Origin of the sequence: Pseudomonas sp. OST1909 (assembly GCF_015277575.1) — a bacterium.
Classification (GTDB): Bacteria; Pseudomonadota; Gammaproteobacteria; order Pseudomonadales; family Pseudomonadaceae; genus Aquipseudomonas; species Aquipseudomonas synxantha_A.
Map to the genome: position 1 here is coordinate 5,926,773 of NZ_CP063780.1, position 57,671 is coordinate 5,984,443.

Sequence of the window (57,671 nt, forward strand, 5' to 3'; positions counted from 1 at the left end):
GACGGGGCTTGAGATTGAACGGCGGTTGCTCAACGGCTCCCTCGACATTGGCATCAGCTACCTGCCGCCACGTCAGCCGGGCCTGCACGGTGTGCTGCTGTATGAAGATGAGTTGAAGGTGGTGATTCCCGACGACCATCCGCTGCGCGAATTCAAGAAAGTCTCGCTCAAACAAGCTGCCGAGTTACCGATGCTGCTGTTGGGGGAGGAGTTTCAAGTCAGGCAGATCTGGCAGGGCCAGTTGGCCAACCTGGGGCGGCGCCCGCAGGTGCAAGCGGAGCTCAACACCATGGTGGGAATACTCGACAGCCTGCCCCACACCAAGCTGGCGACGGTGCTACCGGGGCGCTCCCAGGACGAACACAACAGCCAGGCGCTTTTGTGGAAACCCTTGAGCGAACCGAGGGTGCCATTGAAGGTGGGGCTGGTCTGCCGCGATGTGCAACGCCAACAGGCCACCGTCGCATTGCTGCGCACCCTGCTGGAAGACGTGATGAATGCCCCGCAGGCAAGCGCCTGACTTTTTCGCGGGCAAAAGAAAACCCCGCCGAAGCGGGGCTTTGCAGACTGTTTCCCTGACATCCATTTCACTCCGCCGTCCTGGCAGAATCCTACGTGTCCGTGTTGTTGCTTTGCGCTTCCTGCGCGACGTCCATGTGAAGTAGATTATCCGTGGATCCAATTTGGCGATAGAGGACGATTAGCAGCACGTCATGTAAGAGATTGCTTACACGCCCTACAGGCCCTTAAAACAGTGCTTCATCCATCAGGAACAGCGATTCGCTACCGGCTTTTACCGACGCGCTCAACGAATGGATACGCGGCAGCAGACGGGCAAAGTAGAAACGTGCAGTCCCCAATTTGCTGGCGTAGAAAGCCTCCTCGGCCTCTTTGCCCAACGCGGCCTTGGCCATGCGCGCCCACATATAGGCGTAGGCCATGTAGCCGAATGCATGCAAGTACTCCACCGACGCTGCGCCGATTTCATTCGCGTTGCTCTTGGCGCGGTCCAGTACCCAGGCCGTCAATTCATCCAGGTTATCCACCGCTGCGCTGAGTGGCGTGGTGAACTCGGCCAGCTCGGCCCCCGATTCAGCGATGAACTGGCGGATCTCATCGGCGAACAGCGTGTAGAACGCACCGCCGCTGCCGACGATCTTGCGTCCCATCAAATCCAGCGCCTGAATGCCGTTGGTGCCTTCGTAGATCTGGGTGATGCGCACGTCACGCACCAGCTGCTCCTGGCCCCATTCGCGAATGTAGCCATGGCCACCAAACACTTGCTGGCCGAGCACAGTGGTTTCCAGGCCCAGGTCGGTGAGGAACGCCTTGGCCACGGGTGTCAACAACGCCACCAGGTTATCGGCGCGCTCGCGCGCCTGCGCATCGTCGCTGAACTTGGCGATGTCCAACTGCGTCGCCACGTAGGTGGAGAACGCACGACCGCCTTCGTTGGCCGCCTTCATGGTCAGCAGCATACGGCGTACGTCCGGATGCACGATGATCGGGTCTGCCACTTTATCCTTGGCCTGTGCACCCAGCGGGGAGCGGCTTTGCAGGCGGTCGCGGGCGTATTCAATCGCGTTCTGATAGGAGCGCTCGCCGGACGCCAGGCCCTGGATGCCCACCCCCAGACGCTCGTAGTTCATCATGGTGAACATCGCCGCCAAGCCACGGTTAGGCTCACCGACCAGATAACCCACGGCTTCGTCGAAGTTCATCACGCAGGTCGCGGACGCCTGGATCCCCATCTTGTGTTCAATCGAACCGCAGGTCACCGGGTTGCGCGCGCCAAGGCTGCCGTCGGCGTTCACCATGAACTTGGGCACCAGAAACAGCGAGATGCCCTTGGGCCCCGCCGGAGCATCCGGCAGTTTGGCCAGCACCAGATGGATGATGTTCTCGGTCAGGTCGTGCTCGCCACCGGTGATGAAGATCTTGGTGCCGCTGACCGTGTAGGAACCGTCCGCCTGAGGCTCGGCCTTGGTGCGAATCATGCCCAGGTCGGTGCCGGCATGGGCTTCGGTCAAGCACATGGAACCGGCCCACTCACCGGAATACATCTTCGGCAAGTACGCGGCCTTGAGCTCTTCGCTGGCGTGGGTGTTGATCGAGACACAGGCGCCGGAGGTCAACATCGGGTACAGGCCGAATGCCAGGCTCGACGAGTTGATCATTTCTTCAACCTGCGCCGACACCGCCTTGGGCATACCCATGCCGCCATAGGTCGGATCGCCGCCCACACCCACCCAGCCGCCTTCGGCGTAGGTCGCATAAGCCTGGGGGAAACCGTCCGGGGTACGCACCGCGCCGTCGGTCCAATGGCAGCCTTGCTCATCGCCGCCGCGGCTCAAGGGCGCGATGGATTTGGCGGTAACCTTGCCGGCCTCTTCGAGGATCGCCTCAACGGTTTCGGCATCAACGGTGTCTGCCAATGCCGGCAGTTGGGCCCAAGTCTTGGCGACTTCAAAAACTTCGTTGAGGACGAAGCGCATATCACGCAACGGCGCTTTGTAATCAGCCATGGCAAACCTCGTGGGAACATGAAAAGTGATTCGATAGGATCGGTTTTACAGACCACGAGTGTACCCGAACAACTTTTCAGACACATAGGGTCTGCTTGTGACTATCTGGTATTTTTAAGTCACAGTAAATACAGCGCGCTGACTCAACCCACAGCGCTTTGCGTGCGCACCGCACCACGGCGGTTTTGCCCTGCCGCAATCACGCAGTTACGCCCGGCGCCCTTGGCGGCGTACAGCGCCTGGTCGGCGGACTTGAGCACCTCTTCAGGGTTACGCTGCTCGGCCTGACGCTCGGCCACGCCGATGCTGACCGTCACCGACACGCTGGAGGCACCGCTGCCCGCACGCCGTTGACGGCCTTGATGGTCGTCATAAGGACGATCCGGGTTGCGCAACTTGATGGCGTAGCCGGCAATGATCTCGCGAATCTCCTCCAGGTGCGGCATGCATTCATCCAAGGTCTTGCCGGCAAACACCACGGCAAATTCTTCACCGCCATACCGGTAGGCGCGCCCGCCGCCGTTGACCTTGGACAGCTTGCTCGCCACCAGGCGCAGCACCTGGTCGCCCACGTCGTGGCCATGGGTGTCGTTGAAACGTTTGAAGTGATCAACGTCACTCATCGCCAGCACATAGTTGCGCCCCAGCCGTTGCATGCGTTCGTTGAGGGCGCGTCGTCCCGGCAAGCCGGTCAGTTCGTCGCGGAACGCCATTTGATAGGCTTCGTGGGCCACACCGGCAGCAATCATTAACATCACTTGGCTGCACATGATGTTGAGGGTGAACGGCAGGATGAAGGTTTGCGGCAACATCCAGAACAGGCCCAAAAACCCCACCAATTGGGCAGCGTGCAGCGGGCGCGGCTGATACCAATACTGGGCGGCCAGGGTAAGGAAGCCGATCAGGAACATGGGATAGGACAGCTGGATCAGGCTCATCCACGCGCCATGCAGCATCGGCCAGCGAATCTCCGCCAACCAGCCCAGCAAAGCCTGGGGGAAACTTTGCTCCAGGGCCAGCGCCACACTGCCCACCGCCAGCAACACCGCGCAGCGGGCGACGAAATCACGGAACAGATGGGTTTTTTCCTGCCACAGCGCGTAGATGCTGAACAGCAGCGGCAACAGCAGGCAACACAGGTGGAACACCACCGCGGCGTCGTCACGCACGCGACCATTGTCGCGGTAGAAATCGGTCTGGGTATCCAGCAGGAAATAGGCGACGTACACCGTGATCATCAGGAACAGTTCACGCTGGCGCCGATAGACCGCGCAGTAGGCGCCGCCGAGCAGCAGGACCAGGGTCGGCAACACGTTGAAGAGCGAGGTGAAGAAGACGTTGAGGTCCTTGACGTACGCAGCCGAAAGCCCGGCCAGCAACAGCAGCAGCGAAGGTAGGAAATGACTGAAACGTACAGCAGACACGCGTGACAAGGGTAAAACTCCGACCCGCAAAAATAGTGGCACTGTGCCTTTATGCAGCCAGTTAAGCACAACCGGGCTGACACGTATCACATTGCCACTACTGTAACGGCAGCGGGTTGTAATCCCTGAGTGCATTACTGCGGTTTTTTATGCCCACACTCTGTAGAAGGGCAAAAAAAACCGCCGCGTCCCGAGGGAGGCGGCGGTTTCAGAAAGAACCGGTAAGGCTTAGTAAGCCAGGCCGAAGTCTTCTTCTTTCATGTCCATCAGGTTGTTGGCGCCCGACAGCATGGTTGCCACGTGGGTACGGGTACGCGGCAGGATGCGCTGGAAGTAGAAGCGCGCGGTCTGCAACTTGGCGGTGTAGAACGCCTCTTCGCTGGTGCCGGCAGCCAGTTTCTCGGCGGCCAGGCGCGCCATGTCGGCCCAGAAGTACGCCAGGCACGCGTAGCCGGAGTACATCAGGTAATCCACCGAAGCGGCACCGACTTCTTCGCGGTCTTTCATCGCGGCCATGCCGACCTTCATGGTCAACTCGCCCCACTCCTTGTTCAGTGCCGCCAGCGGTGCCACGAACTCTTTAACCGCTTCGTTACCTTCGTTGGCCTGGCAGAACTTGTGCACAATCTTGGTAAAGCCCTTGAGCGCTTCGCCTTGGGTCATCAGCACTTTGCGGCCGAGCAAGTCCAGGGCCTGGATGCCAGTGGTGCCTTCGTACAGCATCGAAATACGGCTGTCGCGCACGTTCTGTTCCATGCCCCACTCGGCGATGAAGCCGTGGCCACCGTAGATCTGCACGCCGTGGTTGGCCGATTCAAAACCGACTTCGGTCATGAACGCCTTGGCGATCGGGGTCATGAATGCCAGCAGGCCATCGGCCTGTTTCTTGGCTTCGTCGTCGGTGCCGTACTTGACGATGTCCACTTGCTTGGCGGTGAAGTACACCATCGCGCGGTTACCTTCGGCGAAGGCTTTCATGGTCAGCAGCATGCGGCGTACGTCTGGGTGCACGATGATCGGGTCAGCGGCTTTTTCCGGTGCTTTAGGGCCGGTCAGGGAGCGCATTTGCAGGCGATCACGCGCATATTTCAGGCCGCCCTGGAAGCCGATTTCGGCGTGGGCCAAGCCTTGCAGGGCGGTGCCCAGGCGAGCGGTGTTCATAAAGGTGAACATGCAGTTCAGGCCTTTGTTCGCCGGGCCGATCAGGAAACCGGTGGCTGCGTCGAAGTTCATCACGCAGGTGGCGTTGCCGTGGATGCCCATCTTGTGTTCCAGGGAACCACAGGTGACCGCGTTGCGCTCGCCCACCGAACCATCGGCGTTGGGCAGGAACTTGGGCACGATAAACAGCGAGATGCCTTTGGTGCCGGCCGGTGCGTCGGGCAGGCGGGCCAGTACGATGTGGACGATGTTGTCGGCCATGTCGTGTTCACCGGCCGAGATGAAGATCTTGGTGCCGGAGACTTTGTAGGAGCCGTCAGCCTGAGGCTCGGCCTTGGTGCGCAGCATGCCCAGGTCGGTACCGCAGTGTGGCTCGGTCAGGCACATGGTGCCGGTCCATTCGCCCGACACCAGTTTGGTCAGGTAAGCGTCTTGCTGCTCGGGGGTGCCGTGCTCGGAAATGGTGTTCATCGCGCCATGGGACAGGCCAGGGTACATGCCCCACGACCAGTTGGCTTCGCCGACCATTTCGCTCACAGCCAGGCCCAGGGACTCCGGCAGGCCTTGGCCACCGTGCTCCACGTCATGGGCCAGGCTCGGCCAGCCGCCTTCGACGAACTGTTTGTAGGCTTCTTTGAAACCGGTAGGGGTCTTAACGCCTGACTCACTCCAGGTACACCCTTCGATGTCGCCCACGCGGTTCAGCGGTGCCAGCACTTGCTCACAGAACTTGGCGCCTTCTTCGAGGATGGCGTCGACCATGTCCGGGGTAGCGTCCTGGCAAGCCGGCAGGCTCTGATAGTGCGCTTCATAACCGAGCAGTTCGTCACGAACGAAGCGAATATCACGCAAGGGGGCCTTGTAGTCAGGCATAGCGATAAACCTCTGCTGATGTATCTGGGATGAACAACCGCGTGGATTTGTTATGGCGGTCAAACAGGTGTTTGAAACATACGTTTACGACCCAGGGTTGTCAAGCGTCGGCCAGATGCCGTTTGTCTTGACGCAGGTCATCGCCAGGCACGGCAAGGCCTGCGGCGGGATGCCACACAGAATTTTCAGGAAAGATGAAGTTTTATGTAGGAGCGAGCTTGCTCGCGAAGGACATCAGCACACCGCGCCAGTTCAGGCGGCACGCGTTATCGTTGGCGTTTTTCGCGAGCAAGCTCGCTCCTACAGGGTGGGACGGGATCAGGCGTAGGTATCGATCAACGTACCGAGCATTTCATCCGAAGCCTTGGCGACTTTTGCCCCCAGCTCGACTTGAAACTTGCCCTGGGCCATTTCCACCATATTGCTCGCCGAGCTTGATGCTTGGGCGCGGTCATTGGCTTGCAGACGATCGCTTTGCGCGGCCGATGGCTGGGCTGTTGCGGCGCTGGCAATCTTGCCGGCCGCCTGGTCGACACGGCTCTGCCCGGTCTGAATACTGCTCAGGCCCGAATAAAACGCGCTGCTTCCAGAGATTTCCATGGCTTAAGCCTGCCTTGAGAGAATCGTGAAGGTGGATTGAAGCAGACATCCCGGCAAAAGGCCCGTCAAAAACACTAATGGCATAATGCCTTGCGATAGCCAAAATCAGTCAAGCAGGTCCAACTCCAGGTACTCCGCCACGGCGGCGGCACCTGCATCCTTGAGCTTCGGCACGCGCCCCAGGCAGGGCGCCGGCAAGCGCTCGGCCAGGGTGGCGAGGTTTTCTTCCAGACGGGAGGTCTTGGGATCGATGATATTCGCCACCCAACCGGCCAGCGGCAAGCCGTCCCGTGCGATCGCTTCGGCGGTCAACAACGCGTGGCTGATGCAGCCCAGGCGCACACCCACCACCAGGATCACCGGCAGTTTGAGCGCGATGGCCAGGTCAGACAGGTTGGCCTGATCGGCCAAGGGCACGCGCCAGCCGCCCGCCCCTTCGATCAAGGTAAAGTCGGCTCCACGGGCCAGAATCTGTTGCATCGGCTTGAGCAACGATTGCACCGTCAACCCCACGCCCGCCTCGCGCGCAGCCAGATGCGGCGCGATAGCCGGCTCGAATGCCACCGGGTTGACCTCGGCATAACTGAGCGGCAATGAGCACTCGGCCAGCAACGCCAGGGCATCGGCATTGCGCAAACCCTGGGCAGTCAACCGGCACCCCGACGCCACCGGCTTCCCGGCGGCCGTGCTTTTGCCCGCGAGCCTGGCAGCATGCAACAGGCCGGCCGCGATAGTGGTCTTGCCCACATCGGTGTCGGTGCCGGTGATGAAGTAAGCGACGCTCATAGCGGTTTCTCCAGTACGGCGTACACCACCTGATACGTGGCGGGCAGGCCCTGAGCCTGACGGAACTGCTCGTATGCGTCTACCAGTGCAACAATCCGCGCGCGCCCCGTCAAGCCGCCGGGGCGGCCGGGGTTGAGGTTATGGGCGCCCAACGCTTTGAGCTCGTGGGTCAGGCTGCGCACATCCGGGTAATGCAGCACATGGGGCTGTCGCGCAAGGCTCACCACCCGCAAGCCGCTGGCCGCACATAACTGCTGATAAGCCTCGAAGGTGCGAAAGCGATTGACGTGCACCAGGCCGTCTACCGCTCGCCAGCTTTCGCGCAGTTCATCCAGGGTACCCACGCACAGGCTTGCGAACGCCAACACACCGCCAGGTTGCAATACGCGCTGAGCTTCGCTGAGCACTGCATCGAAGTTGGCACACCATTGCACAGCGAGGCTGGAGAAGAGCAGCTCGAAGCTGTCAGCCTTCAGCGGCAAGCGTTCAGCATCGCCAGCCATGAAATGCGCGGCGCCGCCCAACGGACGCGCGTGGTTGAGCATGCCTTCGGCGATATCCAGCGCCACGCCCTCGCTCCCGGGCAAACGCTCACCCAGCACTCGACTGAAATACCCTGTGCCGCAACCCATATCCAGCCAGCGGTGTGGCGAAAGCTCGCTGGGCAAACGGCGGAGCAATTCATGCCCGACCGCGCGCTGCAACTCGGCCACGCTGTCGTAGCTGGCCGCTGCACGGGAGAACGAGGCAGCAACCTGGCGCTTGTCCGGCAAGGCACCCGGCAGACAAGGGTGGGATAAGTCAGTCATCAACACACTCATGCAAAAAAGCCTGGATGGCCCCCGCTACACCGTGGGGGTCTTCCAGAAGAAACGCGTGACCGGCCTGCTCAATCAGGCCGACTTCTACATCCGGGAGCAACGCCAGCAGGTCACTGGCGGCTTCGGCAGGCACCAGCCCATCCAGGCCGGCAAACAGATGCAACTGCGGCCCGCGAAATGCCTGCAAGGCCGCCCGGGTATCCAGTTGGGCCAGCAGCTCCAGGCCGGGCATCAATACGCTGGGGGCGGTATGCGGCGCACCGCTGACCAGCAAACGCGAGAGCCCGCGAGGCTCCTGCGCGCCCTTGGCACACAACAGGCCGAAGCGCTTGAGGGTGACCTGAGAGTCGGCGTGGCAGCCCGCCAGAAACGCATCGAAGGTCTCGGCGGGCATCCCGTGGGGCCAACCATCATGGGCGACGAAACACGGGTTGCTCGCCAGGGTCAGCAAACCGCAGCAACGCTCACCACGGCGCGCCGCCAACTCTGAAGCGAGCATCCCACCCAGCGACCAGCCCCCGAGCCAGACATCGTCCGGCAGCGTCGCATCGAGCTCGTCAAGCCACTCATCCAGATCGCTGGAGTCCAGCGCCGGCAAGGGTTCGATCTGTACCCGCAGGTGCTCGTTGAGGCCCTGCAGTGCCGCGGCCAACGGTTCCAGCGGCGACACACCGAGCCCCCAACCGGGCAGCAGTATCAGGCGATCACGCATGGTCGGGCTCCGCTGCGTTCAACAACCGGAAACATTGCTCTAATCCGTTTAACAATAGCTGCACCTGCGCTTCGCTGTGCGCGGCCGTCAATGTCACGCGCAACCTTGCACTGCCGGCCGGAACAGTCGGAGGGCGGATTGCAGTCACCATCAGCCCACGCTCGCGCAGCATCTGTGACAGCTGCAACGCCCGGGCGCTGTCGCCGATCAGGATCGGCTGGATCGGCGTAAAGCTGTCCATCAATGCCAGGCCCAACTGCTCGGCACCGCGACGGAACTGGCGGATCAACCCATTGAGGTGCTCACGCCGCCAGTGTTCGCTGCGCAGCAACTCCAGGCTTTTGAGGGTGGCGCAGGCCAGTGCCGGTGGCTGGCTGGTGGTGTAGATATACGGCCGGGCAAACTGGATCAGGCTTTCGATCAAGTCTTCACTGCCTGCCACAAATGCCCCGGCGGTGCCGAAGGCTTTGCCCAAGGTGCCAACCAGCACCGGTACATCGTCCTGGCTCAAGCCAAAATGTTCGACGATGCCGCCGCCATGGGCGCCCAGCGGGCCAAAACCATGGGCATCATCCACCATCAGCCAGGCACCTTTGGCCCTGGCTTCCCGGGCCAGCGCTGGCAGGTCGGCCAGGTCGCCGTCCATGCTGAACACACCATCGGTGACCACCAGCGTACTGCCGGTGGCCTTTTCCAGGCGCTTGGCCAGGCTGTCCGCGTCGTTATGCAGGTAGCGGTTGAATCGCGCCCCGGACAATAAGCCGGCATCCAGCAACGAAGCATGGTTGAGGCGATCTTCCAGCACCGTATCGCCCTGCCCCACCAGCGCCGTGACCGCGCCCAGGTTGGCCATATAGCCGGTGGTAAACAGCAACGCACGCGGGCGCCCGGTCAAGTCAGCCAGGGCTTCTTCCAACTCATGGTGCGGCGTGACGTGGCCCACCACCAAATGCGAAGCGCCGCCACCCACGCCCCAGCGGGCCGCACCGGCGCGCCAGGCTTCGATCACCTGCGGGTGATTGGCCAGGCCCAGGTAATCGTTATTGCAGAACGCCAGCAATGGCTGGCCATCCACCACCACTTCAGGGCCTTGGGGGCTCTGAAGCAACGGGCGTTGACGGTAAAGATGTTCGGCACGGCGGGCCGCGAGGCGCGCGGCGAGATCAAAAGACATGCTGGCCTCGATCAAACAGCGGCGTTATAGAACTGCTCGCTGCTCTTTTGCTCCACCAGCGCCTGCTCGATCGCCGCCTGATGCACTTCATCGGCGTGCTCTTCACGAGCTTCGGGCAGGATGCCCAGGCGTGCGAACAGCTGCATGTCCTTGTCAGCCTGAGGGTTGGCGGTGGTCAGCAATTTATCGCCGTAGAAGATCGAGTTGGCGCCGGCAAAAAACGCCAGGGCCTGCATCTGCTCGTTCATGGCTTCGCGGCCAGCGGACAGGCGCACGTGGGATTGCGGCATCAGGATGCGCGCCACCGCCAGCATACGGATGAAGTCGAAGGGGTCGATGTCCTCGGCGTTCTCCAACGGCGTACCAGCCACCTTCACGAGCATGTTGATCGGCACCGACTCCGGATGCTCTGGCAGGTTGGCCAGTTGGATCAGCAGGTTGGCACGGTCGTCGAGGGACTCGCCCATGCCGAGGATGCCGCCCGAGCAGATCTTCATCCCCGAATCACGCACGTAGGCCAGGGTTTGCAAGCGCTCGCTGTAGGTACGGGTGGTGATGATCGAGCCGTAGAACTCTGGCGATGTGTCGAGGTTATGGTTGTAGTAATCCAGGCCGGCCTGGGCCAGCGCTTCGGTCTGGTCCTGATCGAGACGGCCCAGGGTCATGCAGGTTTCCAGGCCCATGGCCTTTACGCCTTTGACCATCTCCAGCACGTAGGGCATGTCTTTGGCCGACGGGTGTTTCCACGCCGCGCCCATGCAAAAGCGCGTCGAGCCGATGGCCTTGGCGCGGGCGGCCTCTTCGAGGACCTTCTGCACCTCCATCAGCTTCTCTTTTTCCAGGCCGGTGTTGTAGTGGCCCGACTGCGGACAATATTTGCAATCTTCCGGGCAGGCGCCGGTCTTGATCGACAGCAGGGTCGATACCTGCACGCGGTTGGCGTCGAAATGCGCGCGGTGCACGGTCTGCGCCTGGAACAACAGGTCATTGAACGGCTGCACGAACAGGGCTTTGACTTCGGCCAAAGACCAGTCGTGACGCAGGGTGGCAGAGGTGCTGGCGCTCATGGGCGATTCCTTGATTATGCTTTGGCTAACGCTGCGGGAAGGGCAATACCCACAGGCACGACACGGATGCTCGGCATATTTAAGGAAGATTCATGCACTGTCAACCTGAGTACAAACACGAAGTTTACATCTGGTTAAAAAACAAACAAACCTGTCTGATCTGTGACGAATTCACAGACTCCGCCGATAACGTATGCAATATCTGCGAAACAGAACTGCCATGGCTGCTTGAGCACTGTGAGCAGTGCGCCTTGCCTTTGCCGATGGACGGGTTGATCTGCGGCCAGTGCCAAAAACACCCTCCGGCCTTTAACCAGGTGATCGCACCCTGGACCTACAGTTTCCCCATCGACACCCTGGTCAGCCGCTTCAAGCATCAGGCGCGCTGGCCGCTGGGCCACATGCTGGCGCGCCTGCTGGGGCAGCACCTGCAACACCGCTTCGATAACGCCGAACTCAACCGCCCCGACTATCTACTGCCGGTCCCCATGGCCCGCAAACGCCTGCGCCAACGCGGCTTTAACCAGGCGCAGATGGTGGCTCGCTGGCTCAGTAGCGCGCTCGACATTCCCCTCAATGAGCACGCGCTGCTGCGCCCGCTTGAAACCGTGGCGCAGCAAGACCTCGACGCCAAGACGCGTAAGCGTAACCTGCTCAACGCCTTTGCCCTGGCGCCCGGCGCTCAAGTCGCAGGGCAACACCTGGCGCTGGTGGACGATGTACTCACCACCGGCGCTACCGCCCACAGCCTGGCGCGGTTATTGATGGGCGCCGGCGCACGCCAGGTCGATGTCTATTGCCTGGCCCGCACCCCCAAGCCCGGCCCCTGACTTGACTCCCCTGCTTCAGAGCGGCAACGTCGGCTTATCTCATCCAAGCGTATGCCCATGTCTCTGCCCAGCCCACTCAGCCAGCACATCATCCGTCGCCCCCAACGCATTGCCTTGCTGGGGCATATCGCCGAGCAGGGCTCCATCACCCGCGCCGCCAAAAGTGCGGGGTTGAGTTACAAGGCCGCCTGGGACGCCATCGATGAACTGAACAACCTGGCGCAAAAACCGCTGGTGGAACGCAGCGTCGGGGGCAAAGGCGGTGGCGGCGCCAAGCTGACGCAAGAAGGTGAACGAGTGCTGCGCCTTTATCAGCGCCTGCAAGTGCTGCAGGCCGAGCTGCTCGGTTCGGACGAAGCGGCCAGTGACTTCAACCTGCTCGGCCGCTTGATGCTGCGCACCAGTGCGCGCAACCAATTGCACGGCCAGGTCATCGCCATCGACAGCCAGGGCCGCAACGACAGGATTCGCCTGCAACTGGCCGGCGACCTGTACCTCGACGCCCAGATTACCCACGACAGCACCCAACGACTGGAGCTGCAGGCCGGCGTGGAAGTGGTCGCCCTGATCAAAGCGGGATGGCTGGAATTGCGGGCGATCGGGCACCCAGAAACACCTGGACACAATTGCATGAGCGGTGTGATCGAGACGATTCTAGATGCTCAGGACGGCCCCAGCGAGGTGCGTATCGCCTTGCCCAACGGCCAGGTGTTATGCGCGCTGGCACCGCCCGCTGCACTCCTGGTACTCAACGCTGCCGAGGGCCAGCCGATCCAGGTGCAATTCGCACCCAGCAATGTGCTGCTCGGGACCCCGGTATAACGTCTTCAGGCTGCAACAATTTGGTCACAGTCGCTCCTTAAGGTATCTGCAAAAATCGCGGGAGCCTGAGATGAGCCTATTAGAAGAAAACCAAGCCACTGACCTTGAACAAATGGTCGGCCTGACCCGCCGTCGCTTTATCGGCGCGGGCGCCCTGTGCGGCGCCGCGATGTTCCTCGGCGGTAACCTGCTGAGCCGCAGCGCCCTGGCGGTGAATGCTGCCTCCGCCAGCCCGCTGCTGGGTTTTACCAGCATCGCCGCCGCCACCAGCGACACCATCACCCTGCCCCCTGGCTACAGCGCTTCTGTGCTGATCAGTTGGGGCCAGCCGCTGCACAAGAACGCCCCGGCTTTCGACCCGTCGGGCAATGGCACAGCCAAGGCCCAGGAACAGCAATTTGGCGACAACAACGACGGCATGAGCCTGTTTCCGTTCCCGGGCGACGACAACCGTGCCTTGATGGCGATCAACAACGAATACACCAACTACCGCTACCTCTACGCCCACGGCGGCGCGCCGCAATCGGCCGAGGAGGTACGCAAGGCCCTGGCCAGCGAGGGCGTTTCGGTGATCGAAGTACGGCGCAAGGGCGACACCTGGCAGTTCGTCCAGGACTCACGCTACAACCGGCGCATCCATGGCAATTCACCGATCCGCGTGAGCGGCCCCGCTGCCGGCCATGACTGGTTGAAAACCGCTGCCGACAAAACCGGCAAGAAAGTCCTTGGTACTTTTCAGAACTGCGCCAACGGCAAGACACCGTGGGGCACCTACCTGACCTGCGAAGAGAACTTCACCGACTGCTTCGGCAGCAGCAACCCGCAGCAAGCGTTCGACGCCGGGCAGAAACGCTACGGCGTAGTGGCCGCCAGCAAAGACATCAACTGGCACCCGCACGACCCACGCTTCGACATGGCCAAGAACCCCAACGAACTCAACCGCCATGGCTGGGTGGTGGAAATCGACCCGTTCGATCCGCAATCCACTCCGGTCAAGCGCACGGCCCTGGGCCGCTTCAAACATGAAAACGCGGCGCTGGCCGAAACGCGCGACGGCCGCGCTGTGGTGTACATGGGCGACGACGAACGCGGCGAGTTCATCTACAAGTTCGTCAGCCGCGATCAGATCAACCACAGCAATCCGAAAGCCAACAAAGACCTGCTCGACCACGGCACCTTGTACGTGGCCATCTTCGATGCGGGCGACGGTAACGCCGACCATCCCAAGGGCAAGGGCCAATGGGTTGAACTCAGCCATGGCAAAAACGGCATCGACGCCGGCAGCGGTTTCGCCAACCAGGCCGAGGTGCTGATCCATGCGCGCCTGGCCGCCAGCGTAGTGAAGGCCACGCGCATGGACCGCCCGGAATGGATCGTCGTCAGCCCCACCGACGGCCAGGTCTATTGCACCCTGACCAACAACGCCAAGCGCGGCGAAGACGGCCAGCCGGTGGGCGGCCCCAACCCGCGAGAGAAAAACGTCTACGGCCAGATCCTGCGCTGGAAAGCCGACGCCGATAACCACGGCGCCACAGACTTTACCTGGGACCTGTTCGTAGTGGCCGGTAACCCGGGTGTGCACGGTGGTACACCGAAGGGCGGCTCGTCCAATATCAACCCACAGAACATGTTCAACAGCCCCGATGGCCTGGGCTTCGACAAGGCCGGGCGCCTGTGGATCCTCACCGACGGCGACTACAGCAACGCGGGCGACTTTGCCGGCATGGGCAACAACCAGATGCTGTGTGCCGACCCGAGCACCGGGGAAATCCGCCGTTTCATGGTCGGGCCGGTGGCGTGTGAGGTCACCGGGATCAGTTTTGCGCCGGATCAGAAGACGCTGTTCGTGGGCATTCAGCATCCAGGCGAAACCGGGGGGTCAACCTGGCCTGAGCATCTGCCCAATGGCAAGCCACGTTCGTCGGTGATGGCGATTCGGCGGGATGATGGTGGGATTGTCGGCGCCTGACAGGGCCTCATCGGGGGCAAGCCCCCTCCCACACTTGAATGTATTCGCAAATCAAAATTGTGGGAGGGGGCTTGCTCCCGATAGCAGTTGCACAGCCACCACCTATCCCTGCCCCGGTGCGTTACCATACCCGGCCGGACGCGGCGCCCTGCTGCGCGCAGGAGTTCGCATGGCCCACCCGTTTGAAACACTCACCCCTGATCTGGTCCTGGACGCCGTCGAAAGCATCGGCTTTCTCAGCGATGCGCGCGTGTTGGCGCTCAACAGCTACGAAAACCGCGTGTACCAGGTGGGTATCGAAGACGCCGAACCGCTGATCGCCAAGTTCTACCGGCCCCAACGCTGGACCAACGAGGCGATCCTCGAAGAGCACCGCTTTACCTTCGAACTGGCCGAGTGCGAAGTACCCGTGGTGGCCCCGCTGATTCACAACGGCGAGAGCCTGTTCGAACACGCAGGTTTCCGCTTCACCCTGTTTCCCCGCCGTGGCGGCCGCGCGCCGGAGCCAGGCAACCTCGACCAGCTTTATCGCCTTGGGCAGTTGCTCGGCCGTTTGCACGCCGTGGGGTCCACCCGCCCGTTCGAACATCGCGAAGCCCTGGGCGTGAAGAACTTCGGTCACGACTCCCTCACCACCTTGCTCGAAGGCAACTTCATTCCCAAAAGCCTGTTGCCGGCCTATGAATCCGTGGCCCGCGACCTGCTCAAGCGTGTGGAAGAGGTTTATAAAGCCACGCCGCACAAGAACATCCGCATGCACGGTGATTGCCACCCCGGCAACATGATGTGCCGCGACGAGATGTTCCATATCGTCGACCTCGACGACTGCCGCATGGGCCCGGCGGTGCAAGACCTGTGGATGATGCTCGCTGGCGACCGCCAGGAATGCCTGGGCCAGCTGTCGGAACTGATGGACGGCTACCAGGAGTTCCACGACTTCGACCCTCGCGAACTGGCCCTGATCGAACCGTTGCGCGCCTTGCGCCTGATGCACTACAGCGCCTGGCTGGCACGGCGCTGGGACGATCCGGCGTTTCCCCACAGCTTCCCCTGGTTTGGCACCGAGCGGTATTGGGGCGACCAGGTGCTGGCGTTGCGTGAGCAACTGTCGGCGCTCAATGAAGAACCGCTAAAACTCTTCTGACTGCTTTGCTTTATGTGGGAGCAAGCCCCCCTCCCACATAAAAATCCCCATTGCCAAGCAAGTCCCCATTATCTGACAAATATCCTTACAATCGCGCTTTGTTAGCTGCCTAAGCAAGGATTCTGCAATGCAAGCCGCCAACCCTCGCAAGGGGTACATCCTGGGCCTGAGCGCCTACGTCATCTGGGGTCTGTTCCCGCTCTATTTCAAAGCCATCGCCAGCGTGCCCGCCGCCGAGATCATCGTGCACCGCGTGCTGTGGTCAGCGCTGTTCGGCGGCTTGCTGTTGATGGTGTGGAAGCACCCTGGCTGGTTTCGCGAACTGCGTGACAACCCCAAGCGCCTGGCGATCCTGGCACTCAGCGGTTCGCTGATCGCGGCCAACTGGCTGACCTATGTGTGGTCGGTGAACAGTGGGCGCATGCTTGAAGCCAGCCTGGGTTACTACATCAACCCGCTGGTGAATGTGCTGTTGGGTATGTTGATCCTCGGTGAACGCCTGCGCCGCCTGCAATGGGTGGCGGTGGGGTTGGCAGCGGTCGGTGTGGCGCAACAAGTGTGGCAGGTGGGTAGCTTGCCATGGGTGTCGCTGGCGCTGGCGTTGACGTTCGGTTTCTACGGCTTGATCCGTAAACAGGCCCCGGTCAAGGCACTTCCGGGGCTGGTGGTGGAAACCTGGATGCTGGTGCCGATTGCCGTCGCCTGGTTGCTGTTCAATCCATCGGCCCACAGTGCACAACTGGAATTCTGGAGCACCTCCGAAGCCTGGTGGTTGGTGGCCGCAGGCCCGGTAACCCTGATTCCATTGGTCTGCTTCAACGCCGCAGCACGGCATTTGCCCTATACCGCACTGGGCTTCTTGCAGTACGTGGCGCCGACCCTGGTGCTGTTGGAAGCGGTATTGCTGTTCGGCGAACACCTGGCGCCAGCCACGCTGATTGCCTTCGCCTTCATCTGGGCCGGGCTGGTGATCTACAGCGTGGATGCATGGCTGACGGTGCGCAAACGCTGATCAAATAACGCACAAACCTTTGCAAGCCACGGCGCCCGTGGCTTGCAGCGTTTCACCCCAAGGTTATCCACAGCCTGATCCCCGCCATTTGTGCACAAGCCCTTGAAACTGCTCGTTTTTTGCTCAGCTGACGGAGAAGTCCGGCCGACGTGGCCTGGCGCCGGGTCTCTACAGGTTATCCACAGGCCCATGCAAGATTTCCATGCATAACCCTGTGGGTGGTTATTCCTCGTTGCGCAGTTCCACCATCAAATCGTCGGCCAAGGTCTCGAGCGATTCCTGCAAGCGCTCCAGAGACAACGTGGACGGCACCTGCAACAAAGCCTCGGCGTTGAACAAGGGGTCCCCGCTCATGGGCGCCGGGCGTACATCGGTACTCAAGCGCTCCACGTTGACACCCTGCTGGCTCAACAGCGCAGTAATCTCGCGCACGATGCCCGAGCGGTCATTGCCCACCAGCGTCATCACAATCGATTTGGACACTGCCGCCTGCCCTGTACTGCCCTCGCCCACCAGCACGCGTATGCCGTGTGTGGATAAGTCTTCCAGCGCGCCCACCAGTGCCTGACGTTGCTCCGTCGGCACGCTGACCCGCAGGATCCCGGCAAACTGCCCGGCCATGTGGGCCATGCGGCTTTCCAGCCAGTTACCACCGTGGGCGGCAATGTTCTGCGCGATGCGTTCAACCAGGCCGGGTTTGTCGGCGGCGATAATTGTGAGTACAAGATGGTCCATGGCGAAGCCCTCTGGAATTCAATCTACAAGGTGGACCCGGGAGCCCTCGAAAACAAATCGTGTACCATTTTTATATTTATCTGGAACAATCCAATAGTTTTTTGAGAACATCCGGTTCTCCGCTGTGACCGTACGACCAAAGTGGGTCGCTAAACGACGTATTTAGTCTAATTTTCACAACCGCAAGTCATCATGTAGTATGCCCAACCGTGCACTACATAATGAAAATCTGAAAAAGCGCATAAGCTCCGCAGAGTGAGGCAAGCAATGACTGAACACGTTCAAGTCGGTGGCCTGCAGGTCGCCAAAGTCCTGTTCGACTTCGTGAACAACGAAGCCATTCCCGGTACCGGCATTACTGCCGACCAGTTCTGGGCCGGTGCCGACAAGGTCATCCACGACCTGGCACCGAAGAACAAAGCCCTACTCGCCAAACGCGACGATTTCCAGGCGCGGATCGATACCTGGCACAAGACTCACGCCGGCCAGGCCCACGACCCGGTGGCCTACAAAGCCTTCCTGCAAGACATTGGATACCTGCTGCCAGAAGCCGCAGACTTCCAGGCCTCGACCCAAAACGTCGACGACGAAATCGCGCGCATGGCCGGCCCGCAACTGGTGGTGCCGGTGATGAATGCGCGCTTTGCCCTCAACGCCTCGAATGCGCGCTGGGGCTCGCTGTATGACGCGTTGTACGGCACCGACGCCATCAGCGAAGCCAACGGCGCCGAAAAGGGCAAGGGCTACAACAAGGTGCGTGGCGACAAGGTCATCGCCTTCGCCCGCGCCTTCCTCGACGAAGCCGCACCGCTGAGCGCCGGCAGCCACGTCGACTCCACCGGCTACAAGATCGTCGACGGCAAGCTGATCGTCAGCCTCAAAGGCGGCAGCAACAGCGGCCTGCGTGACGATGCCCAGTTGATAGGTTTCCAGGGCCCCGCGGCCGAGCCGATTGCGCTCCTGTTCAAACACAACGGCCTGCACTTCGAGTTGCAGATCGACGCCAGCACTCCGGTCGGCCAGACCGATGCCGCCGGCGTCAAAGACGTGCTGATGGAAGCCGCGCTGACCACCATCATGGACTGCGAAGACTCCGTTGCCGCCGTGGATGCCGATGATAAGGTGGTGATCTACCGCAACTGGCTCGGCCTGATGAAGGGCGACCTGGCCGAAGAAGTGGCCAAGGGCGGCAAGACCTTTACTCGTACCATGAACCCTGATCGCGTCTACACCGGCATCGACGGTAACGACGTGACCCTGCACGGCCGTTCGCTGCTGTTCGTGCGCAACGTTGGCCACCTGATGACCATCGACGCGATCCTCGACAAAGACGGCAACGAAGTGCCCGAAGGCATCCTCGACGGCCTGATCACCAGCCTGGCGGCGATTCACAGCCTCAATGGCAACAACACGCGCAAGAACAGCCGCACAGGCTCGGTGTACATCGTCAAACCGAAGATGCACGGCCCGGAAGAAGCCGCGTTCACCAACGAGTTGTTCGGTCGCATCGAAGAGGTGCTGAACCTGGCGCGCAACACGCTCAAAGTCGGGATCATGGACGAGGAGCGCCGTACCACGGTCAACCTCAAGGCCTGCATCAAGGCCGCCAGCGAGCGCGTGGTGTTTATCAACACCGGCTTCCTCGACCGTACCGGCGACGAAATCCACACCTCCATGGAAGCCGGCGCGATGGTGCGCAAGGCCGCCATGAAGGCGGAAAAATGGATCGGCGCCTACGAAAACTGGAACGTCGATATCGGCTTGAGCACCGGCCTGCAAGGCCGTGCACAAATCGGTAAAGGCATGTGGGCCATGCCCGACCTGATGGCGGCGATGCTTGAGCAGAAAATCGCCCATCCATTGGCCGGTGCCAACACCGCCTGGGTACCGTCGCCGACCGCTGCGGCGCTACACGCGTTGCACTATCACAAGGTCGACGTATTTGCCCGCCAGGCCGAACTGGCCAAGCGCGAACGCGCCTCGGTGGACGATATCCTCACCATTCCTCTGGCCAGCAACACCGATTGGTCGGACGAAGAGATCCGCAATGAACTGGACAACAACGCCCAGGGCATCCTTGGCTATGTGGTCCGTTGGATTGACCAGGGCGTTGGCTGTTCGAAAGTACCGGACATCAACGATGTGGGCCTGATGGAAGACCGCGCCACCTTGCGTATCTCCAGCCAGCACATTGCCAACTGGCTGCGCCACGGCGTCGTCAACCAAGACCAGGTGATGGAAAGCCTCAAGCGCATGGCGCCGGTGGTGGACCGTCAGAATGCCGGGGACACGTTGTATCGTCCGTTGGCGCCGGATTTCGACAGCAATATCGCGTTCCAGGCAGCGGTGGAGTTGGTAATTGAAGGGACCAAGCAGCCTAATGGGTATACCGAGCCGGTGTTGCACCGCAGGCGTCGGGAGTTCAAGGCTAAAAACGGCCTGTAAAAGAAAAAGCCCTGATCTTGCGATCAGGGCTTTTTTGTCGGTCACAGACTATTCATATAAAAACGAAACATCATAGGTGCCTTTTACCCGAATGATTGGCAGAGGACGAGGGTACGTTATATCCACGCTGCCTTTAAAACGCCAATCTATACCCGTACGCTCGACGGACACTATGACTTGGCCTTCGGCCCTCTCGTCTCGCGCGTAAGGAAGATAATTGTGGTCTCTACAAAGAATAGCCAGCCCCAGCTCCGATGCATCGAGTTTGTAATCGCCGGGACCTAAGGATTTGCGATACCTAATATGGAACTGCGTTAGCTGCTCACCATAAAATTGAGTGAGGCCCGGGGTAGCCAAGAAATCATTGGGTGTAAAGGTTGGCGCGGGTCGCCCATCTATTAATATTTCAAAGGACGCAGTTCCCTGAGCAACGCTTAGACTTTTTATTCCAGAAAAGAAACCAGTGCTCATGATAACTCCTGTTAACAGGCAGGCTTATGAAGTACCGATCATCCATCAGCACGTTCCAAGTCAGTAAACAGCTCGTACAAGCGTCCTTGCTACTGTCAAAGTTGACAGTTCTGCATGACTCCAGACCAACGGCCGTTTTACTGCACCATCCCCAACTCCCGCTTCACCAACTTCGCCAACTTCACGCTATCAATGGGCTTGAGCAAAAAGTCCACCACACTCAAGTGCATCGCGTCGATCACATCCGGCGCTTCGGCGTCACCCGACATGATGATGATCGGCAGCGCCGCCCGGGTCGACTCACGCACCTGACGAATCAACTCCAGGCCGTTGCTGGGCTGCATGCGCAGGTCGGTGATCAGCAAACCGATAGAGCTGCTCGATTTCAACAAATCCCACGCCGCCTCACCACTGTCGGCGGTCAAGCAACGAATACCGTCCAGCCCCAGGATTTCCGCCAACAGTTCACGCGCATCCTTGTCGTCGTCCACGATCAATACGCGTTGGGGCGGTAAATCAGGCTCGAGCATCACGGCGCTCAACGCCTCGCGCTCGGCATCACTCAAAATATCGTGGTCGGACATACGTTTCTCAGCAGTTCTGAATCAATCTCCCAGCACTCGTCAGACATCTGTGCAAGGTCGAACAATGTGCACTTCGTCGGAAAGTTTGCCTAGTGGGCGTTCTACGGGGTTTGGACGATAGTCATGTAAGGTTTTTCCCTAGTTTTGTAGCGTTTTCACCGACCTAGACTTACGTCCAATGGGCACCCGCGGTGCAGGAGTCGACCATGCAGTACGATAACGACAAAAAAACTGCGGTCACTGTTATGAGTAAAGCTGATGCATTCGCACAGGCGGGTAAAACTGCTGTGTTGCAGAACATCCACGGCACCTTGCAATTGCTGCAACGCTTCCCGCCGTTCAACCAGATGGAGCCAGCGCACCTGGCCTTCCTGGTGGAACAGTGCCAACTGCGCTTCTATGGCCAGGGCGACAGCATCCTCAAACCGTCGGGCGGGCCGGTCGAGCATTTCTATATCGTCAAACAGGGTCGGGTGGTTGGCGAGCGGCCTGACTCGCCAGATCCCACCTTCGAAATCACCACCGGCGAGTGCTTCCCCCTCGCTGCGTTGCTGGGTGAACGTGCGACCCGCACCGAACATAAAGCCGCGCAAGACACCTTCTGCCTGCAACTGAACAAGCCGGCGTTTATCAAGCTGTTTGCCCTTTCCAGCCCGTTTCGTGATTTTGCCTTGCGTGGCGTCAGCAGTCTGCTCGACCAGGTCAACCAGCAAGTGCAGCAAAAAGCCGTGGAAACCCTCGGCACCCAATACTCCCTGAATACCCGCCTGGGCGAATTGGCCATGCGCCACCCGGTGACGTGCAGCCCGCACACGCCGTTGCGTGAAGCGGTCACGTTGATGCACGAGCAACAGGTCGGCAGCATTGTGATCGTGGACGAACACAAGGCGCCCTTGGGCATTTTTACCCTGCGTGACCTGCGCCAGGTGGTGGCCGACGGCACCAGCGATTTCAGCCAGGGCATTGACGGCCATATGACCCAGGCGCCGTTCTTCCTGAGCCCGGACCACAGTGCCTTCGACGCCGCTATCGCCATGACCGAACGGCATATCGCCCATGTGTGTCTGGTCAAAGACCAGCGCCTGTGCGGCGTGGTGTCCGAGCGTGACTTGTTCTCGTTGCAACGCGTGGACCTGGTGCACCTGGCCCGCACTATCCGCAACGCGCCCCGGGTCGACAACCTGGTGGCAATCCGCGGTGAAATCGGCCAATTGGTGGAACGTATGCTTGCTCATGGCGCGTCGTCCACCCAGATCACCCACATCATTACGCTGCTCAACGACCACACCGTCTGCCGGGTGATCGAGCTGACCCTGGCGGAAAAAGGCGACCCCGGCGTGCCATTCAGTTGGCTGTGTTTCGGCAGCGAAGGCCGCCGCGAGCAAACGCTGTACACCGACCAGGACAACGGCATTCTGTTCGAGGCCAAGGACGCCGTCGAAGCTGCCCAGATCCGTGACCGGCTGCTTCCCCTGGCACAGCACATCAATCAAAGCCTGGCGCTGTGCGGCTTCAGCCTGTGCAAGGGCAATATCATGGCCGGCAACCCCGAGCTGTGCTTGTCCCGAGTGGAGTGGGCGCGGCGCTTCGGCGCGTTTATTCGCGAGGCGACGCCGGAGAACCTGCTTAGCTCGAGCATCTATTTTGATTTGCGTGCAGTGTGGGGCGACGAGCGTGGTTGCGAGCAACTGCGTCAGGGCATTCTCGATCAGGTCGCGGACAACCGTTTGTTCCAGCGCATGTTGGCCGAAAACGCATTACGCCAGCGCCCGCCGGTGGGACGCTTTCGCGAGTTCGTGCTGACCCGCAAGGGCGGCGAAAAGGCCACCCTGGATCTCAAGGTGCAGGGCTTGACTCCCTTTGTCGATGGCGCACGCCTGCTCGCCCTGGCCAATGGTATCCACGCCAACAACACCCTGGAGCGCCTGCGTCAGTTGGTCGACAAGCAAGTGATCGAGCCCCTGGATGGCGCGGCTTACGAAGAGGCCTACCACTTCATTCAGCAAACCCGTATGCAGCAGCACCAATTGCAGACCCGCGAGAACCAGCCCTACTCCAACCGCGTCGACCCCGACAGCCTCAACCACCTCGACCGACGCATCCTGCGTGAATCCCTGCGCCAGGCCCAGCGCCTGCAAAGCAGCCTGACCTTGCGGTATCAACTGTGAGTTGGTTCGGCTGGTTTCATAAGCAAAAACCCGGGCTGAATGCCGCGCAACAACAGCGCCTGGAACAACTGCCCAAGCCTTGCGCACTGGGCGATGGTTCGTTGCGCAACCAACGCTGGGTCGTGGTGGATCTGGAAACCAGCGGCCTGAACCTGAACCGTGACCAGGTGCTGTCCATCGGCGCCGTGGTGATCGAGGACGGTGCGGTGGATTTTTCGCAACTGTTCGAACGCACCCTGCAACGCACCGACACCAAGCTCAGCCCCAGCGTATTGATTCATGGTCTCGGCCCCAGTGCGATTGCCGCCGGCAGCGACCCGGCCGAGGCGCTGCTGGATTTCATGGCATTCGTGGGCGACAGCCCGTTGCTGGCCTTCCATGCACCGTTCGATCAACACATGCTGGGCCGCGCGCTCAAGGACAGCCTGGGTTATCGCCTGGCTCACCCGTTTCTCGACGTGGCCGACCTGGCACCGCTCTTGTGCCCCGACGCCACGCTACGCGAGGCCGGGCTGGACGACTGGGTCAAGCATTTCCAACTGCAGGTCGGCGAGCGTCATCACGCCAGCGCCGATGCACTGGTCACGGCGGAGCTGATGCTGATCCTGTTCAGCCGTGCACGGCAGCAGCAGATCGACACGCCCCACGCGCTGCAAGAGCGTTTGGCCCAGTGGAAACGGCGCCAACAAGCGCCATCGTTTTAATGTCACCTCCCGACAGACGCTAATTGCGCCCATCCCACGCCTCTGACACAATCGCGAATAATTCTCGTTAGTTTAAACCTACTATTTATTCGGTGATGCCTTGTCGTCGGTCCAGACCCCACACAGTGAGCTTGTTGGCGCGTTGTATCGCGACCATCGTGGCTGGCTGCTGGCCTGGCTACGCCGCAATGTGGCCTGCCCGAGCCGCGCCGAAGACCTGAGCCAGGACACTTTCATGCGCCTGCTGGGCCGCGACGGCTTGCGCGAGCCCCGTGAACCCCGGGCGTTCCTGGTGGCCATAGCCAAGGGCCTGCTGTTCGACTACTTCCGTCGAGCCGCTCTGGAACAGGCGTATCTCACCGAATTGATGCTGATCCCCGAAAGCGAACACCCATCGCCGGAAGCACAGCAACTGATCCTTGAAGACCTCAAGGCCATCGACCGCCTGCTCGGCAAGCTGTCGAGCAAGGCCCGCGCCGCGTTCCTCTACAACCGCCTCGACGGCCTGGGCCACGCCGAAATCGCCCAGCGCCTCGGTGTGTCGGTGCCCCGTGTGCGCCAGTACCTGGCCCAGGGTATACGCCAGTGCTACATCGCGCTGTATGGCGAGCCCTCGTGACAGCCATTGGCTCCAAACCGGTTTCGGCACGGGTGCTGGATGCCGCGATTGCGTGGCAACTGTCTCTGGACTCGGGCGACGGCAGCGCGGTGGAACAGCAAGAGTTCGCCAAATGGCTGGCCAGCGATGAGGAACATGCCCGCGCCTGGCGCCAACTGGGCATGCTCGATCAGCGCTTCAGCGTGGCCGCCGGCCCGGCCCGGGCGGCGTTGCTGCAATCGCGCCACGGCATTCGCCAGCGCGTACGCAAGTTGGGCCGTGGCCTGGCGAGTATCGTACTGGTGTGTGGCCTGGGCTTGTTTGCCGGCGAGCGTTACGTGCCGATCCACTACTGGCTGGCCGACCAGCGCACCGCCACCGGCGAGCAACGCACGCTGAAACTGGACGATGGCACCTCGATCAACCTCAATACCCATAGCGCCATAGATGTGCGCTTCGACGAAAAGCGCCGATTGATTGTGTTGCAGGAGGGCGAAATCCTCGTCGAAACCGGCCACGACGATTCACGCCCGTTCTATGTGCAAACCCGCGACGGCAGCCTGCGAGCGCTGGGTACCCGGTTTATCGTCAAGCGCGAAGACGACGCTACGCGCTTGAGCGTGTTGCAGTCCGCCGTGGCTGCCCAGCCTGAAGCGCTGCATCAGGAGCACGTTTTCAAAGCAGGCCAGCAAGTGTTGATGCGCAGCGATGGCCTTGGCCCGCTGCTGGCCGTGACCCACGCCACCGACGCCTGGACCCGTGGCATGTTGGTGGTCGACAACGCCCGTCTGGGCGATGTGATCGAAGAACTGGGCCGCTACCGCACCGGGCATCTAGGCGTGGATGACAACGTGGCCGACCTGCGCATCACCGGCAGCTTCCCCCTGCACGACACCACGCTGGCGTTGAATGCGCTGTTGCCGACCTTGCCGGTGCAGATCAAGCAGCACACGCCGTGGTGGGTGACTGTCGCTGCCAAGCCTTAGATTCTGTGGTGACCGGGCAATCGCCATCGGGAGCAAGCCCCCTCCCACATTGGAAGGTACTCACGCATCAAAATGTGAGAGGGGGCTTGCTCCCGATGAGGCCCTGAAACACACCGCCAAAAAATAGTTTCACCCAGCCCTATCACTTTCCGATTCTCGCTCGGCACCTAGGCAATTGAGAAATATTTCCATTCAGGAGCCGCCCTTATGTCCCGCACGCTAGACACCTTGTTGCGCCCCAGTCTGTTAGCCCTGGCCATCGCCCTCAGCGCTCCGCTGGCGAGCACTTCGCTGATCGCTGCTGAACAAGCCTTGAGCGTGCGCGCCTATAACCTGCCGGCCGCCCCATTGGCCAGCACCCTGAACCAGATCGCCAGCCAGGCTGGCCTGGCGCTGACCCTCAACCCGGCACTCGCCGCCGGTAAAACCTCGGCCCCGGTCAAGGGCCAGTTCGATGCACAGAGCGCGTTGCGTGAGGCGTTGCGCGGTACTGGCTTGCAGTTGGAACAAAGCAGTACGGGCACTTACACCCTGGTGCCGGTTCCGGAGGGCGTCGTCGCCTTGCCGACTACCAACATCACCGGCCAGGGCAGCTATGAAAGCGCTTGGGGGCCGGTGGAGGGGTATGTGGCAAAGCGCACCGCCGCCGGCACCAAAACCGATACCGCGCTGGTCGAGGCGCCACGCTCGATTTCGGTAGCCACCCGCGAGCAGATGCAAGACCGCAACGTCCAAAACCTCGACGATGCCGTCAAATACATGCCCGGTATCGTGTCCGCCAGCTACGGCAGCGACACTCGCTACGACTGGATGCGCGTACGCGGCTTCGAGCCGACGCAATTCCTCGATGGCCTGCCACTGCCACGGGGGGTGTATGCCAACCCGAAAGCCGAAACCTGGAACCTGGATCGCCTCGCTTTGCTGCGCGGTCCGGCCTCGTCTGTCTACGGCCAGACCCCACGGGGTGGCCTGTTGGACATGGTCAGCCGCCGCCCCAGCGCTGAATCGAGCCACGCCATCCAGGTGCAATACGGCAGTGACAACTACCGCCAGATCAATTTCGAAAGCACTGGCAAGATCGATAATGAAGGCCAGTTTCTCTACAGCGTTGGCGGCGTGGTGCGCGATGCCGGTACCCAGGTCGATCACATCGACAACAAGCGCTACAACATCGCACCGAGCCTGACCTGGAATATCGACACGGATACCAAGCTGACCTTGCTGTCACAGTTCACCCGTGACGATACCGGGGCCACCAGCCAGTTCCTGCCGATAGTCGGCACCAAGATCAAGTCGCCGCTGGGTGACGTTTCGCATCATAAGAACCTGGGCGATCCGGACTACGAGTACTACGACCGTACCTATTACGCACTCGGCTACGCATTCGAGCACCGTTTCAACGATACATGGCAGTTCAAACAGAACCTGCGTTACACCAAATCAGAACTGTCGTTCCAGCAATTGACCGTGGGGGCCTATGGCTGGGCGCCGGTCGACGCTGAGGGCAATATCGATCGATCGTCCACCAACGTGGACGAGAACATCGGACAATTGGCGGTCGATAACAACTTTCAGGCCGACTTCGCCACCGGTGACGTCACCCACACCCTTCTGCTCGGACTGGACCACCAGCGTACCGATACCTCGTACTTGTCGATTTACGGGCAGGCCGGAAGAGTCAACATCTTCAACCCGGTCAACACCACGCCGGTTGAACGCCCCGCACGCTCCGGCGCTTTCTACGATTACAACCAGAAAACCATCCAGACCGGTCTCTACGTGCAGGACCAAATGGCGCTGGACAACTGGCGCCTGACCCTGGGCGGCCGTGAAGACTGGGTGCACCAAGGTACAACTTACTTCAACAAAAACGACGCGACCAATACTGACCGCAGCAAGAATTTCAGCGGTAACGCGGCACTGAGCTATGTGTTCGACTCGGGCTTCGTACCGTACATTTCCTACGCCGAATCGTTCCAACCGGCGAGCAACGCCAGCGCTTCACCTACAGAGTCCTATAAACCCACCGAGGGCAAGCAGTGGGAATTGGGGATCAAGTACCAACCGCCGGGCTCGAACACGCTGCTCAGTGCAGCGGTGTATGACCTGACCCAGAAGAACGTTCTGGTCAGCAGCTTCCAGTCCGGTGGTGTATCTGTTACCGACCAGACCGGCGAAGTGAAAGTCAAAGGTCTGGAGCTGGAAGCCATCTCTGACGTCACCGAAAACCTCAAGGTAATCGCGGCGTATACCCTGGCCAAATCCGAAGTGCAAAAAGGCGATTTCAAGGGCAATCGCCTGCAATTGATGCCCAACCAACAAGCCTCCTTGTGGACCGACTACACCTGGCACACCGGCGCCCTCGACGGTTTCGGCATCGGCTTCGGCGCACGCTACACCGGCAATACCTATGGCGACCAAGCCAATACCTGGGCCGGCAAGGCCAATGCCTACACCGTGTTCGACGGCGCCGTGCACTACGACCTCGGTCGCCTCGACAACAGCCTTAAAGGCGCGTCGGTGAAACTGAACGCGACCAACCTGTTCAACAAGGACTACATTTCCACCTGTGATGGCTCGTACTGCTACTTCGGCGACCAACGCAGCGTCGTCGCCAGCGCCACCTATCAGTGGTGATCAGCTTGAGTTAACAACCAGGCCGCCCCACAGGGCGGCTTGAGTGCATCTGAAGGCTCGAAAATGAAAAGCAAAACCATCCGCCGCTGGTCCTTCATCCACACCTGGACCAGCCTGATCTGCACCGTATTCCTGCTACTGCTCGCCCTCACCGGCTTGCCGTTGGTGTTCCACCACGAGATCGACCACCTGCTGGGTAACGAGCCCGAGTTGGCACAGATGCCGGCCGATACGCCGCAGCTCAACCTTGAGCAGCTTGTGGCCAAAGCCCAGGCCCATCGACCCGGCGAGGCCATGCAGTACCTGGCGTGGGACGAAGACGACAAGAACGGTGTGATCGCGATCATGGCCGCCACGGCCGGCACCGAGCCGAACTCGTCGCACACCTTCATGCTCGACGCCCGCACTGGCGAAGCAGTGGAAACCCCGGCGGCCAATGGTGGGCTGACCCTGTTCCTGCTGCGCCTGCATGTGGACATGTTCGCCGGCCTGCCGGGCAAGTTGCTGCTGGCGTTCATGGGCCTTCTGTTTGTGCTGGCGATTGTTTCGGGCACGGTGTTGTACCTGCCGTTCATGCGCCGCTTGAAGTTCGCCACCGTGCGTCAGGACAAGTCCACCCGCCTGCGCTGGCTCGACCTGCACAACCTGATCGGCGTGGTCACCCTGACGTGGGCGCTGGTGGTGGGCGTGACCGGCGTGATCAGCGCCTGCGCCGACCTGATCATCGCCGCCTGGCGCCAGGACAGCCTCAGCGCCATGATCGAACCCTACCAAAACGCTCCGCCGCTGACCCACCGCGCACCGGCCACCGAGCTGCTGAGCATTGCCGCCCAGGCCGCGCCGGGCATGGAGCCGGACTTTATCGCCTTCCCCGGCACGCGCTTCTCCAGCGAGCATCACTATGCGGTGTTCATGAAAGGCAGCACGCACCTCACCTCCCATCTGCTCACGCCGGTGCTGATCGACGCCAGCACCCTGGCCGTCACCGCCATCGCCGAGCGCCCCTGGTACATGGACGCCATGGGCATGTCCCAACCGCTGCACTTCGGTGATTACGGCGGGATGCCGATGAAGATCTTGTGGGCAGTGCTGGATGTGCTGACCATCGTCGTGCTGGTCAGCGGCATTTACTTGTGGATCGTGCGGCGCAAGGCGGCCAAGGTATGAAGCCTCGGCAGTCGAATTTCTGGAAGGTGTTTGGCATTCCGCTGGGAATTGGCCTGCTCAGTGCCGCCGGGTTGTTTGCGGCGTTGCTGGGGGATGGGGTGTGGGATTCTTTGAGCTGGGTGGGGTTGGGCGTACCTGCTGCCATTGGCGCTTGGGCGTTGGGCAAGCGGCGCGGCTGAGGGCGCTATCGGGGGCAAGCCCCCTCCCACATTTGATTTGTGAACGCCGTCCACTGTGGGAGGGGGCTTGCCCCCGATGAGGCCCTCAGGATCACAAAAATCCCCCTCGCCAGCCACTGCGCAAGCATCTACGCTAGCCCCAGTCCATTTCGAGGAATGCCCATGTCCGCCCCCAGCATGACCTTGTTCCACAACCCGGCCTCGCCCTTCGTGCGTAAAGTGCGCGTGCTGCTGATCGAGACCGGCCAGCAGGACCGTGTGGCCCTGCACGCTTGCCTGCCGACACCGGTCAACCCGGATGCCCAAGTGCTGCAAGGCAACCCCGTGGGCAAGATCCCGGCGCTGCGCCTGGCCGACGGTTCGGTCCTGCACGACAGCCGGGTGATCCTCGATTACTTCGACCACCAGCATGTCGGCAACCCGCTGATCCCCCGTGATGGCTCGGTGCGCTGGCGGCGCCTGACGTTGGCCTCGATGGCCGACGGCATCATGGATGCCGCCGTGCTGGTGCGTTACGAGACCGCCATGCGCCCGCTGGAAAAACACTGGGATCAATGGCTGGACGAACAGCGCAACAAGATTCGTCGCGCTCTCGCCGAGCTGGAGCAGGACGCCATCGCCGAACTGGCCAGCCATTTCGATATCGCTTCGATCAGCGTCGCCTGCGCCCTGGGCTACCTCGACTTTCGCCATCCGGATATGCAGTGGCGCTCGGACAACCCCAAGCTCGCCGCCTGGTACGCCGAGGTCAGCCAGCGGCCTTCGATGCAGCAGACCCAACCGCCCGCCTGACATGTATACCTACCCCCTGTGGGAGCGGGCTTGCCCGCGATTGCGGCGTGTCATTCAGTACATCTGCTTCTGAACCCCCTCTATCGCGGGCTTGCCCGCTCCCACAGGGGACGGTGGTGGTATTGAGGAAGGTGGCGATCCTTAAGGCCAACTGCGCCCCCGCTTGCTGATCCTCCCGCAACCCAATCATTGCCCTTGCTCCACCTTGCGCTTACCCACCCCATACCAATCCAGTTTGCGCGTCAGCACCATGACCGTGCCCAGCAGGCCAAACAGCAACAGCGAACCCATCAGCAGCGCGTAATCCTCGGCACTGAGCAACCCGAACAACAAGCCATACAACGCCGCCAACCCTGCCGAGAACCCCAGCCCATGGACGACGCTGCGCAGCACATGGCACACGTAAAAACCGATCAACAACACACAGGCACTGGCCGATATCAGGTACGCCAAGGCAAAGCCCACATGCTCGGACAGCGACAACAGCAACAGGTAGAAGAACGCCAGCGCCACGCCCACCAATGCATACTGAATCGGGTGCACCGCCAGGCTCTTGAGCACTTCGAACAGGAAGAAGCCAGCGAAGGTCAGGGCGATAAACAACAGCGCGTATTTGATCGCACGGTCGCTCTTGAGGTACTGGTCCACCGGGTCGATGAAGTTCACGCCAAAGCTGCGGTTGTTGAAGTCTTCGCAGCCCTGGCGGTCCAGGCAGCTTTGCAGCGCTTGTTCAAGGTTGGTGGAGAAGAATGAGGTCTGCCAACTGGCACTGAAGCCCTGGTCGTTGACTTCCCGTTGAGCTGGCAGGAAGTTGCCGATGAAACTCGGGTGCGGCCAGTTGGACGCCAGGGACACCTGGCTGGTCTTGCCCACCGGCACCACTTGCAGTTGTTCGGTGCCTTGCAGACGCAGGTCGAAGGCGAAATCCAGCACGGCAGGTTTCTTGCCGTCTTGCGTTGGCAACATCACATGCACGCCCTCGCCCAGCCAGTCCACCTGCGAGCCCGGCGAGAACTCCAGGCGCTGATCACCCAGCTCCAGCTTCAAAGCGTTTTCAATGCCGCGAATATCGCTGATGCCCACCGCCAGAAACGCAGGCTCAAAGCGGTAATCGGCAAAGTCTTCGGTGATCCCCAACTGCGCAGGCAATTCAAAACGCCCGCTGATGCGGTTGTCAGCATGGAACAGCCGCGCCTGGTAGATACCCCGCGCACGCAGTTCGGTTTGCACCTTGCCGTCGAGCTCGAAATGCTCCGGCAGGAAATACAACCGGCCACGCTCTTCACGGGTTTCTTCGTAGCGTTTATTGAGCTTTTCATTGAGCTTCCATTCACGCACCGTCTTGCGAAACGGCACCACCATCACCGGCCCGGTGAGGCGCTGGGCGTAACTGGAACTGCGGGCGATGTCCATCAATACGCCGTCGCGCAGTTGCTGGCGGTCGGTGATGATGCCGTTGATCATCAGCAACGGAATCAGCAACAGCAGAATCAGCAGCGCAATCGCGCCAAGTTTGAAAAGCAGGCTGCGGTTCATGGGTCTCTCCCTGTTTGAATGGGGGAGAGTCTGCCCAGCCGATATGGGGGATTTATGCGGGCAATGTGGAGACTGTGTGGAGATGCAGCACCGCTTGCACGCCGCCTGGCACATTGCCGATCTGCAGCGAGCCGCCGTGCAGCTTCATCACCTCCTCGACAAAGTTGAGCCCCAGGCCCGTGCTTTTACGCCCGCTGGCCGGACGTGGCAGCGAGTAGAACCGCTCGCTCAGGCGCGGCAGCGCGTAATCGGGAATCGCCGCGGCCTGGTTGAACAGACTGACCTGCACATCGTTATGCCGCACCTGGGCACTGAACCTCAGCGTGCCGCCGGGTGGGGTGAAATCCAGCGCATTGTCGAGCAGGTTGCCCAGGGCCTGACGCAGCAGGAAGGGTTCGCCAAATACCTTCACATCGGCAGCGATGACCTGCTCCACCTGCAAGCCGGCACCTTCGATTCGCGCACATTGGGCCTTGAGCACCTCATCGACCAACACCGCCAGCGGGATGTACGATTGCTCCTCCAGCCCCTGACGTTGCTCAACCTGGGCCAGGTTCAACAGGCGTTCGATCAACTGTTGCAGGCGCGCGCTTTCGCTGTCGATATTGCCGACAAACCGCTGCTGCTGCTCACGGCTCATATCGCCCTGCAACAGCTCCGCCGCACCGCGAATCGCCGCCAACGGGCTTTTCAATTCATGGGTCAGCGTGTGCACGTAGCGCTCTACATAAGCCTTGCCTTCCAGCTGCGTGCGCATGTGTTCCACGGCGGTGGACAACTGCTTGAGCTCGCCGCCGCGATAATGCGGCAACTCGGCGCGGCGGCCCTCGCTCACGGCTTCGGCATAGGCGGTAAGGCGTCGGAGGGCGACGGTCAACCACCACGACAATAGCGCCCCCAGCAACAGGCCCAGAATCACCAGCCCCGCGCCATACCACAGCAGGCGGCGCTCAGTGCGATCCACGTAGGGTTGCAACGAGCTGTTGGGCTTGGCCACGGTGACCACGCCAATGATCTGGCCGTTATCGCGAATAGGCGCTCCCACGTGCATCACGGATGACGTGGGATCGTCCACGTCGCTGCGAGTGGAGCGCGCACCGTATTCGCCGCGCAGGGTCAGGTACACATCGTTCCACTTCGAATAGTCCTGGCCCACCGCTTCACCGCTGGAGTCAAGCAGGACCCTGCCCTTGGCGTCGGTCACATAAATACGATGGTTGACCTGGTTTTTCGGCAGGCCCCAGATCACCGCACCCGGCTGGCGATTGCCGTAAGCCTTGAGCAGCGCTGGCCAATGACTCTGGCCCAGGGTGCCGTTCTTCACATCTTCGCGCAGGATTTCAGCCAGCAGGTTGGCGGTGTCCACCAATGTTTCTTCGGTGGACTGGCGCACGCCGGGGCGGATTTCCTTCATCACCGTGTTGAGTACGAAGTAGCCAGTCAGGCCGATAAACAGCGCATACACCAGGAAAATCCGCAGCCCCAGGCGCATCAGCTGTGGCTCGGGCTGTAGCTGTAGCCCAGGCCGCGATGGGTCTGGATCGGCTCGGCCTGCGCCGCCACGCCACGCAATTTGCTGCGCAGGCTTTTGATGTGGCTGTCGATATTGCGCTCGTAGCCGGCATCGGCGGGCACACCTACGGCGTCCAGCAGTTGCTCGCGACTGAACACGCGCTCGGGTTGTTCCAACAGGCTTTGCAGCAGGCGGAACTCATGGCGCGTGAGGCTCAGGGGTTGCCCGCGATAGTGGATCTGCATGCGCTCCAGGTCCACCTGGAACAGCATCGGGGCCGCACCCGGACCAACACGCTTGAGAATCGCCCTCACCCGCGCCGCTACTTCCCGAGGGCTGAAGGGCTTGACTACATAATCGTCGGCACCGATTTCCAACCCCACCACCCGGTCGATCTCGGCATCCCTGGCACTGAGGAACATCACTGGCACTTCGCTGAACCGGCGCAGGTGCTTGCAGGTTTCAAAGCCAGTGATGTCCGGCAGGCCGATGTCGAGGATGATCAGGTCGGCCGGGCTCTGGCGCTGATGCTCCAGCGCCGCCTGGCCGAGCGTCAGCCAGGTGGTGGTGAAGCCCTCGCCTTGCAGGGCAAAGATCAGCGTGTCGGCTATCGCCGCTTCGTCTTCGACAATCAGGATGTGCGGCATGGGTTCAATCAGCAGTCCGGTTTGTCGGCAGTGTAGCGACGTGCCGGGTTCACCGCCGCGCCAAATTCACGCAGGGCCTTGGCGCCGATCAGCAGCGGGTAGTTGAAGCTGCTGCGGTCGGTGAGGTTGACCTCGACGGTGCGCTTGACGTCGCCCAGGCACATCTCCAGATCGATCACCGGACGCTTGGCCACGCTGGCTTCGTCCTTGTCGTCATCTTCGTCGGCGCGACTCTTGATCTTGCTGATGCGCGACACTTTGTGCTCGTAGACCTTGTTGCCGGCGTCCTTGCCGCCGAGGCGGAAGCGCACCCAATCGTCGCCGTCGCGGGTGAAGGTCTCGATGTCCCGGGCCGACAGCGAGGCGGTCAGTGCGCCGGTATCCATCTTGGCCTTGAAGGTTTCGCCGATCTCCGGCAACTGGATGTATTCGTAGCGACCATAAAGGGTCGGTTCGGCAGCCATGACAGGCAGGGCCAGCAGAGCGAGGGAGGCAAATAACAGTTTCACGAAGTGAGTTCCTCGGAAAGAAGTAGGCGGATTCTAGACCGCAAACGCGGCACTTAGTTAGTGACTGCCACCCTACACGGCACATTGTGAAACATTCGTCCGCTGATTTGCGATTTGGCCTCTAGACTCACCTTGCTTATCATGACCCGCCCACACGATCCCAAGAGTTATTTATGCGCCGCCTGCTCACCGGCTGTTTGGTCACACTGCTGCTGTTACTCAACACGCTGATCCTGATCGGCCCCTTGATGGTCTTTGCCCTGCTCAAGCTGGTGGCGCCGGGCCGCTCGCGTGACTATGCATCCTGGGCGGTGATGTGGATCGCCGAGACCTGGGCCGAGATCGACAAGTTGATTTTCTCGCTGTGCATTCCAACCCAATGGGATATCCGCGGCGGTGAGGACCTGCGCAGTGACACCTCCTATCTGGTCATCAGCAACCACCAATCCTGGGTAGATATTCCGGCACTCATCCAGGCGCTGAACCGGCGCACACCGTTCTTCAAATTCTTCCTGAAAAAAGAGCTGATCTGGGTGCCCTTCCTCGGCCTGGCCTGGTGGGCGCTGGATTACCCGTTCATGAAGCGCTATACCAAGGCATTTCTGGCCAAGCATCCTGAACTGGCAGGGCAGGATCTGAAAATCACCAAGAAGGCCTGCGAGCTATTCAAGCGCCAGCCGGTGACGGTGGTCAATTACCTGGAAGGCACGCGGTTCAGCGAGGCCAAGCGCGCGCAACAGGATTCACCCTTTACCCGGCTACTCAAGCCCAAGGCAGGCGGCGTCGCGTTTGTGCTGGCCGCAATGGGTGAACAGCTGGACGCGGTACTCGACGTGACCGTGGTCTACCCGCAACAAAAGATTCCGGGGTTCTGGGAATTGATCAGTGGCGCGGTGCCGAAGGTGATCGTGGATATCCGCACCCGCGAGCTGGACCCGGCGTTGTGGCAAGGGGATTACGAAAACGATCCGGCCTTTCGCCAGACCGTCCAGAACTGGGTCAACCAGCTCTGGACGGAAAAGGACCGTCGAATCCATGAACTGCTGGAAAACGAAGGCATGCAATGCGAAAGCCAGCGATGATGGAACCTTCCAAGGTCATACACGAGACCTTGAAAGGTAATCCATAGTGGTGTCTTGCTTCCTACAGTTCCCTACTGTTTCGAAGCTACCGCTCAAGCCAGCTCATTTATGCTGTTGCGCAGAGCATCTCGTACCTGCGTAGGGTTGGTCCTGTCAAAAAGGGAATCCAAAGCCGCACGCATCTTTTCTGATGCTTGCGAGATATTGCCTCCAGCGGCCTGGGCGCCCAACACTCCAAGGAGATTGGAAATCACTGCGTCAGCGGAAGTCTGCACAGACGAGGGCACATTTGCCAAATCGCTGCGCGGCGCTCCGGATGCATCGACCTCATGTAGCTGGCCGTCCGCGCCCTTCACAGTATGCACGCCACCTTCAGGCAACGGTTTGTCTGCCGGCCAATCTTTGGCACCGAGGTCCGCAAGACGCACGGCGCCTTCAGGCAATGGTTTGCCTGCCGGCCAATCTTGGGCACCGAGGTCCGCAAGACGCACGGCGCCTTCAGGCAATGGTTTGCCTGCCGGCCAATCTTTGGCACCGAGGTCCGCAAGACGCACGGCGCCTTCAGGCAATGGTTTGCCTGCCGGCCACTCTTGGGCACCGAGGTCCGCAAGACGCACGCCACCTTCAGGCAACGGTTTGTCTGCCGGCCAATCTTGGGCACCGAGGTCCGCAAGACGCACGGCGCCTTCAGGCAATGGTTTGCCTGCCGGCCAATCTTTGGCACCGAGGTCCGCAAGACGCACGCCACCTTCAGGCAACGGTTTGTCTGCCGGCCACTCTTGGGCACCGAGGTCCGCAAGACGCACGGCGCCTTCAGGCACTGGTTTGCCGGCCGGCCACTCTTTGGCCAGAGCATTGCTAGAACCCGAAACTTGTTTCAGCCCAGACATCAAATTATTGAGTGCCCGCTCAGGATTCGACCCATTAGCGACGCCACTCAGATCGTTGCGCAAGTTCTGCAGCAAATTCGCGCTCAATCCCAGGTTATGCAACACATTGGGGTCGATCAGCCTAGCCTTGCTGGTCGGCACATGGGCGCCAACCTGGTTGTATAGATTCTGGAGCGTGGTTTGCAGGTTAATAGAATTCATCAGATCACCATGTAGTTATTCGGTCGATTACCCTTCAAACAGTACTGCTGTGGTGTTACGAAGGTGACTACTATGTGGCGCCCAACTTTCCTACCGTTCCTACTGATCCACTACAATTTATTTCGCCTACATCCCACTCATCATGAAATATGACTCATTGATAATTATAGGAAACGCGATCCTTGGAGAAAGGCAGCTTAGCCGCCGCCCCCCCCAAGCCTGGGCACTGAGGAACATCACTGGCACTTCGCTGAACCGGCGCAGGTGGTGGTGAAGCCCTCGCCTTGCAAGGTAAAGATCAGCGTGTCGGCTATCGCCGCTTCGTCTTCGACAATCAGGATGTTCGGCATGGGTTCAATCAGCAGTCCGGTTTGTCGGCAGTGTAGCGACGTGCCGGGTTTACCGCCGCGCCAAATTCACGCAGGGCCTTGGCGCCGATCAGCAGCGGGTAGTTGAACAACTGGATGCAGTGCTCGATGTGACGGTGGTTTATCCGCAGCAAAAGATTCCGGGGTTTTGGGACTTGATCAGCAGCGCGGTGTCGAAGGTGATCGTGGATATCCGCACCCGCGAACTGGATCCGACGTTGTGGCAAGGGGATTACGAGAATGATCCGGCGTTTCGCCAGACCGTCCAGAACTGGGTTAACCAGCTCTGGCTTGAGAAAGATCAGCGGATAGACGAGGTTCTTGAATGAACCTGCGAAAGATCACCACGGGTATAAATCCCCTCAAACAGCTTCTTTTAAAACCTCCATAACTTTAGAGACCAACTGTGCCGAATCCAGGCCGGCCTGGTTTGCCTCTTTGAGCGCGGCTCTCAGCGACTCGCCAAAATGCTTGCCATTGAAGTTTGAGCCGGAGAACTTAAGTAAACTATCGGCCAAATCCCCTGCTACTTTGTCGTACATCTCTGGATCAGGATTGTTCAGCGTTTCAGACTTGGCAAAATGACTCTTCGAACTGTCTGCCACCCCTATCGCCTCAGACTGCAAGTGGTCAAGCAATGCCGTTGAATCAAAACGATTCTCTGCACCAGGGGCAAAATAATCGGCCACGCCAGCGAGTATTTGGCTAAGGGGCTGTTCAGGATCCCTTGCTTTTGCGAGGTTGTGTAGTGCGTCTTGCACAGTAAGGCGAAGGTCAGCGGGTGGTTCTTGTGAATTCCTTTTGGAGCGAGCCGTTGATTTCTTGTAATCATCATAGTTAATACCCAGCTCTTCAAGGCGCTCACGCAGCGCTTGTTCATATGAGCTCTCTGGACTCTCGTCCCGCTGAAGCCCAGACACATTGATATAGTTTTTTATGTCTGGGATGCTCAGGCCCTTAAAATCCATAACGCCACCTCTCATACATCACTAGGGAAAACCTTCCAAGGTCGTTGTGAGCGACCGTTGAAAGGTAACGATATGTGGCGTATTTCTTCCTACGGTTCCCTACAACCGAATGATTTTTAACAGGTGGGATTTTTCAGCGCTCATATCAATAAAAAATGACTCCGTGCGCACGCAGGTAACTAGCTACCCGTCCCCCACGCCTGAGCCAACTTGCCCAACACTGAACTGCTGGCACCCTGACCACCCAGGTACTGCAGGATCACCGGAGCAAACTGGCCGACCATACCGCTGTCCATGCCCAGGGCGCTGAACGCGGTGTTCAAGTCGTTAGTACTCTTCACATTACCCAACAGGCCGTCCAGGCCGCTGGTCTTGCTGCCGCCGCTCTGGCCGAGCATCCCGCTCAACGCGCCGAGGCTGCCCAGTGCGTTGTTGCCCGACAACTGATCGAGGCCCGGCACGCTGTTGCCCAGTTGCGAATAGTCGTTGCCGCTCAGTTTATTCTTGGCCAGCCCCAACATGGCGCCCGTGCCGCCCACCGCTTGCTCGGGGGTGATATTCAGTTGCGAGGTCAGAGCGCTCAGCAGGCCAGCCGTCTCGGACGAGGGTGCGGCGGCAGCGGCTTTATTGTTGCCACCCTGCATACCGGAAATGGCGTTGGCTGCATCGCCAAGGCTGAAACCTGCAGCGAACACCGGGCCGGCGGCCATGGACAGCAGGCAGGAAAGGGCAAAACCGCGTGAAATCTTCATCAATACAACCTCAGGAGATGGATGCAAAAGCAAGCGTTGGACTAGGTATCCCGTCGGTTGTTCCAGGCCCTGCCCGGAACCCAATCGGGATAATCGGGTCCATGGACTGACTACAAAATTTGTCGAGAAGAGACTTATGACTGCGATCCAACCCCAAGTGATTGAGCAAAAGCCTCCATTCTGGAGCCGCCCACGCCTGTTCATCGGCGCCTGTGTGGTGGTGGTTGCCGGTATCGGCGGCGCGCTCTACACCCAGGACAGCGTCAAATCCGCCGCAACGTTGGTGAACACTACCCAGCAGCCGGCCGCGCAAATCATGGCCCACAAGGATTATCTTGAAGTGCAGCCGATTGCCTCCACGGCGCCGGCGCCAGACCAAAGCCTGGAGCTGTGGGCAATCCCTAAAGATGGCACACCGGTGTCGCTGGGCCTGTTGCCGGAAGACGGCGAGGGCATCATCGGCCTGAACCCGCGCCAGCAGGAAACCATCAGCAAGCCGGTGGAGTTGATGGTGAGTTCGGAGACCAAGGGTGGCTCCATCAGCAAACAACCCACAGGCCCGACCGTCTATCAGGGTGCATTGGCTACTCGCTGATCCCTAAACACCATAAAACCCTTGTGGGAGGGGGCTTGCTCCCGATAGCGGCAGGTCAGTCACAACAGTACTGACTGAATTACCGCTATCGGGAGCAAGCCCCCTCCCACATTTGATCTTCATCAGCCGGCGTTTGCAGGCTTAAGCGCAGACGCAAAAAAGGGCGACCCAAGGGCCGCCCTTTGTCATTTGCCCAACGCTTTACGCCGCACTGAACAACTTATGCGGATCAATCACAAACTTCTTCGGTACACCCGCGTCGAACTCGCCATACCCGCGTGGCGCATCATCCAGGCTGATGACCTGCACGCCGACGATCTCGGCGATATTGATCCGATCCCACATGATCGCCTGCATCAACTGGCGGTTGTACTTCATCACCGGCGTCTGCCCGGTGTGGAAGCTGTGGGATTTGGCCCAGCCCAGACCAAAGCGAATGCTCAGGCTGCCCATTTTCGCGGCGGCATCGACAGCACCCGGATCTTCGGTGACGTAGAGGCCAGGGATACCGATCTTGCCTGCCACACGCACCACGCCCATCAGTGAGTTGAGCACGGTGGCCGGGGCTTCGGCCTTGACGCCGTCGTGGCCATGGCCGCGAGCTTCAAAGCCTACGCAGTCGACGGCGCAATCCACTTCAGGTTCGCCCAGCAGCGCAGCAATCTGTTCGTGCAGCGGCGTATCGGTAGACAGGTCGACGATTTCAAAACCCTGGGCCTTGGCGTGGGCCAGGCGGATGGAATTGACGTCGCCAATGATTACAACGGCTGCACCCAACAGCCGTGCCGAGGCGGCAGCGGCCAGACCGACCGGACCGGCACCAGCAATGTAAACGGTGCTGCCCGGGCCAACGCCGGCAGTGACGGCGCCGTGGTAGCCGGTGGGCAAGATGTCGGAGAGGCAGGTCAGGTCGCGGATTTTCTCCATGGCCTTGTCGCGGTCGGGCAGTTTGAGCAGGTTGAAGTCGGCATACGGCACCAGCACGTATTCCGCTTGGCCACCGGTCCAGTCGCCCATGTCTACATAGCCGTAGGCACCACCGGCACGGGCCGGGTTAACAGTCAGGCATACGCCGGTGTGCTGTTCCTTGCACGAGCGGCAGCGGCCGCACGCCACGTTGAACGGTACGGAAACCAGGTCACCGATTTTCAGGTTTTCGACGTCGCTGCCCTTCTCGATCACTTCGCCGGTGATCTCGTGACCGAGCACCAGGCCGGTCTGGGCAGTGGTGCGGCCGCGCACCATGTGTTGGTCGGAGCCGCAGATGTTGGTGGAGACCACGCGCAGGATGACGCCGTGCTCGATCTTCCTGCCGCGCGGGTCCTGCATTTTGGGATAGTCGATTTTCTGTACTTCGACCTTGCCATTGCCGAGATACACGACACCACGATTACCAGACATGCTTTCACCTCGCTGTTGTTTTTATGGAACTGCGTTGCCGCTTGGGTGGGCAGCGCGTTAGTGCTCGGGTACAGATGCTGTTTCTTGTGTTGCTTGTAAGGGCCTCATCGCAGGCAAGCCAGCTCCCACAGTGGATCGGGTTCACACATCCTGGAATGTGGGAGCTGGCTTGCCTGCGATAGCGATCTAAAGAACGACGGTGCGATTGGCGTTCAAGAACACCCGCCGCTCGATGTGATACCCCACCGCACGCGCCAATGTGAGCCCTTCGATATCGCGCCCCTTGGCGATCAAATCCTCGGGATAGTGGCTGTGATCAACCACCTCCACACCCTGGGCGATGATCGGCCCCTCATCCAAATCGTTGTTGATGTAATGCGCCGTGGCCCCCACCAGTTTTACGCCCTTGTTGTACGCCTGGTGATACGGCTTGGCGCCCTTGAAGCCCGGCAGCAACGAGTGATGAATGTTGATGGCCTTGCCATCCAGCTTGCGGCACAGCTCCGGCGACAGCACCTGCATGTAGCGCGCAAGGATCACCAGTTCGGCGCCGGTGTCTTCCACCACTTGCCACACCTGCCGCTCCTGGGATGGTTTGTCGTTGGGGTCGAGCGGGAAATGGTAGTAGGGAATCTGGTGCCAGTCGGCCAACGGCTTGAGATCCGGATGGTTGGACACCACCGCGACCACGTCCATCGACAGTTGGCCGATGCGCTGGCGGTACAGCAGGTCGTTGAGGCAGTGATCGGCCTTGGAGACCATGATCACCACTTTCGGCCGATAGTTCGGCGCCGTCAGCTCGAAGATCATGCCGAAGGCTTCACCACGGGTCGCCAGGCCATCGCGGAACGCCTGCTCGTCAAAACCGTCAGGCTGACGAAACTCCACACGAATGAAAAACCGGCCCGAGAGGCGATCATCGAACGAATGGTGTTCAGTGACGTAGCAGCCCTGCTCGAACAGGTAGCGGGTGACCGCGTCCACCGTGCCGAGCACGCTGGGGCAGTCGGCGGTCAAAATCCATGTATCGGGTGCGCGGCTCATGGGTGATTCCTCAGGCTTGAACGCTCAGACCGAATTCGGCCGAGGCATCCTGCAGCCACAACCACCAGTAATCGGAGAAGCTGCGACGGATCAGCAATTCCCAGGTGTCTTCAGCGGTATGGCGGATCACCAATTGCGACTTGGCGAACACCGTGCCTACCGCCTTGCCCACCGGGAAGTTATTGGGGTGTACGTCGTAGCTGGTGGACTTCATCAACACATCGCGCACATTAGGGCCGCTGAGTTCGAGAATCTGCTGGCCGCCGCTGACGTTGACGATCTGGATGTGCAAATCCCCCAAGGCGGCACGCAGGTTTTGTTCAGCGGCAAATTCTTCACCGCTCGGCACGATCAACAGCCACTCATCCGGGCCGAGCCATTGCAGGCTGGTCTCGCCGTTGACGGTCACGCTTAGCGGGCCGGGCAGTTCAATGCCGACGGCCTGGAGTACGCCAGCGGCGAAGGCGGCATCATGGCCATCGCCACGGATAGTCAGGTGGCCGAGGAGTTTCTTTTCGCGCACGGTCACGCCGGCGTTCTTGCGGCCCTTGCCGACCAGGCTGGCGAGGTCGGCATGGTGCAGCGACGATTCGGCCTCGGCGCTGGTGGTGGGGCGTTGTTGGTAAACATTGGCTGCTGTCATAAAGCACCTTTCCTGAATTCTGTGGTGACTGTTCTGGCCTCATCAGGGGCAAGCCCCCTCCCACACTTGGAATGCATTCCCCTGTGGGAGCTGGCTTGCCTGCGATGGCCGCGACTCGGTCTATCAGATGTTCTGGCGATCACCTTTCGGGTCAAAGAACACCGAGGACACAATCTCCGCCTCGATCACGCTGCCATCGGCCTGCGGTGAGAACACCCGCTCACCGATGCGCTTCAAGCCACCCTTCACCACACCCATGGCAAACGAATAACCCAGGGAGTTGTGCGCATAGCTTGAAGTGACGTGACCGACCATCTTCATCGGAATCGTCTGCTTTGGATCGAACACCAACTGCGCGCCTTCCGGCAGCCATACATTTGGATCAATCGGCTTCAAGCCCACCAGTTGCTTACGCTCTTCACGCACGCAGTCTTCACGGTTCATACCGCGCCAGCCGATCCACGAGAACGGTTTGGTACGGCCTACGCACCAGCCCATGTTCAGGTCGTCCGGGGTCATCGAGCCGTCGGTGTCTTGCCCGACGATAATGAAGCCCTTCTCGGCGCGCAGGACGTGCATGGTCTCGGTGCCGTACGGGGTCAGGTTGTACTTCTTCCCGGCCTCGACGATCTTTTCCAGCACGCCCATGGCGTAGTCGGCCTGCACGTTGACTTCGTACGACAGCTCACCGGTAAACGAGATACGGAACACCCGCGCCGGTACGCCGCCGACCAAACCTTCCTTCCAGGTCATGAACGGGAAGCCATCCTTGTCCAGGTCGATGTCGGTGACTTCCGCCAGCAGCTTGCGGCTGTTGGGGCCGGACAGGGTCATGGTCGCCCAATGGTCTGTGACCGAGGTGAAGTACACCTTGAGGTCCGGCCATTCGGTCTGTTGGTAGATTTCCAGCCACTGTAGAACGCGGGCGGCGCCGCCCGTGGTGGTGGTCATTAGGAAGTGGTTGTCGGCCAGACAGGCAGTGACGCCGTCGTCGAACACCATGCCGTCTTCCTTGCACATCAGACCGTAGCGCGCCTTGCCCACATCGAGCTTGGTCCAGGCGTTGCTGTAGATGCGGTTGAGGAACTCACGCGCATCCGGGCCCTGGATATCGATCTTGCCGAGGGTGGAGGCATCCAGCAGGCCGACGCTGTCACGCACCGCCAGGCATTCGCGCTTCACCGCAGCGTGCAGATCTTCACCGTTACGCGGGAAATACCATGGGCGTTTCCACTGGCCGACATCCTCAAACTCGGCGCCGTTCTTCACGTGCCAGGCTTGCAGCGCGGTGTAGCGCACCGGTTCGAAAATGTGCCCACAGTGACGGCCCGCCACCGCGCCGAAGGTCACTGGCGTGTAGTTGGGACGGAACATGGTGGTACCCATCTGCGGGATGGTCACGTTCAGCGAACGGGCGGCGATGGCCAGGCCGTTGACGTTACCCAGCTTGCCCTGGTCAGTACCGAAGCCCAGCGCGGTGTAGCGTTTGACGTGCTCGACCGATTCGAAACCTTCACGTGTGGCCAGTTCGATGGCGGCTGCAGTGACGTCATTTTGCAGGTCGACAAATTGCTTCGGCGCCCGGGCAGTAGCTTTTTCGTGAGGCACCTGGAACAGCGCCAGCGTCGGCTCTTCCAGACGGCTCAAGGCTTTAGGCAGCACACCTTCCACCGGCGCAAAACCAGCTTCACTGGCCGCACGCACGCCGCCTTCAAAACCATCGGCGAGGGAATCGCCAAGGCCGTAGACACCGTTGATACCGCCGACGCACACGCGTTTCTGCGGCGCTTCGCCCGGCACAAAACCGAGGATATCTTCACGCCAGGTCGGCTTGCCGCCCAGGTGCGAGGCCAAGTGGACCACCGGGCTGTAGCCACCGGAACTGGCGACCAGGTCGCAGTCCAGCCACTCGCCGGGGCTGGTGACTTTGTGCGCTTTCACATCGATCGCGGCCACGCGGGCAGCGGTCACATGCTTGCTGCCACGCGCTTCGATCACAGCGCTGCCGGTGAGAATGCGAATGCCTTTGGCGCGGGCTTCTTCCACCAGCGCGCCACGTGGGTTGTGACGGGCATCAGCCACCGCCACCACCGAAAGGCCCGCATCAAACCAGTCCAACGCGACGCGATAGGCATGATCGTTGTTGGTCGACAGCAGCAGTTTTTTGCCCGGCGCCACACCGTAGCGGCGCACATAGGTGGAGACCGCACCCGCGAGCATATTGCCCGGCACATCGTTGTTGCCGTACACCAGCGGACGCTCGCACGCACCGGTGGCCAGCACCACGCGCTTGGCGCGCACACGGTGGATACGCTGACGCACCACGCCAATCGGCGCACGGTCACCGAGGTGATCGGTGAGGCGCTCGTGAATGGTCAGGAAGTTATGGTCGTGGTAGCCGTTGACGGTGGCGCGGGGCAGCAGTACTACGTCCGGCAGGGCTTTCAATTCGGCAATGACGCTGGCAACCCACTCAGTGGCCGGCTTGCCGTCGAGGCTTTCACGGGAATCGAGCAGCGAGCCGCCGAACTCTTCCTGCTCGTCGGCGATGATCACCCGCGCACCGCTGCGCGCAGCGGCCAATGCAGCCGCGAGGCCGGCAGGGCCTGCGCCCACGACCAGCACGTCGCAATGACGGTTGAAGTTGTCGTAGGTGTCCGGGTCGTTCTCGGTCGGCGAGCGGCCTAAGCCTGCGGCCTTGCGGATGTACTTCTCGTAGGTCATCCAGAACGACTGCGGGTACATGAACGTTTTGTAGTAGAAACCCGGCGGCATCAGCTTGCCGCCAACCTTACCGAGAATGCCCATCACGTCGTTGTTAACGTTCGGCCAGCCGTTGGTGCTGGTGGCAACCAGGCCCTGGTACAACGCCTGCTGGGTGGCGCGCACGTTAGGAATTTGCGTGGCTTCGGTAGCACCGATCTGCAGCACGGCGTTCGGCTCTTCGGCGCCGGCGGCAAAGATACCTCGAGGGCGCGAGTACTTGAAACTGCGGCCGATGATGTCGACGCCGTTGGCCAGCAAGGCGGCAGCCAGGGTGTCGCCTTCAAAGCCTTTGTAGCTCTGGCCGTTGAACGTAAACGTCAGGACTTTGTTGCGGTCGATGCGGCCACCGTTGGACAGGCGATTGATCTGGCTCATACCTTCTCTCCAGCAGCCTTGGCGGTGAATTGCGGCTTCTCGCCGATCTTGTAGGTTTCAAGAATTTCGTAGGTCAGGGTGTCGCGGGTGGCGTTGAAATACTGGCGGCAACCGGCGGCATGGATCCACAGTTCGTGGTGCAGCCCACGCGGGTTGTCACGGAAGAACATGTAATCGCCCCACTGCTCGTCGGTGCAGGCATTCGGGTCCAGCGGGCGCGGGATGTGCGCTTGGCCGGACGCGTGGAATTCCTCTTCGGAGCGCAGTTCGCCACAGTGAGGACAGAAGATATGCAACATAGGGAATTTCTCCTGTTAGTGGGCGACGGCCGCAGCGCCGTGTTCGTCGATCAACGCACCGTTGTGGAAACGGTCGATGGAGAAAGGTGCGGCCAGCGGGTGCATTTCACCCTTGGCCAGGCTCGCAGCAAACACGTTGCCTGAGCCCGGTGTGGCCTTGAAGCCACCGGTGCCCCAACCGCAGTTGAAGAACATGTTCGGTACCGGGGTCTTGGAAATGATCGGGCAGGCATCCGGCGTGGTGTCGACGATGCCGCCCCACTGGCGGTTCATGCGCACCCGCGACAGCACCGGGAACATCTCGACGATGGCCTGAATGGTGTGCTCAATGACCGGGTACGAACCACGCTGGCCGTAGCCGTTGTAGCCGTCGATACCGGCGCCGATCACCAGGTCGCCCTTGTCGGACTGGCTGATGTAGCCGTGCACGGCGTTGGACATGATCACGCTGTCGATAATCGGCTTGATCGGCTCCGACACCAACGCTTGCAACGGGTGAGATTCGATCGGCAGGCGGAAACCGGCCAGCGAGGCCATGTGCCCGGAGTTACCGGCAGTGACGACGCCGACGCGCTTGGCGCCGATAAAGCCCTTGTTGGTTTCCACACCGATGCACACGCCGTTTTCCTTGCGGAACCCGATCACTTCGGTTTGCTGGATCAAGTCCACGCCCAAGGCATCGGCGGCACGGGCAAAGCCCCAGGCCACGGCATCGTGACGGGCCACGCCGCCGCGACGTTGCACGGTGGCGCCCAGCACGGGGTAGCGGGTGTTTTTCGAGCAGTCCAGGTATGGAATCTCGTCAGCTACTTGCTGGGCATTGAGCAGTTCGCCGTCCACACCGTTGAGGCGGTTGGCGCTCACGCGGCGTTCGGAGTCGCGGATGTCTTGCAGGGTGTGGCACAGGTTGTACACGCCACGCTGGGAGAACATCACGTTGTAGTTCAGGTCCTGGGACAAACCTTCCCAGAGTTTCATCGCGTGTTCGTACAGGTGCGCCGACTCGTCCCACAGGTAGTTGGAACGCACGATGGTGGTGTTGCGCGCGGTGTTACCGCCGCCCAGCCAACCTTTCTCGACCACGGCCACGTTGGTGATTCCGTGTTCCTTGGCCAGGTAGTAGGCGGTCGCCAGACCATGCCCGCCGCCACCGACGATGACCACGTCGTAGACTTTTTTCGGCGTGGGCGTGCGCCACATTTTCTGCCAGTTTTCGTGATGGCTGAGGGAGTGCTTGAAGAGGCCGAAGCCTGAGTAGCGTTGCATAGTCATTACTCCAAAACCGCGCTCAGCGATAAACCGGGAAATCAGCGCACAGGGCAGACACGTGTTTGGCCACGTTGGCCTCGACATCGGCGTCGCCGAGGTTGTCGAGGATGTCGCAGATCCAGCCTGCCAACTCGATGCACTGCGGCACCTTGAAACCGCGGGTGGTCACCGCCGGAGTGCCGATGCGCAGGCCCGAGGTCACGAACGGCGACTGCGGGTCATTCGGCACGGCGTTCTTGTTGACGGTGATGTGGGCGCGACCGAGGGCGGCGTCTGCGTCTTTGCCGGTGAGGCCCTGACGGATCAGGCTGACCAGGAACAAGTGGTTATCGGTGCCGCCGGAGACCACATCGTAGCCACGCTTGATGAACACCTCGGCCATCGCCTGGGCGTTGTCGATCACTTGTTGCTGATACGCCTTGAAGCCAGGCTCCAGCGCTTCCTTGAAACACACCGCCTTGCCGGCGATCACATGCATCAGCGGGCCGCCCTGGGCACCGGGGAACACCGCAGCATTGAGTTTCTTTTCAATCGCTTCGTTGGCCTTGGCCAGAATCAGGCCGCCCCGAGGACCGCGCAGGGTCTTGTGGGTAGTGGTAGTGACCACGTCGGCGTAGGGCAGCGGGTTCGGGTACAGGCCGGCGGCCACCAGGCCGGCGACGTGGGCCATGTCGACGAACAGCAGCGCACCCACTTTGTCGGCGATCTGACGGAAGCGTGGGAAATCCAGGGTTTTGGAGTAGGCAGAGAAACCGGCCACCACCATCTTCGGCTGGTGCTCGACCGCCAGGCGCTCGACTTCGTCGTAGTCGATCAGGCCGGTGTCGGTGTTGATGCCGTATTGCACTGCGTTGTACAGCTTGCCCGAGGACGACACTTTGGCACCGTGAGTCAGGTGACCGCCGTGGGCCAGGCTCATGCCCAGTATGGTGTCACCGGCATTGATCAGCGCCAGGTACACCGCGCTGTTGGCGGACGAACCGGAGTGCGGCTGCACGTTGGCGTAATCGGCGCCGAACAGCTGCTTGGCGCGCTCGATGGCCAGGGCCTCGACCTTGTCCACATGCTCGCAGCCACCGTAGTAGCGCTTGCCCGGGTAGCCTTCGGCGTATTTGTTGGTCAGGCCGCTGCCTTGGGCTTCCATGACGCGCTTGCTGGTGTAGTTCTCCGACGCGATCAGCTCGATATGGTCTTCCTGACGCTGCTCCTCGGCATTCATGGCCGCCAGCAGTGCGTCGTCATATCCCTGGATCTGGTCTTGTTTGCTGAACATCGCGTCTCTCCCAGCCTTTCGTATTGTTGAAGCCCTCGCAGGGCCCTTTGATGCGATGGTAGGGCTGGCGCGTACAGGTCAAATGCCTGCGCACGCCACGCAAAGGTGCGTTTACGACATGGCATCACGTGCAAGCAAATAAAAACGAGCACGGCCTGGTCCCACAGAGAACCGATAACACGTATTTAAAGTGCGCCTCCAACTAAACAAAACATTTGAATACCATGACATCTGACAGCTACAGCCTACAAAATCATAAAAACAAACATAGAAATTAAAAATTAAAAAACCCAAAACAAATAACTCTTTACAAAGTTATTTTTGCAAAAAAAACACATCAACATCAACTATGCGGCACGTAACCACCCACACCAAACCTTGTAAACCCAGCTTGAAAACCACCTCCAAGTCAGGAGCACAGGCATGACCTTACTTAACCAAGTTATCGATATATGCAAACGGCTGGCCCCCTGTGGGTGGCACAACTTACTGCTGCACCACGGTCTCGATATTCTCGCGCCCAATCTTGAACAGGAACTTCGTAAACCGCTAAGTGCGGACCGCACACTTCCTGGTTTTGAAGACTTCGCCTTGACCGCCACACGTGGCATTGAGCCAGGCAAGCCAGCACACAGTTTGCTGTACCACGCGATGGCCCATGCCAACGTTACAACGGACGCCCAAGGCAACCCCCTCCAGGCTTATCCCACAGCCACAGAACTTGAAACCGTTATCAACTATGTTTATGGCTGCCAGCCACCCAGCCTTGAGCAACTCAAAGAGCGTGCTAATGGACACCCGATGGCGGTCGTCGTCTTTGCGGTCGAATACCGCCCAGCGCCGGACACCGTACATAAGGTGCAGGCCGATCTGTGCTTTTCACGAACCGGTGTATCTCGGGTCGGAACAATGGCACCTTTATACAATGCTCAAAGCAGAGGTTTTCTACCTTTTGTCGAAGAGAACAGTCATGCAATTCGAGTCCTGCCGGCGCGATACAGCGCCTACATCGCGGTCCAGCTCAAAGGCGACAGTGCCAGTTTCGGGCCTATGCGTTTTGGTGAAAAAGACATCAGCCATGACTTCTGGGTGCCGTTGCATAAACTGTTCAACGGTAACGAGTGTATTGCCGACATAACCCTGGACGTACAGCTCCAGGCCCAACACAAAAACGAGAAACTACGCCGCATACACCTGCAATTAGGAGCAGAGTCAGGCTGGGAGGAGCCCCATATCAGCCAACCTCCCTTTGTACTGACCGAAGGCCTCGGTGACTGGCTTCCCGAGCCCGTGTTCGGCCCCGGATTAATGGCCGCCACCCCCCGAAAACATCTGGTTGAAGCGGCCCGGTACCAGGGTCAACCGCTGACGTTTAATGTCCCGAACGCGCCTCAATTGCTGGTTTCCAGCTTGCGCATTCCCGAGAATGCCCCGGAATACGCGCACATTCGCCATAAAGTCGACGACGCTGGACAGGTCATCAACCTCAATCAACTACCGAACATGCTCGAGGTATTGGAGAAGGGCAATTTCAAAGCCCTGCACTATCTGGACTATACCGCCGATGGGTGGATTCAAGCCAAGTGCGCCGCATTGGACATCGCGATTACACAACGCATACCCGCTTATTCATTGCTCTGCGCACCTGACTTTTATCCTCTGTGCAATCAGCGACACCTGATCGAATGGCTGGACAACCTGGCTCCAGACGTGCGCAACGACGTATTTCCTACCCCACCGCAATGCCTGTCGGATTCTCGTTATCCTGCCAACATCCAATCTTTTCCAGAGACCTTCAGCGGTACAGATGTCGGCATTACGGCGATCGTTGCCCAGCTTCATTCCGCGCCCGCCTTTGCTACCGATCTGAAGAGGCCAAGGGCCGCTTCTGCCAGACGCGCCTCGTACCTACCTGACGCTGGAGCCGGGGTGTTCGCGCCAGGCTGGGACGTTGGTATCGTTGCTCACGAAACCGAGCTGGACGACATCACACACCTGGCGGCTTACAGGCTGGGCAGCCCGTTTCCTGAGGACGCCAAGCTTTGTGCTGCGCTGAGTTCATTCTGGCCGGCAGTTGCACCAGATTCAGCCCAATCCTATGAGCCGGATGGGGGAGCCGGACCGACCATCAAACCGATGCTGGATCAGGAAATTGGCAAAGGTGCCGGCTTCCCGTGGGACGGCACTCCGCCCCCGCAAAGCTATAACACTAATGGTATGCCACATAGGGCTTATCAAGCTTACCTCTACGCCGACTACACGGAAAACGCACTGGAAGGAAAGTTCTCGCTGGCGCTCACGGGTAAAGTCGACTCGCAGGAGTACCGGCGTCGTATCGATGCCTTTCGGCGCGTCAAACTGTCATTAGGCGATTCGGCTGCAGAGTGGTTTATTGACAGTTTCAATATTGCAACGCCCGAAGACTTTAAAGTATCTATGCAGAATACCGACTTAGCTGCGACCCCACAGGAAGTGGGTTACCAATTGAAGATGTTTCGTTATGAGCCGGTTGAATCACCCATGCATGACCAAGTACGTATCACACTGATAGAAACTTCTACATACCTCATTTGGCCAACCGGTATTTTGCACCAACAGGGCATTCAACCTTGGCGGCGCCTCTAGAAAAGTCTCTGATCATACACAATGAATAACTACGACGTTATCGTAATAGGTGCCGGCCCCGCGGGTTGTTCGGCAGCTATTTCGTGCGCTCAACGTGGCCTGAAAGTGGCCATTGTTGAGCGCCTTGCCTTTCCACGCCATCGTCCGGGTGAAACATTACATCCGGGCATAGAACCTCTTCTTCAAGAACTGGGTGTGATTGAAAGAGTCCTAAGTGAAAAATTTATCCGGCCTGCAGGAAATTGGGTGAAGTGGGAAAAAGAACGAATGTTCATTCCTTTCGGAAACGATGCCAGTGGAGCCTGGCGCGGGTTTCAAATTCCGAGGGCAACGCTTGACGAGCTTTTACTGGAAAGAGCAATTGCATCGGGTGTACACGTCCTGCAACCCTGCGAGGCAAACAAAGTATTTGTGAAAAGAGGTCGTGTCATTGGCATCCAGACCCGAACCGAACCGCTGTTTTGCAGGCACCTGGTTGACGCAAGCGGGGCTCATGGCTGGCTGACACGCCAGCTTCAATTGACAACGCACCGCTACTCACCTGCGCTGACAGCGCTTTACGGCTATAAGCGAGGACGCCTCGAGCAGAGCGCCCTCGGAATCTTCGCGGATCGATCGGGTTGGTACTGGACAGCTCATATCGGCCCGCAGCTGTACACCTGGACGCGGCTGTACTTTGCACTGGATCAGGTGTGCAAGGCTTCTGCGGCTCCGCAGTCCGTTGCAGAATTGGCCAGCGCGGGAAAAATACACGGGGCAGACGTCACCTGGAGAGCCTGCAATCGAATGGCTGGCAACGGCTATTTCATCATCGGAGATGCCGCTACGGTGCTGGATCCTGGCGCCTCCCATGGCGTGCTCAAAGCCTTGATGTCCGGAATGATGGCTGCACAATGCATCACCGACGAATATGCCGCACCAACAAATGCACAGGCTATTTCAATGCAATATCACCAATGGATACAGGACTGGTTCGAAAAGGATGTGCGCAAAATGCACGAGTTCTACGCCGCCCATCCTTTTGCTCCTCATTGGCTGGACGACCGTTTGCCCGAATAAGTATTGGCCGTCAGGCAAGCGTCTGCCGAACCGCCAATAGCATGGCGGCCGCAAAAACGGAGTACGACACCTCACCCTCCGGTAAGGGTGCCGCCATGCCCTATACAGAACTCAGCATTGAAGATGAGCGCGACGATTCAAGTCGGGCAATACAAGAAACTCAGTCAGCGTGAAATAGCCCGGATGTTGGGGCGTAGCCCGTCCACGATCAGTCGTGAACTTCGTGAAACCGAATCGTTGCTGGCTATTCGGCCCATGAAGCTCAAGCGTCTACCCGTAAACGCCGTGTAACCTGTCGACCGTTCAAGAAGCTGATCATGGGTAATGGCCAAAAGCGCAATCGATGGTCGCACGACACGTCATCCGGGGTATGGCGTCAGCATGAAAATACGAAAAAGAATCGAGGAAGGATTTGGCTGGTTAAAGACCGTGGGCGGTCTGCGCAAGACCAAGCTGATCGGTCGCGAAAAGCTCAGCGCCCAGTTGCTGCTGGGCTTTTCGGTATACCAGTTGATCCGTTTGGGGAGCTTGTCAGGCTGGTGGCGTGGGTCGCATGTTTAGGCGAGGTACGCCTAAACATCACCCACAGGTGAATATTTGCGCTGGAACTGGCAAAACACCCGCTGATTGAGTCGGGATAAAGGGCAGCGCCAAGCCTGAGCGGCTGATCGCCCCTTACAAAGCCTTCGGCTGGAGCGCAGTCCATTCATCAATGGGGCCACGGTTATTGATAAACGTGCCTCCACCGAACTTCACCGCTAATTTATTCACAGCATTCAAGGCCGTGGTGACCGCACCTTCCGCCCAACCGCCAGTAAAGGACGCATCATCCCCGGCAAGAATGAACCCGTCGGGATTCGCCTCATGCACACCGTTCATGAATTGCGAAAATAACAGACGCTGGTACTCATAATGCCCCGGCAAGTTGATTTTGAATGCGCCGAGGTAAAACGGTTGCTCTTCCCAGTTGATTTCGGAAAAGGGATCAGTCATACCGAACTCAGCAGCCAGGTTCAATTGATGGGGGGCATATAACGAATCCAGCATGCTTGTGCATAACTGCACATGAGACGGCAAAGGTGCATCGCGATCTCCCAGGAACTTGCTGCTGTCTTCATTCCAGGTGTAAGACAGATACACCCCGCTTCCTCTGTGCGCGCCTTGACTGGGACCGTAGTCCAAAAGGTAGGTACTACGAGTGATACGGTCCGATACCGTCACACTCATTCGGTATTGCTGATCGGCACCAAGGTCCGTCCAGAAAGGCCGTTTGGTCTGCGCGAACACTTTCGCCGACCGCATGTAATGGGTATACATCACCGCCTCCCACTCTTGGGGAGACAGAAGATCACTCATTTGGTTAAAGCAGGTGGCACCGTTCATATAGCGGAACTTGTCCAGTATCCGCTTATGGGGTGTATAAACCACTGCGGGAAAAGTGTATTGCTGGATGACTCCCTGGTTATGATCAAAAATCCCGACATCGAAATGGCCATCAGGACGCCGTATGATTTGCCGCACCTCCTGCTTGAACACCTGGGGAATAACTCGGGTGCTCAAGTCCATCACGGTAGTGCCTGCTGGCCAATGAGCCATCGTATCGCCCAATGTTGTCGGGCTGCGCGTCCACAGCCGCCAAGGCAACTCGCTGGAACCGTCATACATCAACTTATGGTTGGCATCCAGGCCGGTGTACAAAACCCGCAAGACCTCTAGAAAGCAGGCTCCGAAGCCAGCGTTGAAACCGCCCGTACCGAAGCCGACCAGGCCGAACCGGTCAATCTCCTCACGGCTCCAGCCAGCTTTTTCCACAATGGCGGTAAAAAAACTGAGATTGTCCCAATCCGCGTCCAGAAGGGCATTCCAGAGTGTCTTGATCTTCGCCTGATCAAGGGTCCCCTCTGACATTGCCGCTTCCATTTCCGCGAATCTGATCGGATCCTGGTACAAAAAGGCGCCGAACTTTTGTTGGATACTGGCATATTCGGGCGGCAGATTATTGCCTTCGAAATAGACCTGGTCGCCCTTGTAGTCCACCACAGTACTGGGCGTTGCAGATGTACCTGCGCTGGGGAAATCCGTCGAGTTGGCCATCATGCCAACTTTGTCAAAATAGTGCATCAATGCCTTACCGGACACCGGAAAGCGCATAGCGCCCAACTCGCAGATAACACTGTTATTGGGGTCTTGGGGGTCGCCTGCTACATGGGAATGGAAGCGCCCGCCAATGCGATCGCTGGCCTCCACCACCACGGGATGCAAACCCAATCGCATGGCCTCATAAGCCGCCACCATACCGGCGACGCCACCGCCCACAATCAATACCTGGCGACCGAACTGTGCGCTGCAAACGTTCCACAACGGCGCACCGTTGTTGGCCGCATGATCGAGGAAACGGCCATAGTGAAAGGGAAAGTCCGGAACAAGTGCGCTGACGTCATTGGCCAGCAACCGCACCTCACCTTGGGTGCGCGAAGGAATAGCAGTCATGTTGAGTGTCCTCAGTGTTCAGGAGGGGACGTTCATCTACCGCTCAATCGCGATAATGACGACGCGCTTGATCATCAGCGCAGATATCTGCTGGGAACAATTAACATGACGTTTAAAATATGAGCCAATCCAAGGATTTGACGCCATCAATTAAGCTGCGAGGATGTCACGCATAAGTAACAGCAATGGACGGTCTGAAGTACTCACCGATTTTTGCAGGCCTCGTTGCCCAAGGTTCAAAAAATCAAACTCGGTCGAATAATCAGACCTTGGGGGCACTTAACTCACATCACGGACGCAGTTCCCCCATTCTCAACAACCGTTTTCGCACCATCCAAAGGTTCGACAAGGCAGATAGCGTGGCCTGTTACGCGATGTTTACGTTTGCCAGCGTACTCGGCATCGGCGAAGGACATCTGTTTCATCGAGGCTCAATCGCGTTAGAGGTATGCACTTCACCAAATCTGGAAGTCTTTTTCAGAGTTCCCTCAACTCATAAAAAACATAAAATTTCATTTAAAAATATAAAATCAAAATAATTAAACAAATAAGTTCTTACACAAACCCCATTGGACTTACTGACTATTCGAGTTACCAATAATTTCTCGGCGTATAACTCACCGTGCAACGTCCATTACTGCGTTCATGATACTGACGTCCATCAGGAGATACCGCATGACATTGATTAGTGAAGTAACTGCTCTGTGTAATCGCCTGGCCTCAGGCGGCTGGCATAACTTGCTGCTGCACCACGGCCTCGACATACTGGCCCCCTCGCTTGAACATGAGCTTCGCAAACCTCTGCGAATCGATAGGTCCCAATCGGGGTTCGAGGATTTCTGCGCGACAGCCACACGCGGTATCGAACCTGGCGTGCCTGCGCAGAGCCTGCTGTACCACGCACTGGCCAACCCGAACGTGGCGCAAGATGCACTGGGAAATCCACTACAGACGTACCCCACCCCCGCTGAATTGGAAACCGTGCTGAACTGGGTTTATGCCATAGAACCGCCCAGCATCGAACAACTCAAAGAACGCGCTCAAGGTGCACCGCTGGCGGTTGTCGTGTTTGCCTACGAATATCGCCCCGCCCCCGATACCGTTCACAAAACCCATGCAGACCTGTGCTTTTCGCGAACCGGCGTATCACGGGTGGGCACAGCCCCTGCTCTTTATGACGCACAGCGCCGAGGCTTTTTACCTTTCATTGAGGGTGATGACCATGGCATCCGTGTTTTACCCGCACGCTACAGTGCCTACGTGGCGATCCAGCGCAAGGGGAACCTTGCAAGCTTCGGCCCAATGCGCTTTACCCAGGATGACGACACGCGGGACTTCTGGGTGCCTCTGCATAAACTGTTCAATGGCGACGAATGCATCGCAGGGATGCACCTGGACGTTGAACTTCAGGCCTGTCACAAGAATGAAAAATTGCGTCGTATTCACACCTATCTGGGGGCAGACTCAGGCTGGGGCGAACCCGATATCAGTCATCCGCCATTCGTAATGACAGAAGGGCTTGCTCGATGGCTTGAAGAAGACCGTTACGGAGCAGGCTTGCTCTGCGCCCTCGCTCATAACCGCCTGGTTGAGCCCGCACATTACCTGGATAAACCGCTGACGTTCAGAGTGCCCGCGCGCCCCGATCTGGTGGAATCGAGCATGGTGCTATTTCCTGGCGCCCCCCAATTTGTGCATCTGCGCCATGAGGTGGACGCCGACGGTAACGTCGTTGACCTCAATCAACAAGCCGACATGATGGATGAACTGCGCAAAGGCAGCTACAACGCGCAGCACTATCTGGACTTTACGGCAGACGGTTCGATCAATAGTCAGTGCGTTGCGCTGGATAACAGCATTCCCAGACGCATTGCCGCGTATTCACTATTGTGTGCGCCGGACTTTTATCCGCTGTGTACTCAACGCCGTCTGAGTGACTGGTTAGACAGTTTGCCTATCGAGGATGCGAGGGAAATTTTTCCAGTGCCTCCCAGGTGCTTGTCCGACAACCGCATGCCCGCCAACATCCAATCATTTGCGTCTTCCTTTGACAAAGATGATGTCGGGATCACGGCGATTGTTGCGCAAAACTCATATGCAGATACCTCCTTCCCAATCGGACCGAAGGTCGCTTCAGCACAACGTGCGTCATGCCTGCCAGATGCCGCCGCCGGAACGTTCGCCCCTGGCTGGGATACCGGCCTGGATACCAATGAAGATGAGTTACTGCACTTGGCAGCCTATACACTAGGCAGCCCGTTTCCCGAAGATGCCAAGCTCTGCGCCGCGCGTAGCTCATACTGGCCTGCCGTGGCGCCTGACTCGGCACAGGAATTTGAGTCTTCCAATGGCCAAACCATCAAGCCGATGCTGGACACCGAAATCGGCTTGAATGGTGGATTATCCTGGGACGGTATCACGCCCCCCAAGCATTACATCAATAATGAAAAATCTTACATCTCATATACATCATATCTATATGGCGACTACACACAGAACGCACTGAACGGAAAGTTCACCTTGGCGCTCACTGGCAAAGTTAACAGCCAGGAATATCAACAGCGTGTTTATGCATTATGGCAAGTGCGTCGCTCGATGGGCCCTGCTTATCAAAAGTGGAGAGTGACGTCATTTCGAGTTGCAACCAACGACGATCTTCAGCAGGTTAAGGCCGACGCAAAACCCGTCGATATTACAAACGCAAGCGTCTATCGATTTGAACTGACCCGCAGTCAGCTTTCCCCCTCCAGCGCGTTCGACAAAGTGGACGTAGCCGTGATGGACACCCTGACGTTCCTCGTATGGCCACAATGTATATTACGAAAACAGGCAGCACAGCCCTGGAAACGAATCTGATGCTTGAGTGACGCTGCATACCGCGACGTAACAAGGATGCGCGAACTGTATGAAACGCATCCTTTCTCTCCTTCATGGCTAACAAGACATCGTCACTCAATAACCAGACGAACCGCCAGTAGCA

50 protein-coding genes and 4 pseudogenes (2 of these 54 cut by a window edge) are annotated in these 57,671 nt (G+C 59.5%); 24 read left to right on the forward strand and 30 right to left on the reverse strand.

The features are described 5' to 3' along the window. A protein-coding gene (locus tag IH404_RS25950; protein ID WP_005792083.1) for a LysR family transcriptional regulator crosses the window boundary here: on the forward strand, positions 1–520 show its 3' portion. It extends 380 nt beyond the left edge of the window; the window shows 520 of its 900 coding nt (coding positions 381–900); the start codon falls outside the window, past its left edge; its stop codon occupies positions 518–520. Between the two features lie 226 nt (positions 521–746). On the opposite strand, the gene IH404_RS25955 is transcribed toward IH404_RS25950, so the two are convergent. From IH404_RS25955 to bioB, 9 genes are all read right to left on the reverse strand, one after another. Beyond that, positions 747–2,525 carry an acyl-CoA dehydrogenase C-terminal domain-containing protein gene (locus IH404_RS25955; RefSeq protein ID WP_005792084.1) on the reverse strand — a complete coding sequence of 593 codons (1,779 nt, stop codon included), beginning with the start codon at positions 2,523–2,525 and terminating at the stop codon, positions 747–749. A 143-nt stretch (positions 2,526–2,668) separates the two neighbouring features. Then, positions 2,669–3,958, reverse strand: a complete 1,290-nt coding sequence (locus IH404_RS25960) for a GGDEF domain-containing protein (RefSeq protein WP_005792085.1) — start codon at positions 3,956–3,958, stop codon at positions 2,669–2,671. A 219-nt stretch (positions 3,959–4,177) separates the two neighbouring features. Then, positions 4,178–5,983 (reverse strand): phenylacyl-CoA dehydrogenase, encoded by a 1,806-nt coding sequence (locus tag IH404_RS25965; RefSeq protein ID WP_005792086.1) that lies wholly within the window; start codon positions 5,981–5,983, stop codon positions 4,178–4,180. Between the two features lie 318 nt (positions 5,984–6,301). Then, a complete protein-coding gene (locus tag IH404_RS25970; protein WP_005792087.1) occupies positions 6,302–6,583 on the reverse strand; it encodes a hypothetical protein in 282 nt (93 codons plus the stop codon). A 105-nt stretch (positions 6,584–6,688) separates the two neighbouring features. Beyond that, entirely contained in the window at positions 6,689–7,369 is a 681-nt protein-coding gene (gene bioD / locus IH404_RS25975; protein WP_078822489.1) for a dethiobiotin synthase, read from the reverse strand. Then, positions 7,366–8,178 carry a malonyl-ACP O-methyltransferase BioC gene (bioC, locus tag IH404_RS25980; RefSeq protein WP_005792089.1) on the reverse strand — a complete coding sequence of 271 codons (813 nt, stop codon included), beginning with the start codon at positions 8,176–8,178 and terminating at the stop codon, positions 7,366–7,368. Before bioC ends, bioD begins: the two co-directional genes overlap by 4 nt. Next, positions 8,171–8,902 carry an alpha/beta fold hydrolase gene (locus IH404_RS25985; protein WP_005792090.1) on the reverse strand — a complete coding sequence of 244 codons (732 nt, stop codon included), beginning with the start codon at positions 8,900–8,902 and terminating at the stop codon, positions 8,171–8,173. The genes bioC and IH404_RS25985 overlap by 8 nt, the downstream gene beginning before the upstream one ends. Then, positions 8,895–10,076, reverse strand: a complete 1,182-nt coding sequence (gene bioF, locus IH404_RS25990) for an 8-amino-7-oxononanoate synthase (protein ID WP_194439416.1) — start codon at positions 10,074–10,076, stop codon at positions 8,895–8,897. Before bioF ends, IH404_RS25985 begins: the two co-directional genes overlap by 8 nt. A gap of 11 nt (positions 10,077–10,087) precedes the next feature. After that, complete coding sequence (gene bioB, locus IH404_RS25995) at positions 10,088–11,143, reverse strand: biotin synthase BioB (protein WP_005792092.1); 1,056 nt, start codon at positions 11,141–11,143, stop codon at positions 10,088–10,090. Positions 11,144–11,235: 92 nt separating this feature from the next. Here bioB and IH404_RS26000 point away from each other — a divergent pair, with 92 nt between their 5' ends. The 5 genes from IH404_RS26000 to rarD all read left to right on the forward strand — a co-directional run bounded on the left by IH404_RS26000 (position 11,236) and on the right by rarD (position 16,920). Further along, a complete protein-coding gene (locus tag IH404_RS26000; RefSeq protein ID WP_005792093.1) occupies positions 11,236–11,973 on the forward strand; it encodes a ComF family protein in 738 nt (245 codons plus the stop codon). Between the two features lie 57 nt (positions 11,974–12,030). After that, positions 12,031–12,795 (forward strand): TOBE domain-containing protein, encoded by a 765-nt coding sequence (locus IH404_RS26005; protein ID WP_194439418.1) that lies wholly within the window; start codon positions 12,031–12,033, stop codon positions 12,793–12,795. A 70-nt stretch (positions 12,796–12,865) separates the two neighbouring features. Then, positions 12,866–14,764, forward strand: coding sequence for a PhoX family phosphatase (locus tag IH404_RS26010; protein ID WP_194439420.1), 1,899 nt, complete (start codon positions 12,866–12,868; stop codon positions 14,762–14,764). A 169-nt stretch (positions 14,765–14,933) separates the two neighbouring features. Continuing rightward, positions 14,934–15,908, forward strand: a complete 975-nt coding sequence (locus tag IH404_RS26015; RefSeq protein ID WP_005792096.1) for a serine/threonine protein kinase — start codon at positions 14,934–14,936, stop codon at positions 15,906–15,908. Positions 15,909–16,035: 127 nt separating this feature from the next. Continuing rightward, on the forward strand, positions 16,036–16,920 hold the full coding sequence (gene rarD, locus IH404_RS26020) for an EamA family transporter RarD (RefSeq protein ID WP_005792097.1): 885 nt from the start codon (positions 16,036–16,038) through the stop codon (positions 16,918–16,920). A gap of 222 nt (positions 16,921–17,142) precedes the next feature. Here rarD and IH404_RS26025 read toward each other — a convergent pair whose 3' ends face one another. Beyond that, positions 17,143–17,655, reverse strand: coding sequence for an ACT domain-containing protein (locus tag IH404_RS26025; RefSeq protein ID WP_005792098.1), 513 nt, complete (start codon positions 17,653–17,655; stop codon positions 17,143–17,145). A 267-nt stretch (positions 17,656–17,922) separates the two neighbouring features. Between IH404_RS26025 and IH404_RS26030 the strand changes: the two genes are divergently transcribed. Next, positions 17,923–20,100 carry a malate synthase G gene (locus tag IH404_RS26030; protein ID WP_005792099.1) on the forward strand — a complete coding sequence of 726 codons (2,178 nt, stop codon included), beginning with the start codon at positions 17,923–17,925 and terminating at the stop codon, positions 20,098–20,100. Positions 20,101–20,148: 48 nt separating this feature from the next. Here IH404_RS26030 and IH404_RS26035 read toward each other — a convergent pair whose 3' ends face one another. Further along, positions 20,149–20,571 (reverse strand): hypothetical protein, encoded by a 423-nt coding sequence (locus IH404_RS26035; protein WP_032803738.1) that lies wholly within the window; start codon positions 20,569–20,571, stop codon positions 20,149–20,151. A gap of 137 nt (positions 20,572–20,708) precedes the next feature. Next, positions 20,709–21,155: a response regulator gene (locus IH404_RS26040; RefSeq protein ID WP_005792100.1), complete on the reverse strand. Its 447-nt coding sequence runs from the start codon at positions 21,153–21,155 to the stop codon at positions 20,709–20,711. A gap of 245 nt (positions 21,156–21,400) precedes the next feature. Between IH404_RS26040 and IH404_RS26045 the strand changes: the two genes are divergently transcribed. The 8 genes from IH404_RS26045 (at position 21,401) to IH404_RS26080 (ending at position 30,386) form a co-directional block, all read left to right on the forward strand. Beyond that, a complete protein-coding gene (locus IH404_RS26045) occupies positions 21,401–23,323 on the forward strand; it encodes a putative nucleotidyltransferase substrate binding domain-containing protein (RefSeq protein ID WP_005792101.1) in 1,923 nt (640 codons plus the stop codon). Further along, complete coding sequence (locus IH404_RS26050) at positions 23,320–24,027, forward strand: 3'-5' exonuclease (protein ID WP_005792102.1); 708 nt, start codon at positions 23,320–23,322, stop codon at positions 24,025–24,027. The genes IH404_RS26045 and IH404_RS26050 overlap by 4 nt, the downstream gene beginning before the upstream one ends. 100 nt (positions 24,028–24,127) lie before the next feature. Beyond that, positions 24,128–24,646 carry an RNA polymerase sigma factor gene (locus IH404_RS26055; RefSeq protein ID WP_005792103.1) on the forward strand — a complete coding sequence of 173 codons (519 nt, stop codon included), beginning with the start codon at positions 24,128–24,130 and terminating at the stop codon, positions 24,644–24,646. Beyond that, positions 24,643–25,611: a FecR family protein gene (locus tag IH404_RS26060; protein ID WP_194439422.1), complete on the forward strand. Its 969-nt coding sequence runs from the start codon at positions 24,643–24,645 to the stop codon at positions 25,609–25,611. The genes IH404_RS26055 and IH404_RS26060 overlap by 4 nt, the downstream gene beginning before the upstream one ends. Before the next feature lie 207 nt (positions 25,612–25,818). Beyond that, the gene (locus IH404_RS26065) at positions 25,819–28,248 is read left to right on the forward strand and encodes a TonB-dependent siderophore receptor (protein ID WP_194439424.1); all 2,430 of its coding nucleotides are present in this window, start codon (positions 25,819–25,821) and stop codon (positions 28,246–28,248) included. 63 nt (positions 28,249–28,311) lie between these two features. After that, positions 28,312–29,415 carry a PepSY-associated TM helix domain-containing protein gene (locus IH404_RS26070; RefSeq protein ID WP_005792106.1) on the forward strand — a complete coding sequence of 368 codons (1,104 nt, stop codon included), beginning with the start codon at positions 28,312–28,314 and terminating at the stop codon, positions 29,413–29,415. Beyond that, positions 29,412–29,594: a hypothetical protein gene (locus IH404_RS26075; protein ID WP_005792107.1), complete on the forward strand. Its 183-nt coding sequence runs from the start codon at positions 29,412–29,414 to the stop codon at positions 29,592–29,594. The genes IH404_RS26070 and IH404_RS26075 overlap by 4 nt, the downstream gene beginning before the upstream one ends. A gap of 162 nt (positions 29,595–29,756) precedes the next feature. Next, the gene (locus IH404_RS26080; RefSeq protein ID WP_194439426.1) at positions 29,757–30,386 is read left to right on the forward strand and encodes a glutathione S-transferase; all 630 of its coding nucleotides are present in this window, start codon (positions 29,757–29,759) and stop codon (positions 30,384–30,386) included. A 186-nt stretch (positions 30,387–30,572) separates the two neighbouring features. On the opposite strand, the gene creD is transcribed toward IH404_RS26080, so the two are convergent. The 4 genes from creD to IH404_RS26100 are packed head-to-tail and all read right to left on the reverse strand — an operon-like array spanning position 30,573 to position 34,591. Beyond that, positions 30,573–31,922, reverse strand: coding sequence for a cell envelope integrity protein CreD (gene creD, locus IH404_RS26085; RefSeq protein WP_194439428.1), 1,350 nt, complete (start codon positions 31,920–31,922; stop codon positions 30,573–30,575). A 52-nt stretch (positions 31,923–31,974) separates the two neighbouring features. Next, the gene (gene creC, locus IH404_RS26090) at positions 31,975–33,414 is read right to left on the reverse strand and encodes a two-component system sensor histidine kinase CreC (RefSeq protein WP_005792110.1); all 1,440 of its coding nucleotides are present in this window, start codon (positions 33,412–33,414) and stop codon (positions 31,975–31,977) included. Next, on the reverse strand, positions 33,414–34,082 hold the full coding sequence (creB, locus tag IH404_RS26095) for a two-component system response regulator CreB (RefSeq protein ID WP_005792111.1): 669 nt from the start codon (positions 34,080–34,082) through the stop codon (positions 33,414–33,416). Before creB ends, creC begins: the two co-directional genes overlap by 1 nt. A gap of 8 nt (positions 34,083–34,090) precedes the next feature. Beyond that, on the reverse strand, positions 34,091–34,591 hold the full coding sequence (locus IH404_RS26100) for an ATP-dependent zinc protease (protein ID WP_005792112.1): 501 nt from the start codon (positions 34,589–34,591) through the stop codon (positions 34,091–34,093). Between the two features lie 173 nt (positions 34,592–34,764). Here IH404_RS26100 and IH404_RS26105 point away from each other — a divergent pair, with 173 nt between their 5' ends. Then, entirely contained in the window at positions 34,765–35,673 is a 909-nt protein-coding gene (locus IH404_RS26105) for an acyltransferase (RefSeq protein WP_005792113.1), read from the forward strand. A 92-nt stretch (positions 35,674–35,765) separates the two neighbouring features. Here IH404_RS26105 and IH404_RS26110 read toward each other — a convergent pair whose 3' ends face one another. The 3 genes and pseudogenes from IH404_RS26110 to IH404_RS26120 all read right to left on the reverse strand — a co-directional run. After that, on the reverse strand, positions 35,766–36,764 hold the full coding sequence (locus IH404_RS26110) for a hypothetical protein (RefSeq protein WP_194439430.1): 999 nt from the start codon (positions 36,762–36,764) through the stop codon (positions 35,766–35,768). A 263-nt stretch (positions 36,765–37,027) separates the two neighbouring features. Next, positions 37,028–37,114 (reverse strand): annotated as a pseudogene (locus IH404_RS26115) (two-component system response regulator CreB); the annotation flags it as partial. Between the two features lie 8 nt (positions 37,115–37,122). Continuing rightward, a pseudogene (locus IH404_RS26120) lies at positions 37,123–37,221 on the reverse strand (ATP-dependent zinc protease); the annotation flags it as partial. Here IH404_RS26120 and IH404_RS26125 point away from each other — a divergent pair. Beyond that, positions 37,219–37,461: pseudogene (locus IH404_RS26125) on the forward strand (acyltransferase); the annotation flags it as partial. The pseudogenes IH404_RS26120 and IH404_RS26125 sit on opposite strands and share 3 nt — an antisense overlap. 33 nt (positions 37,462–37,494) lie before the next feature. Here IH404_RS26125 and IH404_RS26130 read toward each other — a convergent pair. Both IH404_RS26130 and IH404_RS26135 read right to left on the reverse strand, forming a co-directional pair. After that, positions 37,495–38,100 (reverse strand): hypothetical protein, encoded by a 606-nt coding sequence (locus tag IH404_RS26130; protein ID WP_005792118.1) that lies wholly within the window; start codon positions 38,098–38,100, stop codon positions 37,495–37,497. 179 nt (positions 38,101–38,279) lie between these two features. Then, positions 38,280–38,852, reverse strand: coding sequence for a DUF2780 domain-containing protein (locus IH404_RS26135; RefSeq protein WP_005792119.1), 573 nt, complete (start codon positions 38,850–38,852; stop codon positions 38,280–38,282). Positions 38,853–38,988: 136 nt separating this feature from the next. On the opposite strand from IH404_RS26135, the gene IH404_RS26140 reads away from it, so the two are divergent. Then, entirely contained in the window at positions 38,989–39,447 is a 459-nt protein-coding gene (locus IH404_RS26140) for an anti-sigma factor (protein ID WP_005792120.1), read from the forward strand. A gap of 201 nt (positions 39,448–39,648) precedes the next feature. Here IH404_RS26140 and fdhA read toward each other — a convergent pair whose 3' ends face one another. The 7 genes from fdhA to glyA all read right to left on the reverse strand — a co-directional run bounded on the left by fdhA (position 39,649) and on the right by glyA (position 48,517). Further along, complete coding sequence (gene fdhA / locus IH404_RS26145; protein ID WP_005792122.1) at positions 39,649–40,848, reverse strand: formaldehyde dehydrogenase, glutathione-independent; 1,200 nt, start codon at positions 40,846–40,848, stop codon at positions 39,649–39,651. Positions 40,849–41,034: 186 nt separating this feature from the next. Next, positions 41,035–41,892, reverse strand: a complete 858-nt coding sequence (gene purU / locus IH404_RS26150; RefSeq protein ID WP_005792124.1) for a formyltetrahydrofolate deformylase — start codon at positions 41,890–41,892, stop codon at positions 41,035–41,037. Positions 41,893–41,902: 10 nt separating this feature from the next. Beyond that, a complete protein-coding gene (soxG, locus tag IH404_RS26155; protein ID WP_005792126.1) occupies positions 41,903–42,535 on the reverse strand; it encodes a sarcosine oxidase subunit gamma family protein in 633 nt (210 codons plus the stop codon). Between the two features lie 123 nt (positions 42,536–42,658). Continuing rightward, on the reverse strand, positions 42,659–45,676 hold the full coding sequence (locus IH404_RS26160; RefSeq protein WP_005792127.1) for a sarcosine oxidase subunit alpha: 3,018 nt from the start codon (positions 45,674–45,676) through the stop codon (positions 42,659–42,661). Continuing rightward, positions 45,673–45,975 carry a sarcosine oxidase subunit delta gene (locus IH404_RS26165; RefSeq protein WP_005792128.1) on the reverse strand — a complete coding sequence of 101 codons (303 nt, stop codon included), beginning with the start codon at positions 45,973–45,975 and terminating at the stop codon, positions 45,673–45,675. Before IH404_RS26165 ends, IH404_RS26160 begins: the two co-directional genes overlap by 4 nt. 15 nt (positions 45,976–45,990) lie before the next feature. Further along, positions 45,991–47,241, reverse strand: a complete 1,251-nt coding sequence (locus tag IH404_RS26170) for a sarcosine oxidase subunit beta (protein ID WP_003176546.1) — start codon at positions 47,239–47,241, stop codon at positions 45,991–45,993. A 22-nt stretch (positions 47,242–47,263) separates the two neighbouring features. Beyond that, on the reverse strand, positions 47,264–48,517 hold the full coding sequence (glyA, locus tag IH404_RS26175; protein ID WP_005792130.1) for a serine hydroxymethyltransferase: 1,254 nt from the start codon (positions 48,515–48,517) through the stop codon (positions 47,264–47,266). A 423-nt stretch (positions 48,518–48,940) separates the two neighbouring features. On the opposite strand from glyA, the gene IH404_RS26180 reads away from it, so the two are divergent. The 4 genes and pseudogenes from IH404_RS26180 to IH404_RS26195 form a co-directional block, all read left to right on the forward strand. Next, the gene (locus IH404_RS26180; RefSeq protein ID WP_194439433.1) at positions 48,941–51,142 is read left to right on the forward strand and encodes a hypothetical protein; all 2,202 of its coding nucleotides are present in this window, start codon (positions 48,941–48,943) and stop codon (positions 51,140–51,142) included. Positions 51,143–51,163: 21 nt separating this feature from the next. Next, positions 51,164–52,201: an NAD(P)/FAD-dependent oxidoreductase gene (locus IH404_RS26185; RefSeq protein WP_005792132.1), complete on the forward strand. Its 1,038-nt coding sequence runs from the start codon at positions 51,164–51,166 to the stop codon at positions 52,199–52,201. 123 nt (positions 52,202–52,324) lie between these two features. Next, positions 52,325–52,492 carry a helix-turn-helix domain-containing protein gene (locus IH404_RS26190; protein WP_005792133.1) on the forward strand — a complete coding sequence of 56 codons (168 nt, stop codon included), beginning with the start codon at positions 52,325–52,327 and terminating at the stop codon, positions 52,490–52,492. A 42-nt stretch (positions 52,493–52,534) separates the two neighbouring features. Beyond that, positions 52,535–52,762: pseudogene (locus IH404_RS26195) on the forward strand (transposase); the annotation flags it as partial. A 114-nt stretch (positions 52,763–52,876) separates the two neighbouring features. On the opposite strand, the gene IH404_RS26200 reads toward IH404_RS26195, so the two are convergent. Further along, complete coding sequence (locus tag IH404_RS26200; protein ID WP_005792136.1) at positions 52,877–54,691, reverse strand: NAD(P)/FAD-dependent oxidoreductase; 1,815 nt, start codon at positions 54,689–54,691, stop codon at positions 52,877–52,879. 185 nt (positions 54,692–54,876) lie between these two features. Between IH404_RS26200 and IH404_RS26205 the strand changes: the two genes are divergently transcribed. Next, on the forward strand, positions 54,877–55,230 hold the full coding sequence (locus tag IH404_RS26205) for a hypothetical protein (RefSeq protein ID WP_194439434.1): 354 nt from the start codon (positions 54,877–54,879) through the stop codon (positions 55,228–55,230). 136 nt (positions 55,231–55,366) lie between these two features. Next, on the forward strand, positions 55,367–57,547 hold the full coding sequence (locus tag IH404_RS26210; protein WP_005792137.1) for a hypothetical protein: 2,181 nt from the start codon (positions 55,367–55,369) through the stop codon (positions 57,545–57,547). A 92-nt stretch (positions 57,548–57,639) separates the two neighbouring features. Here the strand turns inward: IH404_RS26210 and IH404_RS26215 are convergent, their stop codons facing one another. Continuing rightward, positions 57,640–57,671, reverse strand: the 3' portion of a protein-coding gene (locus IH404_RS26215) for a TraX family protein (protein WP_005792138.1). It continues 697 nt past the right edge of the window; only the last 32 of its 729 coding nucleotides appear in the window; its start codon lies off the right edge, out of view — the gene reads right to left on this strand; the stop codon is at positions 57,640–57,642.

Coding starts and splice junctions, on each gene's coding strand:
- IH404_RS25955 (WP_005792084.1), bottom strand. CDS start 2,525: ATGGCTGATTACAAAGCGCCGTTGCGTGATATGCGCTTCGTCCTCAAC.
- IH404_RS25965 (WP_005792086.1), bottom strand. CDS start 5,983: ATGCCTGACTACAAGGCCCCCTTGCGTGATATTCGCTTCGTTCGTGAC.
- IH404_RS25970 (WP_005792087.1), bottom strand. CDS start 6,583: ATGGAAATCTCTGGAAGCAGCGCGTTTTATTCGGGCCTGAGCAGTATT.
- bioD (WP_078822489.1), bottom strand. CDS start 7,369: ATGAGCGTCGCTTACTTCATCACCGGCACCGACACCGATGTGGGCAAG.
- bioC (WP_005792089.1), bottom strand. CDS start 8,178: ATGACTGACTTATCCCACCCTTGTCTGCCGGGTGCCTTGCCGGACAAG.
- IH404_RS25985 (WP_005792090.1), bottom strand. CDS start 8,902: ATGCGTGATCGCCTGATACTGCTGCCCGGTTGGGGGCTCGGTGTGTCG.
- bioF (WP_194439416.1), bottom strand. CDS start 10,076: ATGTCTTTTGATCTCGCCGCGCGCCTCGCGGCCCGCCGTGCCGAACAT.
- bioB (WP_005792092.1), bottom strand. CDS start 11,143: ATGAGCGCCAGCACCTCTGCCACCCTGCGTCACGACTGGTCTTTGGCC.
- IH404_RS26000 (WP_005792093.1), top strand. CDS start 11,236: ATGCACTGTCAACCTGAGTACAAACACGAAGTTTACATCTGGTTAAAA.
- IH404_RS26005 (WP_194439418.1), top strand. CDS start 12,031: ATGTCTCTGCCCAGCCCACTCAGCCAGCACATCATCCGTCGCCCCCAA.
- IH404_RS26010 (WP_194439420.1), top strand. CDS start 12,866: ATGAGCCTATTAGAAGAAAACCAAGCCACTGACCTTGAACAAATGGTC.
- IH404_RS26015 (WP_005792096.1), top strand. CDS start 14,934: ATGGCCCACCCGTTTGAAACACTCACCCCTGATCTGGTCCTGGACGCC.
- rarD (WP_005792097.1), top strand. CDS start 16,036: ATGCAAGCCGCCAACCCTCGCAAGGGGTACATCCTGGGCCTGAGCGCC.
- IH404_RS26025 (WP_005792098.1), bottom strand. CDS start 17,655: ATGGACCATCTTGTACTCACAATTATCGCCGCCGACAAACCCGGCCTG.
- IH404_RS26030 (WP_005792099.1), top strand. CDS start 17,923: ATGACTGAACACGTTCAAGTCGGTGGCCTGCAGGTCGCCAAAGTCCTG.
- IH404_RS26035 (WP_032803738.1), bottom strand. CDS start 20,571: ATGAGCACTGGTTTCTTTTCTGGAATAAAAAGTCTAAGCGTTGCTCAG.
- IH404_RS26040 (WP_005792100.1), bottom strand. CDS start 21,155: ATGTCCGACCACGATATTTTGAGTGATGCCGAGCGCGAGGCGTTGAGC.
- IH404_RS26045 (WP_005792101.1), top strand. CDS start 21,401: ATGAGTAAAGCTGATGCATTCGCACAGGCGGGTAAAACTGCTGTGTTG.
- IH404_RS26065 (WP_194439424.1), top strand. CDS start 25,819: ATGTCCCGCACGCTAGACACCTTGTTGCGCCCCAGTCTGTTAGCCCTG.
- IH404_RS26070 (WP_005792106.1), top strand. CDS start 28,312: ATGAAAAGCAAAACCATCCGCCGCTGGTCCTTCATCCACACCTGGACC.
- IH404_RS26075 (WP_005792107.1), top strand. CDS start 29,412: ATGAAGCCTCGGCAGTCGAATTTCTGGAAGGTGTTTGGCATTCCGCTG.
- IH404_RS26080 (WP_194439426.1), top strand. CDS start 29,757: ATGTCCGCCCCCAGCATGACCTTGTTCCACAACCCGGCCTCGCCCTTC.
- creD (WP_194439428.1), bottom strand. CDS start 31,922: ATGAACCGCAGCCTGCTTTTCAAACTTGGCGCGATTGCGCTGCTGATT.
- creC (WP_005792110.1), bottom strand. CDS start 33,414: ATGCGCCTGGGGCTGCGGATTTTCCTGGTGTATGCGCTGTTTATCGGC.
- creB (WP_005792111.1), bottom strand. CDS start 34,082: ATGCCGCACATCCTGATTGTCGAAGACGAAGCGGCGATAGCCGACACG.
- IH404_RS26105 (WP_005792113.1), top strand. CDS start 34,765: ATGCGCCGCCTGCTCACCGGCTGTTTGGTCACACTGCTGCTGTTACTC.
- IH404_RS26110 (WP_194439430.1), bottom strand. CDS start 36,764: ATGAATTCTATTAACCTGCAAACCACGCTCCAGAATCTATACAACCAG.
- IH404_RS26130 (WP_005792118.1), bottom strand. CDS start 38,100: ATGGATTTTAAGGGCCTGAGCATCCCAGACATAAAAAACTATATCAAT.
- IH404_RS26135 (WP_005792119.1), bottom strand. CDS start 38,852: ATGAAGATTTCACGCGGTTTTGCCCTTTCCTGCCTGCTGTCCATGGCC.
- IH404_RS26140 (WP_005792120.1), top strand. CDS start 38,989: ATGACTGCGATCCAACCCCAAGTGATTGAGCAAAAGCCTCCATTCTGG.
- fdhA (WP_005792122.1), bottom strand. CDS start 40,848: ATGTCTGGTAATCGTGGTGTCGTGTATCTCGGCAATGGCAAGGTCGAA.
- purU (WP_005792124.1), bottom strand. CDS start 41,892: ATGAGCCGCGCACCCGATACATGGATTTTGACCGCCGACTGCCCCAGC.
- soxG (WP_005792126.1), bottom strand. CDS start 42,535: ATGACAGCAGCCAATGTTTACCAACAACGCCCCACCACCAGCGCCGAG.
- IH404_RS26160 (WP_005792127.1), bottom strand. CDS start 45,676: ATGAGCCAGATCAATCGCCTGTCCAACGGTGGCCGCATCGACCGCAAC.
- IH404_RS26165 (WP_005792128.1), bottom strand. CDS start 45,975: ATGTTGCATATCTTCTGTCCTCACTGTGGCGAACTGCGCTCCGAAGAG.
- IH404_RS26170 (WP_003176546.1), bottom strand. CDS start 47,241: ATGCAACGCTACTCAGGCTTCGGCCTCTTCAAGCACTCCCTCAGCCAT.
- glyA (WP_005792130.1), bottom strand. CDS start 48,517: ATGTTCAGCAAACAAGACCAGATCCAGGGATATGACGACGCACTGCTG.
- IH404_RS26180 (WP_194439433.1), top strand. CDS start 48,941: ATGACCTTACTTAACCAAGTTATCGATATATGCAAACGGCTGGCCCCC.
- IH404_RS26185 (WP_005792132.1), top strand. CDS start 51,164: ATGAATAACTACGACGTTATCGTAATAGGTGCCGGCCCCGCGGGTTGT.
- IH404_RS26190 (WP_005792133.1), top strand. CDS start 52,325: ATGAGCGCGACGATTCAAGTCGGGCAATACAAGAAACTCAGTCAGCGT.
- IH404_RS26200 (WP_005792136.1), bottom strand. CDS start 54,691: ATGACTGCTATTCCTTCGCGCACCCAAGGTGAGGTGCGGTTGCTGGCC.
- IH404_RS26205 (WP_194439434.1), top strand. CDS start 54,877: ATGGACGGTCTGAAGTACTCACCGATTTTTGCAGGCCTCGTTGCCCAA.
- IH404_RS26210 (WP_005792137.1), top strand. CDS start 55,367: ATGACATTGATTAGTGAAGTAACTGCTCTGTGTAATCGCCTGGCCTCA.